The 57,671-nt window shown below is 55.2% G+C and carries 51 protein-coding genes and 1 tRNA gene (1 of these 52 running past the window's edge); 14 read left to right on the top strand and 38 right to left on the bottom strand.

Going from position 1 to position 57,671, the window contains the following annotated elements; translation table 11 throughout:
* From FHS19_RS30425 to FHS19_RS30390, 8 genes are all read right to left on the bottom strand, one after another.
* Positions 1 to 395, bottom strand: partial view of a glycoside hydrolase family 18 protein gene (locus FHS19_RS30425; RefSeq protein ID WP_183586469.1) — the start only. 643 nt of this gene lie to the left of the window's left edge; 395 of the gene's 1,038 nt are visible here — the first part of the coding sequence; its start codon is at positions 393 to 395; its stop codon lies beyond the left edge, outside the window.
* A gap of 100 nt (positions 396 to 495) precedes the next feature.
* On the bottom strand, positions 496 to 3,120 hold the full coding sequence (locus tag FHS19_RS30420; protein WP_183586467.1) for a transglutaminase domain-containing protein: 2,625 nt from the start codon (positions 3,118 to 3,120) through the stop codon (positions 496 to 498).
* Positions 3,117 to 4,148 (bottom strand): carbohydrate-binding family 9-like protein, encoded by a 1,032-nt coding sequence (locus FHS19_RS30415; protein ID WP_183586464.1) that lies wholly within the window; start codon positions 4,146 to 4,148, stop codon positions 3,117 to 3,119. Before FHS19_RS30415 ends, FHS19_RS30420 begins: the two co-directional genes overlap by 4 nt.
* A gap of 35 nt (positions 4,149 to 4,183) precedes the next feature.
* The gene (locus FHS19_RS30410; RefSeq protein ID WP_183586462.1) at positions 4,184 to 6,946 is read right to left on the bottom strand and encodes an alpha-mannosidase; all 2,763 of its coding nucleotides are present in this window, start codon (positions 6,944 to 6,946) and stop codon (positions 4,184 to 4,186) included.
* 12 nt (positions 6,947 to 6,958) lie between these two features.
* Entirely contained in the window at positions 6,959 to 10,096 is a 3,138-nt protein-coding gene (locus tag FHS19_RS30405; RefSeq protein ID WP_183586460.1) for a beta-galactosidase, read from the bottom strand.
* Positions 10,093 to 11,412, bottom strand: coding sequence for a glycoside hydrolase family 125 protein (locus FHS19_RS30400; RefSeq protein ID WP_183586452.1), 1,320 nt, complete (start codon positions 11,410 to 11,412; stop codon positions 10,093 to 10,095). Before FHS19_RS30400 ends, FHS19_RS30405 begins: the two co-directional genes overlap by 4 nt.
* Before the next feature lie 190 nt (positions 11,413 to 11,602).
* A complete protein-coding gene (locus FHS19_RS30395; protein WP_183586450.1) occupies positions 11,603 to 12,889 on the bottom strand; it encodes an alpha-L-fucosidase in 1,287 nt (428 codons plus the stop codon).
* Positions 12,890 to 12,971: 82 nt separating this feature from the next.
* Positions 12,972 to 14,360 (bottom strand): alpha-L-fucosidase, encoded by a 1,389-nt coding sequence (locus FHS19_RS30390; RefSeq protein WP_183586448.1) that lies wholly within the window; start codon positions 14,358 to 14,360, stop codon positions 12,972 to 12,974.
* A 186-nt stretch (positions 14,361 to 14,546) separates the two neighbouring features.
* On the opposite strand from FHS19_RS30390, the gene FHS19_RS30385 reads away from it, so the two are divergent.
* Entirely contained in the window at positions 14,547 to 16,847 is a 2,301-nt protein-coding gene (locus FHS19_RS30385; RefSeq protein WP_183586446.1) for a helix-turn-helix domain-containing protein, read from the top strand.
* Positions 16,848 to 16,946: 99 nt separating this feature from the next.
* Here the strand turns inward: FHS19_RS30385 and FHS19_RS30380 are convergent, their stop codons facing one another.
* The 5 genes from FHS19_RS30380 to FHS19_RS30360 all read right to left on the bottom strand — a co-directional run bounded on the left by FHS19_RS30380 (position 16,947) and on the right by FHS19_RS30360 (position 21,903).
* On the bottom strand, positions 16,947 to 18,560 hold the full coding sequence (locus tag FHS19_RS30380; protein WP_183586444.1) for a type 2 periplasmic-binding domain-containing protein: 1,614 nt from the start codon (positions 18,558 to 18,560) through the stop codon (positions 16,947 to 16,949).
* 51 nt (positions 18,561 to 18,611) lie between these two features.
* Positions 18,612 to 19,520, bottom strand: coding sequence for a carbohydrate ABC transporter permease (locus tag FHS19_RS30375; protein WP_076173532.1), 909 nt, complete (start codon positions 19,518 to 19,520; stop codon positions 18,612 to 18,614).
* A gap of 15 nt (positions 19,521 to 19,535) precedes the next feature.
* Positions 19,536 to 20,501 carry an ABC transporter permease gene (locus FHS19_RS30370; RefSeq protein WP_183586442.1) on the bottom strand — a complete coding sequence of 322 codons (966 nt, stop codon included), beginning with the start codon at positions 20,499 to 20,501 and terminating at the stop codon, positions 19,536 to 19,538.
* 448 nt (positions 20,502 to 20,949) lie between these two features.
* The gene (locus FHS19_RS30365) at positions 20,950 to 21,294 is read right to left on the bottom strand and encodes a DUF805 domain-containing protein (RefSeq protein WP_183586440.1); all 345 of its coding nucleotides are present in this window, start codon (positions 21,292 to 21,294) and stop codon (positions 20,950 to 20,952) included.
* Between the two features lie 141 nt (positions 21,295 to 21,435).
* Positions 21,436 to 21,903, bottom strand: a complete 468-nt coding sequence (locus tag FHS19_RS30360; protein ID WP_183586438.1) for a DUF3995 domain-containing protein — start codon at positions 21,901 to 21,903, stop codon at positions 21,436 to 21,438.
* Positions 21,904 to 22,253: 350 nt separating this feature from the next.
* Here FHS19_RS30360 and FHS19_RS30355 point away from each other — a divergent pair, with 350 nt between their 5' ends.
* Complete coding sequence (locus FHS19_RS30355; RefSeq protein ID WP_183586436.1) at positions 22,254 to 23,003, top strand: collagen-like protein; 750 nt, start codon at positions 22,254 to 22,256, stop codon at positions 23,001 to 23,003.
* A 112-nt stretch (positions 23,004 to 23,115) separates the two neighbouring features.
* Here FHS19_RS30355 and FHS19_RS30350 read toward each other — a convergent pair whose 3' ends face one another.
* Positions 23,116 to 23,469 carry a winged helix-turn-helix transcriptional regulator gene (locus FHS19_RS30350; protein ID WP_183586434.1) on the bottom strand — a complete coding sequence of 118 codons (354 nt, stop codon included), beginning with the start codon at positions 23,467 to 23,469 and terminating at the stop codon, positions 23,116 to 23,118.
* A 128-nt stretch (positions 23,470 to 23,597) separates the two neighbouring features.
* Here FHS19_RS30350 and FHS19_RS30345 point away from each other — a divergent pair, with 128 nt between their 5' ends.
* Entirely contained in the window at positions 23,598 to 24,236 is a 639-nt protein-coding gene (locus FHS19_RS30345) for an NADPH-dependent F420 reductase (RefSeq protein ID WP_183586432.1), read from the top strand.
* A gap of 20 nt (positions 24,237 to 24,256) precedes the next feature.
* On the opposite strand, the gene FHS19_RS35830 is transcribed toward FHS19_RS30345, so the two are convergent.
* A complete protein-coding gene (locus FHS19_RS35830; RefSeq protein ID WP_376772001.1) occupies positions 24,257 to 24,448 on the bottom strand; it encodes a YcxB family protein in 192 nt (63 codons plus the stop codon).
* Positions 24,449 to 24,572: 124 nt separating this feature from the next.
* On the opposite strand from FHS19_RS35830, the gene FHS19_RS30335 reads away from it, so the two are divergent.
* Entirely contained in the window at positions 24,573 to 24,701 is a 129-nt protein-coding gene (locus FHS19_RS30335; RefSeq protein WP_183586428.1) for a VOC family protein, read from the top strand.
* 225 nt (positions 24,702 to 24,926) lie between these two features.
* On the opposite strand, the gene FHS19_RS30330 is transcribed toward FHS19_RS30335, so the two are convergent.
* The 4 genes from FHS19_RS30330 to FHS19_RS30315 form a co-directional block, all read right to left on the bottom strand.
* Positions 24,927 to 25,730, bottom strand: coding sequence for a class I SAM-dependent methyltransferase (locus FHS19_RS30330; protein WP_183586426.1), 804 nt, complete (start codon positions 25,728 to 25,730; stop codon positions 24,927 to 24,929).
* Positions 25,731 to 25,756: 26 nt separating this feature from the next.
* Positions 25,757 to 26,212: a YdeI/OmpD-associated family protein gene (locus FHS19_RS30325; protein WP_183586424.1), complete on the bottom strand. Its 456-nt coding sequence runs from the start codon at positions 26,210 to 26,212 to the stop codon at positions 25,757 to 25,759.
* A gap of 32 nt (positions 26,213 to 26,244) precedes the next feature.
* Positions 26,245 to 27,042 carry an alpha/beta fold hydrolase gene (locus FHS19_RS30320; protein ID WP_183586422.1) on the bottom strand — a complete coding sequence of 266 codons (798 nt, stop codon included), beginning with the start codon at positions 27,040 to 27,042 and terminating at the stop codon, positions 26,245 to 26,247.
* 134 nt (positions 27,043 to 27,176) lie between these two features.
* Complete coding sequence (locus FHS19_RS30315) at positions 27,177 to 27,659, bottom strand: SRPBCC family protein (protein WP_183586420.1); 483 nt, start codon at positions 27,657 to 27,659, stop codon at positions 27,177 to 27,179.
* A 204-nt stretch (positions 27,660 to 27,863) separates the two neighbouring features.
* On the opposite strand from FHS19_RS30315, the gene FHS19_RS30310 reads away from it, so the two are divergent.
* On the top strand, positions 27,864 to 28,193 hold the full coding sequence (locus FHS19_RS30310) for a hypothetical protein (RefSeq protein WP_183586418.1): 330 nt from the start codon (positions 27,864 to 27,866) through the stop codon (positions 28,191 to 28,193).
* Between the two features lie 47 nt (positions 28,194 to 28,240).
* Here FHS19_RS30310 and FHS19_RS30305 read toward each other — a convergent pair whose 3' ends face one another.
* Positions 28,241 to 28,624, bottom strand: coding sequence for a hypothetical protein (locus FHS19_RS30305; RefSeq protein WP_183586416.1), 384 nt, complete (start codon positions 28,622 to 28,624; stop codon positions 28,241 to 28,243).
* Positions 28,625 to 28,790: 166 nt separating this feature from the next.
* Positions 28,791 to 29,429: an HD domain-containing protein gene (locus FHS19_RS30300; RefSeq protein ID WP_183586414.1), complete on the bottom strand. Its 639-nt coding sequence runs from the start codon at positions 29,427 to 29,429 to the stop codon at positions 28,791 to 28,793.
* A gap of 138 nt (positions 29,430 to 29,567) precedes the next feature.
* Between FHS19_RS30300 and FHS19_RS30295 the strand changes: the two genes are divergently transcribed.
* The gene (locus FHS19_RS30295; RefSeq protein ID WP_183586412.1) at positions 29,568 to 30,500 is read left to right on the top strand and encodes a LysR family transcriptional regulator; all 933 of its coding nucleotides are present in this window, start codon (positions 29,568 to 29,570) and stop codon (positions 30,498 to 30,500) included.
* Between the two features lie 116 nt (positions 30,501 to 30,616).
* Here the strand turns inward: FHS19_RS30295 and FHS19_RS30290 are convergent, their stop codons facing one another.
* The 3 genes from FHS19_RS30290 to FHS19_RS30280 form a co-directional block, all read right to left on the bottom strand.
* Positions 30,617 to 31,543, bottom strand: coding sequence for a carbohydrate ABC transporter permease (locus FHS19_RS30290; RefSeq protein WP_183586410.1), 927 nt, complete (start codon positions 31,541 to 31,543; stop codon positions 30,617 to 30,619).
* Between the two features lie 12 nt (positions 31,544 to 31,555).
* The gene (locus FHS19_RS30285) at positions 31,556 to 32,524 is read right to left on the bottom strand and encodes an ABC transporter permease (protein WP_246426912.1); all 969 of its coding nucleotides are present in this window, start codon (positions 32,522 to 32,524) and stop codon (positions 31,556 to 31,558) included.
* A 69-nt stretch (positions 32,525 to 32,593) separates the two neighbouring features.
* Positions 32,594 to 34,198, bottom strand: coding sequence for an extracellular solute-binding protein (locus tag FHS19_RS30280; protein ID WP_246426926.1), 1,605 nt, complete (start codon positions 34,196 to 34,198; stop codon positions 32,594 to 32,596).
* Positions 34,199 to 34,560: 362 nt separating this feature from the next.
* Between FHS19_RS30280 and FHS19_RS30275 the strand changes: the two genes are divergently transcribed.
* The 3 genes from FHS19_RS30275 (at position 34,561) to FHS19_RS30265 (ending at position 38,117) form a co-directional block, all read left to right on the top strand.
* Positions 34,561 to 35,973 (top strand): FAD-dependent oxidoreductase, encoded by a 1,413-nt coding sequence (locus FHS19_RS30275; protein ID WP_183586399.1) that lies wholly within the window; start codon positions 34,561 to 34,563, stop codon positions 35,971 to 35,973.
* Between the two features lie 80 nt (positions 35,974 to 36,053).
* Positions 36,054 to 37,466, top strand: a complete 1,413-nt coding sequence (locus FHS19_RS30270) for an MBL fold metallo-hydrolase (RefSeq protein WP_183586397.1) — start codon at positions 36,054 to 36,056, stop codon at positions 37,464 to 37,466.
* 63 nt (positions 37,467 to 37,529) lie between these two features.
* Positions 37,530 to 38,117 carry a histidine phosphatase family protein gene (locus tag FHS19_RS30265; RefSeq protein ID WP_183586395.1) on the top strand — a complete coding sequence of 196 codons (588 nt, stop codon included), beginning with the start codon at positions 37,530 to 37,532 and terminating at the stop codon, positions 38,115 to 38,117.
* 105 nt (positions 38,118 to 38,222) lie between these two features.
* On the opposite strand, the gene FHS19_RS30260 is transcribed toward FHS19_RS30265, so the two are convergent.
* Positions 38,223 to 39,038: a helix-turn-helix domain-containing protein gene (locus tag FHS19_RS30260; RefSeq protein ID WP_183586393.1), complete on the bottom strand. Its 816-nt coding sequence runs from the start codon at positions 39,036 to 39,038 to the stop codon at positions 38,223 to 38,225.
* A gap of 193 nt (positions 39,039 to 39,231) precedes the next feature.
* Between FHS19_RS30260 and FHS19_RS30255 the strand changes: the two genes are divergently transcribed.
* A complete protein-coding gene (locus FHS19_RS30255) occupies positions 39,232 to 39,978 on the top strand; it encodes a YqcI/YcgG family protein (protein WP_246426911.1) in 747 nt (248 codons plus the stop codon).
* A 92-nt stretch (positions 39,979 to 40,070) separates the two neighbouring features.
* Here the strand turns inward: FHS19_RS30255 and FHS19_RS30250 are convergent, their stop codons facing one another.
* The gene (locus tag FHS19_RS30250) at positions 40,071 to 41,420 is read right to left on the bottom strand and encodes an aminotransferase-like domain-containing protein (RefSeq protein WP_183586391.1); all 1,350 of its coding nucleotides are present in this window, start codon (positions 41,418 to 41,420) and stop codon (positions 40,071 to 40,073) included.
* A gap of 168 nt (positions 41,421 to 41,588) precedes the next feature.
* Here FHS19_RS30250 and FHS19_RS30245 point away from each other — a divergent pair, with 168 nt between their 5' ends.
* On the top strand, positions 41,589 to 42,260 hold the full coding sequence (locus FHS19_RS30245; protein WP_183586389.1) for a nitroreductase family protein: 672 nt from the start codon (positions 41,589 to 41,591) through the stop codon (positions 42,258 to 42,260).
* Positions 42,261 to 42,368: 108 nt separating this feature from the next.
* On the opposite strand, the gene FHS19_RS30240 is transcribed toward FHS19_RS30245, so the two are convergent.
* The 6 genes from FHS19_RS30240 to FHS19_RS30215 all read right to left on the bottom strand — a co-directional run bounded on the left by FHS19_RS30240 (position 42,369) and on the right by FHS19_RS30215 (position 47,717).
* Entirely contained in the window at positions 42,369 to 43,163 is a 795-nt protein-coding gene (locus tag FHS19_RS30240; protein WP_183586387.1) for an SDR family NAD(P)-dependent oxidoreductase, read from the bottom strand.
* A 183-nt stretch (positions 43,164 to 43,346) separates the two neighbouring features.
* Positions 43,347 to 44,360 carry an AraC family transcriptional regulator gene (locus FHS19_RS30235; protein ID WP_183586384.1) on the bottom strand — a complete coding sequence of 338 codons (1,014 nt, stop codon included), beginning with the start codon at positions 44,358 to 44,360 and terminating at the stop codon, positions 43,347 to 43,349.
* A gap of 205 nt (positions 44,361 to 44,565) precedes the next feature.
* Positions 44,566 to 45,546 (bottom strand): Gfo/Idh/MocA family protein, encoded by a 981-nt coding sequence (locus FHS19_RS30230; RefSeq protein WP_183586382.1) that lies wholly within the window; start codon positions 45,544 to 45,546, stop codon positions 44,566 to 44,568.
* 42 nt (positions 45,547 to 45,588) lie between these two features.
* Complete coding sequence (locus FHS19_RS30225; RefSeq protein WP_183586380.1) at positions 45,589 to 45,915, bottom strand: hypothetical protein; 327 nt, start codon at positions 45,913 to 45,915, stop codon at positions 45,589 to 45,591.
* A gap of 88 nt (positions 45,916 to 46,003) precedes the next feature.
* On the bottom strand, positions 46,004 to 46,714 hold the full coding sequence (gene thyX / locus FHS19_RS30220) for an FAD-dependent thymidylate synthase (RefSeq protein ID WP_183586378.1): 711 nt from the start codon (positions 46,712 to 46,714) through the stop codon (positions 46,004 to 46,006).
* 133 nt (positions 46,715 to 46,847) lie between these two features.
* Positions 46,848 to 47,717 carry an AraC family transcriptional regulator gene (locus tag FHS19_RS30215; protein WP_183586376.1) on the bottom strand — a complete coding sequence of 290 codons (870 nt, stop codon included), beginning with the start codon at positions 47,715 to 47,717 and terminating at the stop codon, positions 46,848 to 46,850.
* Between the two features lie 220 nt (positions 47,718 to 47,937).
* Here FHS19_RS30215 and FHS19_RS30210 point away from each other — a divergent pair, with 220 nt between their 5' ends.
* Positions 47,938 to 49,923 carry an alpha-amylase family protein gene (locus FHS19_RS30210; protein WP_183586374.1) on the top strand — a complete coding sequence of 662 codons (1,986 nt, stop codon included), beginning with the start codon at positions 47,938 to 47,940 and terminating at the stop codon, positions 49,921 to 49,923.
* Between the two features lie 155 nt (positions 49,924 to 50,078).
* Here FHS19_RS30210 and rnhA read toward each other — a convergent pair whose 3' ends face one another.
* Both rnhA and FHS19_RS30200 read right to left on the bottom strand, forming a co-directional pair.
* On the bottom strand, positions 50,079 to 50,747 hold the full coding sequence (gene rnhA, locus FHS19_RS30205; RefSeq protein ID WP_183586372.1) for a ribonuclease H: 669 nt from the start codon (positions 50,745 to 50,747) through the stop codon (positions 50,079 to 50,081).
* Between the two features lie 71 nt (positions 50,748 to 50,818).
* On the bottom strand, positions 50,819 to 51,283 hold the full coding sequence (locus FHS19_RS30200) for an acyl-CoA thioesterase (RefSeq protein WP_183586370.1): 465 nt from the start codon (positions 51,281 to 51,283) through the stop codon (positions 50,819 to 50,821).
* Between the two features lie 343 nt (positions 51,284 to 51,626).
* On the opposite strand from FHS19_RS30200, the gene FHS19_RS30195 reads away from it, so the two are divergent.
* Positions 51,627 to 52,403 (top strand): ABC transporter ATP-binding protein, encoded by a 777-nt coding sequence (locus FHS19_RS30195; RefSeq protein WP_183586368.1) that lies wholly within the window; start codon positions 51,627 to 51,629, stop codon positions 52,401 to 52,403.
* 226 nt (positions 52,404 to 52,629) lie between these two features.
* A complete protein-coding gene (locus FHS19_RS30190) occupies positions 52,630 to 53,781 on the top strand; it encodes a phosphodiester glycosidase family protein (protein WP_183586366.1) in 1,152 nt (383 codons plus the stop codon).
* Between the two features lie 130 nt (positions 53,782 to 53,911).
* Here FHS19_RS30190 and FHS19_RS30185 read toward each other — a convergent pair whose 3' ends face one another.
* The 4 genes from FHS19_RS30185 to FHS19_RS30170 form a co-directional block, all read right to left on the bottom strand.
* Entirely contained in the window at positions 53,912 to 55,540 is a 1,629-nt protein-coding gene (locus FHS19_RS30185; protein ID WP_183586358.1) for an MDR family MFS transporter, read from the bottom strand.
* 15 nt (positions 55,541 to 55,555) lie between these two features.
* Complete coding sequence (locus FHS19_RS30180; protein ID WP_183586356.1) at positions 55,556 to 55,999, bottom strand: MarR family winged helix-turn-helix transcriptional regulator; 444 nt, start codon at positions 55,997 to 55,999, stop codon at positions 55,556 to 55,558.
* A 383-nt stretch (positions 56,000 to 56,382) separates the two neighbouring features.
* On the bottom strand, positions 56,383 to 57,042 hold the full coding sequence (locus tag FHS19_RS30175; RefSeq protein ID WP_183586354.1) for an S-layer homology domain-containing protein: 660 nt from the start codon (positions 57,040 to 57,042) through the stop codon (positions 56,383 to 56,385).
* A gap of 543 nt (positions 57,043 to 57,585) precedes the next feature.
* Positions 57,586 to 57,659: transfer RNA gene (locus FHS19_RS30170), tRNA-Gly, on the bottom strand.
* Between the last annotated feature and the right edge of the window lie 12 nt (positions 57,660 to 57,671).

Genomic DNA, 57,671 nt, shown 5'->3' with positions numbered 1-57,671 from the left:
AGCGTAAAGTTTTGCTTGTCATCCGGACTGGCAGCGATGCCCGCCTCGCCGTAGCACGGATACTCCCAGTCCAGGTCGATCCCGTCAAAAGGGTATTCGTTCAGCACCCTCACGGCCGATGCCGCCATGCGGGCTCTTCCTTTTTCGGTTGAAGCTGCTTCGGAGAATCCGCCCGCGCTCCAGCCGCCGACCGACAGCAGCAGCGTCAGCTCGGGATGCTTCCGCTTGATGGAACGGATGGCCTCGCCATTCTTCAAATGCTCCGTCGTAATTTCGTCATCCCGGACATGGCCGAACGCCACGTTCAGATGGGTCAGCCTGGACAGATCCTCCGGCGTCATGTCCGGCAGTACGGCGTCCACGGCGTAACCCGCCACAATATATTTTTTCGACATGTCTAAGACACTCCGTTTCTTATTGGGTTGTACCAGAATCTCGATCCCGGTTGAGTTGATATGTTAGGTTGTTCTTTTGGATCGGCTTGCTCTACCGGATTCACCCCTGCTTTGTCACGGCCGATAAAATCTGCAGCGCCTCTTTCCCCGTGCCGATCTTATAGCCGGATGCCGTGTACCGGATCTGGTTCTGGCTGTCCAGCACGAACAGATGCGGATAGCCCGCTTCGCTTGCCGCCGAAGACGAAATCAGGTCCGGCAGGGAAGCATAGCTGGAATCCCGTACAAACGCCGTCCGCGCCGGCAGATTCGGATAAGCAGCCGGATCGAAGGACGCCGTCCACTCCCGATCCCCAATGATCAGGACGATTGGCACTTCCAGCTTGTCAAACGCCTCCGCCAGCTCGCCCAGCTCACGCAGCAGGTGCTTGGTGGGCTCGCGTTCGGGCTCAATCCAGGCCGTGATGGCCCCCTGAGAGCCGATCAAGCCGCCCAGCGCGGCGGCCGTTCCGTCAAAACGCGCAACTTTTCCGCCGCCATCCAGCGTGCCCAGCACCGGCACCTCCTCGGTCGCTTCGCGGAACGTCAGCGGAACCTCCGTCGTGTCCCCTTCGCTCACTGTAAAGTAGCCGAGGCGCACCCGCACGGTTCCGTCTTTCAGGCGGATACCCGTCGTCAGGCGGTAGGCGCCAGGCTCCACTTCAAACGGTGTGTCGTACACGTCGGTTTGGCCAAACGGGTAGACCAGCGTTTTGTATACGCCGTTTTCAAGCCGGGCGAACGTAAAGTTCTCGCTGTAGGATGCGGCAGGCGCATCCGGACCGGCCGCCTCATCCCGCACCAGGCGCAGCATGCCCCACCCTGCGCTTCCGCCCTCCTCGGCGGAGGCGTACAGGGTAAATGGTGCGTCTTTCCATCCGCCGTCCTGCCAATATTGCGGCTTCTGCTCGCTCGGGTGCAGGCGGGCCGGAATGCCGAGGCTGCGGCTGGCAGCCACGAACAGGATGCCGAGCGACACCGGGTCGCCCTTGCCCAGCCGGTAGGTGCCGACCGGATTCCCTTTACCGAGCAGATTCGGCAGGTCCTGCCATAGCCCGAAGCCCTGCTCCAGGCGGGTGGCCAACTGCGCCGGATCGGCCTGATACGCGGCCGTCTCTTCCGGCGTAAAGGCTTCCTGGAAGACCTTCCGGTACGGCACGATCATTTCGTACAGCACGCGCGGACACAGAATGTAATTGATGAAGAAATCCTCGTCCCAATCGCCGCGGCGCTCCAGCGCACCGGTCAGGTGGTCGTCCAGCACCGGCCGGAATGTATCGGCCAGATCCTTGTCGTTCAGCGATTCCAAGAGCCGCAGCGGCCACTCCCCGAATTCGCCGGAACGCTCTTCCAGAAAAGCCTCGATTTCACGGCCGTTGCCACGGGCCTTGCCCAGCACCGCCTCAATACGCTCGGCCGGAAGCCCCGTCTCCTCCGCCAATCGGGCGGCATCGTCCCCGCCGAGGAAAGTTTCCTCGAAGGCGGTCCGGATACGCGTGCCTTCCTCAATCCGGGCATTATGGCGCTGCTGCTTCTCTTCCGTGACGGCATCCGCAGCTTCTCCTTCCCGCTCGGGCGGCGGCACCATGTCAAAGTCGGCCGTTCCTTCCGGCTGGGCGGAACCATCCAGGGTCAGCTCAAAATGCTCGCTGTCTCGGACCGAAATCTTGATCTCTCCCCAGTGTCCGTCCTTCACGGCCCGGATGACCAGATCGCCGAAGCCCGTCTTAAAGGAAGCCTCGCCCCGCTCGTCCGTCGGGAGCGTGGCAATCGGATACAGCTCCGCCATGTTGTACAGCTCGAAGCGCACTTCGGCCGCCTCTACAGGAACGCCGGCTTCGTCCTTCACCGTCACGCGGATGGTCCGCGTCGGTGCATAATTTTCCAGCAGGTTGATCTCCGTAAACCATTCGTCGGCCAGCGTAATATCTTCAGGCCCCGGATAATCGGCGTAGATTCTCGTGTTGATCAGCATCGCCCGGCGTGCCGGCGGGGTGAACCAGCCCTGGTTCAGACGCGCCTCCGGTTCGCAGGCGCCGATGTAGTACCACTGCCCGTCGGCCCAGGCTTCCACCCAGGCGTGGTTGTCGTCACAGTGCGCCCAGCGCGGGGTATAGACCTGGCGCGCAGGAATGCCGATGCTGCGCAGGGCGGCCACGGCGAGCGTCGACTCTTCCCCGCAGCGGCCACGGGCCGTGCGGATCATCGTCAGGGGCGAGATCGTCCGCAGGTCGCTGCCGACGTAGGTCGCCTTTTCGTGGCACCAGTAGTTCGTTTCCAGGATCGCGTCCGCCATGGACAGTCCGGAGGTCCGCTCCGCCAGTTCGTTATACAATATGCCGCGCGAATCCTCGATATTTTCGGTATTGACCCGGTAGGGGAGCACAAAGTGCAGGAAGAGGTGATCCGGCACCCGCTCTCCCCAAGGCACCTGCTTGCGGATCACCAGCGTGCGGCGCACGTGGCTCAGAAACAGCGCACCGTCGTAATCCGCCAGGTCGTTGACCGGCATGTACGCGTACAAGTATTTCAAGGCCCATGTTTCCTCGGCGGTTAAAGCCTCCTCGAACACGCCGAACAGCTCCTGTTTCCGGGATTCGGTCAGTACCATCTTCTCCTGAAATTTCTCCTCGATCCGCTGCAACATCTCCTGATCCAGCGAGAATGCAGTCGTATGCGTCGTCATTTCGCTTCCTCCTTCCACAGCTTTCCGTCTTCGCGGATGCAGTACACCGCTCGTCCGTCCGCGGACGGCGCCGTCAGCTGGAACAGGCTGCGGGTTACTTCGATCTCCGGTTGAATAGTCCAGGTATCTTCACCCTTCAGCTGCTCCCAATCCGCCGTAAACCGGCCATGGGCCTCATAGTGGTTTCGCTCGCGGTAATAGAGCCTGCGAAGCTCCCATTTGATCCGCTCATCCTCCGGCAGCATAAACGCCTCTGGCGCTTCTCCGTCCGAGAATACGACGTACCCCCAGAGCTCCGGATAGTGCATGTTAATGATGCCCATCGGCGACCATACCCAGTTATCCTCGGGATACGGCTTGCCGGTCTCAGGATTCAGCACCTTGCGGTACTCGCCGTCCTGCACTTCCGTCCGCCATTCCACCCGCGAGAAGTTGACGCGCCAGAACTCGCCGGTAGCCGGGCGGCGCCCCTCGGGCGCGCATTCCTTCAGGCTCGCCCACGGGATCGCCACTTCCACGCTCCACTTGCGGTTGTCTGCATCCGGGCGGTTCAGCTCGCCGTCAATATGAACGGCGGTCTGCAGGCCGGCAATATCCCAGCCGTTGACCGGAGGCCCGCCGTCGCGGTAAGGCTGTACCAGGAGCAGGTCCCAGACCGTATTCAGCGCATTGATTTCAAACTCGTAATATTGATGCGTATCCCCGTCGGGATCGATAAAGATTTCAAAGTCGTTGTCGTAGAAAATAACCGATTCCCGCTCGGTCAGCGTGGCCCAGATCTGATCCTCGATCAGCTCCGCGCCGAAGTAAAAATATTCGTCGTCCCACAGCATTTTGACCCGGGTCTGCTTGGCCGGCTTGGGGCGCAGATCCCCCTCGATATCGACGAAATCCTCCGTCCACTGCGCTTCGGACCAGAACGGCTTGTCCAGGCGCCCGTCCAGGACGAGCGGCCCCTGCGCCCGCCGGCAAATATAATGTTTGGGAGCATATTCGATCCTAGGCTCCGGCACTCCGCTTAGATTCATCGCGATTCCCTCCGTTATTTGTTCTGTTTCGATCGTTAACCTTTTTCTCCGGCGTCCGTCGTCTCTACAGCCAAAGCCAGCGTCACGATCTCGGCCGGCCCAACGGCAACGCGGAGCTCCTCAGCAGGCGTCGTCTCTCGTATAGCTTCCTGCCGCTCTTCCAGAATGCTGCTCCGGTAAGCCCGGCGATACGCGAACGTTGGCGCTATGGCAAGTTCGGTGCCGCTCGCGGTCAAATTGTACCAGCGGAGGATGAGGTCGCCCGTTTCTTCACATCTTTTCACCGCGGACTGCGCGATTCCTTCTCCCTGCCAGCCGAACCATTGATAAACCGGGGGAAGGCCCCCCGCATGCAGGCCGACCTGTACGCTCGTCCACGGCACTTGGAACTGATAGGCTTCGTTATACGCAGCCTCAGGTTTCGCAAGACCGTGCGGGATGATCATCAGCTCGGCATGCGCTTCGCCCAGGCACTGCGCCTCCGGCGTCGGGAATACGCCCCAGTCGCCCAGCTCGCCGACGGAACGCAGCAGCGTCACTGCAATCGTGTTCTGTCCGTCCTGCAGCACCTCGTATTCGTTCAAGCCCAGGTTCGCGACCGTGAGTCCTGTCCGCCCGTCCTTGATACTGGCAAAAGCCTGCTGGTGATGGGAGTAGCTCGGGTTGGTCCATTCGGCGGACGGCTCGTTGCCGCGGGTCGCGACCTCGAACATGGAATCCGCCTGGTGAACGCCGCTGGCAAGGCCGGTCGGGAACAACATCCGCAGCCGGTGATCCTTGGCTTGGTTATTGAAGCGGGAGGATACCTTCAGGCCGCGTGTTCCTTTCTCCAGCGTCAAAGTCGTCTCGATGACGATCCGAACGGTCTCCTTGGAGCGGCCGGACGTTCGGCCGGTGAACCATACCAGCTCCTGCTGCTCCTGCGCAAGCTTCTCCTCCGCTTCTTTCGGAATGTCCCAGGCGTGAACGACCCGGAAGGACGCCTCGTAAGGCTTGTCGGCCAGGATATTAATCTCGGCTGCCATATTCCGGGACGTCAGCGGGGTTTCCCCGTCCGGCTGGCGGTACATGTATTCATTGCCGATATCCCCGCTGTCCTCGTAAACGCACAAACCAGCGTAGATCTGGCCGCTCGCCTTGTCTGTCAGCGTTACCGATCCGTCGTTTTCAATGCTAACCGATACGTATTCGTTTTCCATCGTGTGGTCCCCGGTGACAAGCGTGGCCCGTTCTGCCGATGCTGCGGCTTGGGAAGCCGGGCGGACGACCGCGTAGGTGCAGAAACCGTTCGCGGGAACGTCCGCCGCCTCAAGCTCCACCCGAACCCTACGGGCAAAATAAGGCTGCCGGAACTTGTCGTCAGGCAGATCGTACCCGAATTGCAGTCCCAGATCGGTGATCGTGCACGGCACCTCACGCCCCTGGCTGTCCACCACGATCCGATCTGCCGGTTCAAGCTGCTTGACACGTGATTTCATTTCACCGAACGGAATGCCTTCCTGGAAATAATGACGGAGCACGTCGACTTCGACGCTGACCGTGCCGGTCCGCTTACCGCCGGTCGTGTTGAAGACGGTGAACGGACAAGCATCCGTTCCGAACTTCGCAAAGCCGGTGGTGTCGATATGTTCCGCAATGGACTGCAGACTTTCGTCCGCAACGGCTTCGGCGACGTGCCGGCTTTTCTCGAAGCGGGTGACCATTTCGCGGTGCACCTCGTCCACACTGCAGCCGCAGATGCTGTCATGCGGATGATTCTGCATCAGCGTTTTCCAGGCGTACTGCAGGAGATCATGCGGATACGCCGCACCGAGCAGACTCGCGTAAGCCGCAAGCGGCTCGGCCACCTTCTCGAGCATCGCCTGGCCCCGCTGATTCATCTGCTTCAGGTAGACGCGGGAGGAAGCCGTATTGACGAGCGTCCCCCAGCCGTCCGTCCGCTGGCTGCGCAGCTCGCCCCGGACAGAGGACAATTCACGGTCCAGCGAGGATTCGAGGGCCGCCAAATAATCGATGAAATTGGAATGGACGAAGTCCGTATCCGGGAACAGTTCGCGCGCCGTGCGGATCGCCTCCGGCAGATCGAGCTGGATCGGCTGGTGGTCGCAGCCGTTCATGAACAGCAGCTCCCCAGTGGAAGCGTACTTGCCGGCGTCAGCCAGCTTGCGCTGCCAGTATGCTTTCGCCTCGCCCGGATCTGCAGGCACCTCATTTCCGTTCGAATACCAGTTGGCGAACAGGATGCCGAGCACCTTGGAGCCATCCGGTCCCTCCCACTCCAGCTCGGAGAAGGAGGATTCGTAGTCACCGTCGGCGACCGTGTTATTGAAGCCTGTAGGCTTTACGCCCCGTCCGAAAAAGGCGTTATGGATGCCGGACTGGCGCATCAGCTGGGGCGTTTGTCCGGCAAGCCCGAAGGTGTCGGGAAAGTAGCCGATTGGGGCCGGCTGGCCGTAGCGCTTGGCGTCCTTGTGCCCGATCAGCATGTTGCGCACATTGGCCTCGCTGCTCGTCAGAAACGCATCCTGTAGAATATACCAGGGGCCGATCAGGATGCGGCCGTCCCGGATATGCTTCTCGAGCCGCGCCTGCTGCTGCGGCCGGACTTGCAGGTAGTCCTCCAAAATAATCGTCTGGCCGTCCAGGAAAAAGCTGCGGTATTCCGGATCCTCATCCAGCTTGTCCAGCAGCGCATCCATCAGCTTTACCAGCCGGACGTGATGCTTCTCATAGGGCAAATACCATTCCCGATCCCAATGGGTGTGCGATACGATATGAGCCGTCTTGCGGTTTGGCATGTTTTCTTCCTCCTAGCTTTCCTTGACTTGAATCTGAACCTCGTGCGGGCGGTACACCGCCTGTATTCGTCCTTCCGCATCGGCCGCGAACAGCACCGACCGCTCCTGCTCCAGCTCAAACGCATAGACGGCTCCGGTATCGTCGTCCCGCACTTCAACCTGGGCATCCCACGCATATTCCGATACGAAGATATATAAAAAGCCTTCGGAAAACCGCAGTCTGCGCCCATAAATCCCGGGGTTGCCCCCGCCCTGCAGCCATGTGAGGCCGCTGGCGCAGCCAGCCGCCTCCGCCGCATAGCGGTACAGCTCGGCCGTGGTCTCAATCCGTTCGTTCAGCTCTACCGGCAGCGGGCTCCAGATCAATCTGCCCTTACCCAGCGGGATGTCGACCACCGCGTCGGCGGCAGGCGTTCCCGACCCGGCCTGGCTGTCGCCCGACGCCAGCACCTCTTTGTTCACCTCAGCAATGCGCCGCTTCCCGAAGGAAACCGGCAGCCGTTTGCCCTGAAGGCTCAGCGTCTCCTCGCGCCGTACGTTGCGGATCACCGTATCGCCGAGCAGACCGGCCGCCCGCTCTGTCCGCCGCCAGTACGCGTCGATCGAGAGCGGCCCGGTCACGAGCAGCACCGCTCCCGTGCTCCGGACAATCTCAAGCAGCCTCGCCCAGGCCGCGTCCTCGATATTGTGCGGGCTTGGCAGCAGAATCAGCTTGGCCGGATGCTCCGCCAGCGGCTCCAGGTCGTATTCGGACACGGCCCGCAGCGGAAGCTTCAGCTGATAGGACAGCACGCGCGTCATCAGGCGCGTCGCCTCATTCGTAAACTTCCGGTTCGAGAAGTCGTTCGAGTACGGGAACACCGCCGCGATATCCTCCAGTTCACGGTCCCGGAACAGATCCCGGATCCCTGCCATAAACCGGCCGAACTCGTACGAGACGTCCGCCTCCGGCTTCTCCGTGCCGTCGGCCCGCAGCGCGCCGATATGCGATTCGTTCGCATTATCCATATAGAAGTTTGTGTTCCAGATCCAGTGGATCGCTCCTGCACCGCCCGTCGAGAATGCATAAGCATACTTGCGCTCCAGCATGCTCCGCAGCTCCTGTTCGCTCCGCTTGGCCAGCCCTTCGGCGGTCTCGACGTACATGATCCCCGTCTCCTGAACGACATTCGGCTTGTCGGCCGTCTTGGCAAAGATCCCGTCCCAGACCAGATCGTCGTTCTGCCACCACGAATGCACTGTCGTATAGTCGGCCGCTTCCCGGTAAAAGAACGGCGACGGCCGCTGCGAGCCCAGCGCCTCGTCCTGGCCGACAGTGACCAGCTGATCCGGACACAGCTCCTTGATCGTGTCATACAGCTGCCGGGCCCAGCGGTTATGCATGTCCATGGAGAACAGGCAGTAATCCAGCCAGCGCGTTCCCTTCTTGTCCGAATGCATATCCTGGACGTCGAAGTTGATCTCCTGCGGCTCCGGAATGGCGGCAGCCGAAAAGACCGGCAGCTGCTCCGGCGTCATATTCCACCGCTCCTGCACCTGCTCGATTTGGCCGTGGCGCCGCTCCAGCCACTCCGCAAAGGCAGCCCGTTCAAAGCGGTCATGCGAAGAACGCGGCCCGGCCGAGAAGATCCGCGCCGGATCGAACATCGACGGCTCATTGATCAAATCCCAGTCCACATTCGTCGTGTGACGGTGGCGGGAGACGATAGAGCGGATGTACCGCTTCTGAGCCTCCACGCTCTGCGGATCCAGATAAGGATTGACCCCTTCCCACGTCTCCGGCGTGAAGGAGAAGAAGGTGAACGTGGCGTGAAGCCCGTGCTTCTTCGCCGTCAGGATAAAGGCGTCAATCGCCCGTAGCACTTCCTCCGAGGCATGGCCGTCGACCTGCATGATGTTGCGGTAGGCGGTCCACACCCCGGTGCGGATCCAGTTGATGCCGGCTGCTGCCATTTGGGCCATATCCCGGTCCCACACGTCACTGTTCGGCAGGAACAGGAACTTCCGGGCCACATCGGACGCCATGTACGTCATGCCGACGATCGGCAGCGGCCGACCGTCCTTGACGAAATAGTCCCGTCCGCGGGCCAGCAGGCTTCCTTCCTGAAGCAGCTGTGCATCATGCCCCCAGAAGCCCTGGCGCAGCACGCGTACTTCGCCGTCTTCCGACGTAGCCGTGCATTCTACCCGGTACAGCCCGGCGTGAAGCGCAAGCGGCACGGAAATCCGGACGAAGTCCAGCTCGCCCGTAACGCCCGTCGTGAACCGATGCTCCCACTTCTGGTCCCCTTCGTCCTCCTCTACCGTAAGGACGAACGTCCATCGCTCGACATCCCGAACCGCGGCCAGCTTCGGAAAGATCCGCTGCGTTTGCAGCGTCAAGACCGCGTGCTCGCCCGGCTCGTAGGAAGCGTAGTTGGTCTTGAGCGACAGCTCGGTGACCGGACGCGACGCATATTCGGCCCAGGTACGCAGCGCCTCTGCCCCGCCCTGATCCCAGAATGCGGAGGCGAGCGGCACGTTTACGAACAGCCAGCGTGAACCGGCATAATCACCGCGCGAGTTCTCCCACAGCACCACCGGAGCGGCTACCTCGCGGCTGTCGGCGGATACGCCTGTCAACAGCGCATGCACCTGCGTGCTCATCGTGCCCCCGGAGCCCATCTGATGCGGCAGATCGGCGTTCCGCGTCGTGTGCGGCACCAGGTTCAGCGTGTCGCTGATACCAAACAGACGCTCCTGTCCGGCCAGAAGCGGGATCTTCTCCGAAGCCCTCAAGGTTGCCACCGGTCCTGCGTCTACATGCAGCATTTCGTGAATGTACAGCTCCCGGTGGTAGGCGGTCTGCTCCACCTCCGCCTTCCATGCCCCATCTTCAAGCCGCACCGGCCGCCGGAACGGTGCACCGCCGACGCTGACGAACCCGCCGCCGCGTCTTAGAAACGACGCAATGTCCGCCCATGCTTCTTTCGGAAAATACGGCGCATGCAGGTTTACGAAGCATCCGTCTCCGGCCGTCCGCAGCGCGTCGGCAAGCCCCTGCGCATCGACTACGGTGCCGATCCGCTGCAGCTCATCTAGCTGAGCCGCCGGCGGAAGCGATGCGCCCGGAAACGAGGGGTCGCAGAAAATGATGACCGTCCGGCTCATAGAATCCCTTCTTTCATCGCTTCATAGACCAGCTGCGAGAAGAGGCTGTTGGACCAGGCAAACCACGATCTCGTATACACGACCGGATCGTCGGCAAGGAATCCCTCATGCATAAAGCCCGTTTCCGCGTCCGTCGCCTCCAGCATCGCGATCATCTCCAGCTTTTCTTCCTTCGTGACCGCCGTCAGTCCCTGCATGGACAGAGCCATATGCCATACATAGCCTTCCGGCGTATGCGGGCTGCCGATGCCCTTTGCCGCCCGGCCTTCGTAGTAGAACGGATTGGATTTGGACAGCGCAAAGCGTCTCGTATTCTGATAGATCGGATCATCCGCGGTAACGTAGCCCAAATAAGGAATGGACATCAGCCCCGGAGTACCCGCGTCGTCCATCAGGCAGTAGTTGCCGAACCCGTCGGTCTCGTAAGCGTAAATCGGTCCGAATTCCGGATGGCGGTAGATACCGTAGAGCTGGATGCCGTGATGGATTTCTTCCTCAAGCGCCTTCAGCTCCTGCAGGAAGCCCGTATCGCGGAATACCCACTCGGCGAACTCCTGCATGTGTCGCAATGCCACCACGGCGAACATGTTGCCCGGAATGTTGTAATGAAAGTCGCACGCGTCATCGCTGGAGCGGAAGCCGGACCAGACCATTCCCGTATAGTTGACCGGCATGCCGAGCCCTCCGTTCGCCAGCGTATCCTGCCGGATGCCGTTGCTGCGCATAAATCGGTACGGCGACTGTTCCATATGGCGCTGCTCGGTCTGGAACAGCTCGTAAATGATCCGCATCGCCGATTTGAAGCCAGCGTCGAAAATGTCCGTCAGCCCGGTTTCCTTCCAGTACGCATAGGCGAGCCGCATGGAGAAGCACAGAGAGTCGATTTCAAACTTGCGCTCCCACACCCAAGGACCCATATCGGTCGCGTCGGCTGTGTTCCAGTGCCAGTCGTTTGCCGACTCGTTAAACGCGTTCGCGTACGGGTCGATATGTATGTACTGAATGTGCCGCTTGATCAGCCCGCCGAGTATCCGCTGCAGCGCAGCATCCTCTTTGGCGAAGGGCACGTAATGCATGACCTGCTCTACGGAATCGCGGAGCCAGGACGCGGGAATATCCCCGGTAATGACAAAAGTGGTCCCGTCATCCATCAGCTTCGTGGTCGTTTCCAGCGTATTGGGAAAACAGTTTTTAAAAAGCTGCAGCAGCTTGGCCCGGTGCGCCAGCTTCTCTTCCGCTTCCGTCAGCACGTCCTGAATGGAAGCCGGAAGTTCCATCTGCGGCATTGTGATTTGAGGTAACCTGAATTGTTCCATTCGTGATCTCCTTTTGTATACATGGTCATATGCTCTGGGCTGCTGTTCCTAAGAACGAGCCGGCTAAGCCATCGTGACCTTTAGCCACTGAAGGCCTGTCCGTTCACCTGAAGAGGGGGAGGCCCCGCCGCGAAAAAGTGCAAGGCGTTCCTCCCCGTTGATCGTCCGCTTATAGCGTCCCGTCCATCCGTCAGTTATGGGTAACGACCGCGCCGGATCCGCCGTACATTTCCAGCTCTTCGTCGAACTCCAGCTTCAGCACCGTTACCTGCTCATGTGTGTCTTCCGGGGTCATGTGAATCCATGTCGTTCCCGGAATGTTGAACCACGGCACCCCGCCGTGAATTTCATGCGATAGCTCCTTGCCCGAGTGGAGCACGGTGATCTTCTTGATCGGGTTACACAGCCCCTTGAGGCAGACGTTTTCCTTCGGATCGTCGTACACGAACAGGTACAGCGTCTTGCGGTCCTTGGACACCGTGCTTCCCCCGAGGTAATAGCGGGTCATGATGCCTTCCTCCGTGCCAAACACCGCCTCTTCATGAGTGCGGATCCAATCGCCCAATCCGAGCAAAATATCTTCCTGCCGCTTATCGATCGTGCCGTCTTCCCGCGGTCCGATATCGAGCAGCATGTTGCCGCCCATCGAAATGCAGTCGCAGAACATGCGGATGATCTGGTTCAGCGACTTGTATTTGTTATCTGTGGGCACGTAGCCCCAGGACGTGTTGATCGTCGTGCAGAACTCCCACGGTCCCTCCGGTCTCGTGATCGGAATGCCCTGCTCCGGCGTTTTATAATCGCCATGCCCCTGCAGGCGGGAGTTGATGATGACATCCGGATTCAGCGTGTGCAGATATTCCTTAAAGGCCGGCAGATTCCACTGCTCGGCGCTCCGCTCCCAGTCCCCGTCGAACCAAAGGAGGTCGACCTTGCCGTAATTCGTCATAATTTCCCGCAGCTGGTTGTTGTTAAACTCGAGGAATTTCTGCCAGCGCTCTTCGTCCTGAACGCCGTCCTGAGGGCTGGAGAAACGGTTGGCCGTTCTCAAATCTTCCGGCACCTTGCCCCCTTCATAGACGCTCGGATAGTCGGGATGGGACCAGTCGATCAAGGAATAGTACATGCCCAGATGAATGCCCCGCTTCTGGATGGCTTCTGCGTACTCCTTGACGATGTCCCGCTTGGCCGGCGTTTTCTGAATGACGTTCAGGTCGCTGTACTTCGTGTCCCAGAGCGCTACCCCGTCATGATGCTTTGTCGTCAGCACCGCATATTTGGCGCCGGACTTCTCGATCAAGTCGGCCCATGCTTCCGCATCAAAATTCGACGCCGTAAAACCGTCCAGCTGCTTCATGTATTGTTCATAGGGAATGTACCCGTTGTAAAATGACCAGGATTCAGCCACTCCGTCGACGGCATAAATACCGTAGTGGATAAAAATCCCCAGCTTTGCGTTTTCAAACCATGGTTGCATATCGGTCGCACCTTTCGCGTTGTATTCGGTTGTTTATAGGCGGTGTTTGGATCTACACTCTTATGCCAGCCTGCCCGCTGCCTTAGCGGATGCGGAACACGTGCGCGATCGGTGCCAGCCCCTCGCGTTCCTTCTCCGGAAGGCGGATGGCAACGCCGTCATCCGTGCGCCGGAATTCCAGGTTGTCCGCTCCGCCGACGAGATCGATCCGGCTGAGCGGCTGCTGCAGCGGCAGATGCAGCTCCGCTGGAACCTCTTCGTGCTCGTCCCGGTACAGGTAAAAGGCGTAGGTCGTATCGCCTTTTTGGGTGAACTGCGCCCGGCCGACCGAATACGGCTCGCAAATGCGGGTGCCATAAATGGCTTCACCGTGAACCTTCAGCCATGCGCCCATGCCCTTGATGCGGGAGATGGCCGTTTTGGAAATCCGTCCGTCCGGCTGCGGTCCCACATTCAGCGCTAGGTTACCGCCTTTGGCGACGATTTCAACCAGCAGATGGATCAGCTGGCGGACCGTCTTGTAGTCGTCCTCATAACGGAAGGAGAACGCCGATCCCATCGTGATGCAGCTCTCCCAAGGCACGCTCAGCGCGCGTTCGGGCAGCGTCTGTTCCGGGGTGATCAGGTTTTCGTAAGGTCCTCCCACCGTGCGGTCCGCCGACAGCAGCCAAGGCTGAATTTTCCGCGCCCGCTCGACCACTTCGCCCAGACGGATGTTCTGATCCCGATAGTCGTTGACCCAGCCGGCATCCAGCCACAGCACGTCGATCTTTCCGTAATTCGTCATGAGCTCCATGATCTGTTCATGCGTGAACTGGACGAACTGCTCCCACAGCCATGGATATTCCTTCGGATCATAGGTCGGTCCGCGGGAAGTCGTCGTTCCCGGCTTCATTCCGGGAGCCCAGTAATACGGAGTGTGCCAGTCCGCTTTTGAGAAGTAAGCGGAGATTCCCAAGCCCTTTTCCCGGAATGCATTAAACAGCTGCTTCGTAATATCCGCATATTTATGCGTATGGAACGGGCAGTCCGGTCCGGTAACGCGGTAATCGGTCGTCTTCGTATCCCACATGCAGAACCCGTCATGATGCTTGGTCGTAAAGTTCAAATATTTAAAGCCGTTCTCGGCGGCCAGATCGGCCCACAGCTCCGGCTGGAAACGCAGCGGGTTGAACGTCTTGTTCAAGTTAAAATACTCCCGCTTCAGCTCTTCCGCATCGATGTCCCAGTCGATCTCGTTTCTGGACCATTCCTCATCCACGTCGCTCAGCGCCCAGGATTCAACCAATCCGAGCTGGGAATACGGCCCCCAGTGCATCATAAGGCCCAGTTTCTGGTCTTTGAACCATTCGAGGCGCTCCAGCAGCAGCGGGTCCTCGGGTTTCACCCAATGCTCTTCACTGCTGTAATTGTGGACCCCTTCAACCACCACAGATTCCTGTTCTTCCTGGACCGGCTTGATTTCGCTCATCGTACACCCTCCGTTGATTAGGATTTTTATCATGGATTGAGCTGCCTGCCGCTAAGCCGCGCCTTCTCACCAACAAAATTCTCCATGATTCGACTTCGTTCGCTTTTCTCTCTATGTCCAAAAGCCCGAAATATTGGTATCATGGAACATGATCAGACGCATTACGGTTAACGGGAGGCAGAATTGTTGAAGAAAAATTACTTCAAGTCCAAGCTGTTTTTGAAATATATCTGGTCCTATTTGTTTATCTTGTTGATTCCCTTGATCCTCATGACGATCTTTATTTATGAAAACGCTGTGACCAACCTTCGCTCCGAAATCGAGCACTCCCGGCTGGATCAGCTGACCCAGACCAAAGTGATCATTGACGGGCGTATGAAGGAGCTTAGCGAAATCGCTTCCCGCGTCTCCTACGACGAGAGACTGACGAAATACCGGGTCCATGACCCGCTGACGGGTGGAGACGCCATTCAGGCACTGGATCAATATAAGGCAACCAGTTCGATCATCGGTGAAATTCTCCTCTATTTTCATAAGGATGAGAAAATCTATTCCAGCAACGGCCTGTACAATTTTGATGTATTCGCCAAAAAGTTCAGCTTCCAGAACTGGGACAAGAGCCGGATGTTCAAGGATCTCAATGAGGCCCAATATCCGGAGATGCGTCCCGCCGATACGGTCAGCAACACTTCCGGTCTAAAAGAAACGATGCTCGCGTACCTGATTCCGATTACGCCCAACAGTCCGACGCCGCACGGAACGGTCATGTATTTGATTCGGGAATCCGAGCTTACCAGCCTGATCGACTCCATTCTCGGCAGCTACCAGGGGCTGACGTATATTCTCGACAATGATGGCCGTATTCTGGTGGACAATCGTCAAGGCGAAGCGCTCACCGGAAGCGAGGCCAAGTCGCTGATCAATCTGTCCCCGGGCATTCATGAACGGATCATTAACGGCAAGGCGCATTCCATCGTTTCCGTCAAATCGGACAATAACGGCTGGACTTACGTTACCGCCATGCCGAGCTCGCAATTTTTCAGCAGTGTCCTGCACGTGCGGAGCTTTATCATCATGCTGTTCATCATTGTCGTGCTTGTGGGCGCGGCCATCGCGCTGCTCCTGGCCCGCATGCAGTACCAGCCGATCTCGATGCTCGTGGAGTTTGCCTCCACCAACTCCCCGGCCAAGCGGCCGCAGAGCGGTACGGCGCCGTCCGGCAACGAGCTGGACCGGATCCGCACCGCGCTGCAGGAATACAGCTCGCGGATCGATTTGCAGGAGCCGTTCGCCCGCAACCACTTTCTGTCGATGCTCCTCAAGTACGGCAGCGCCCAGAGCCTGTCGCCGGAGCTGCGGGAGGCGTTCGACCTTCATTTTGACCGGTCGCGGTACTTTGTGATGGTCATCGGGTCGGAGCCGGCCGGACAGGAGAAAAGCGACCGGCAGGACCGCACCGAAATGATCCGGCTGCTGACCCAGATCGAGTTCCCTGAGCTGGCCGCCCTCGGCTATGGCGTGGAGCTTCCGCAGCTGGATCAGCTGGGGCTCATCATCTGCTACGATCCGGAGGAAGGCGACGAAGAGTTCAATCGGATGCATCAGATCGTCGAGGCGGTCCGCGGCTGTCTGCTTGAATCCTTCGACGTTATTCCGATGATCGGCGTCGGCACCAGCTATCTGAGCCCGGACCAGCTGAACCAGTCCTTCATCGAAGCCTGCTCGGCTTTCGAGCTGCGGGCGACCACCGGGCAGGGCAGCGTCACGTATTTCGAAAAGCTGTCCTACACGCCGGACCATACGGCCTGGGTACCGAACAACACGCTGATGAAGCTGTCCCAGAGCTTGAAGCAGGGCAGCTACGACGTTGCCGCCCAAATTGTTACCTCGTCAGTGCAGGAGCTGCACGCGGCCGAGGTATCGGCGATGCTGAAGCGCTGCGTCTGCTTCGACCTGCTCAACACGATTCTGAAAACCGCCTCCGAGCTCGGGATCCACAGCGTGCTGCAGGACGTGCCTCCGGGCATGGTGTACAGCAGCTCGCTCGACGAAGTCGAACGCGGCCTGCTCAGCCTGGCTTCCCGGATCTGCAGCCAGGTCGAGCGGAATAACCAGAAGGAAGAGCAGTCGATGATCGACCGGATCGTCGCTTACATCGACGGGCATTACACCGACCATACGCTGAGCCTGGAGAGCGTCGCCTTTGAATTCGACATCTCGCCGTCCCATGTCAGCCGCTCGTTCAAGGAAAAGATGGGCCTGAACTTCATTCAGTACGTCTGGCAGAAGCGCCTCGAAGAGGTGATCCATCAGCTGCGGACGACCAGCGATCCGCTCAAGGACATCATTCTGCGGGTCGGCTATCAGGACACCCCGAACTTCACGCGGAAGTTCAAGAAGGAAACCGGTTATACGCCGGGGCAGTACCGGAAGCTGTTCTCTGAAACCGGCCAGCCTCCCGCTTCTTCCGATCCGGACGACGAATGAGGCTGCGCCCGTCCCCGCTTCTTCTTAAAGCAATAGCCAACTCCCCTGCCGCTTGCGGCGGCAGGGCGATGTTGGCTATTTGCTTTTCGGGTAAACCGGTTACTTGCCCGTGTTCCAGCGGTCGTAAGCGCCCTGGTACAGCTCGGCGATCCGGTCGCCTCCCATTTTTTTGATTTGTGCGACATATTTGTCCCAGTTGGCGAGCGGCTCCTGGCCGGTCACGAACTTCGCTTCCATCTGCTGAACATAGGTGTTCAGGTCGGACAGCAGCGCCGTCGCTTCCGTCTGCTCTTCATTGGTCAGATAGACGTTCGGGAACGGCGTTTTGCCGATCGGCGTCAGCTTTGCCGCGTTCTCTTCATCGATGAAACGGTCGAAGTCGCTCTTCAGCCCTTTGGTCAATTCCGCGGAATTCATGCCCGGTGCGAGAATGCCGTAGTTCGGCGTCAGCGTGCCGCGGTATTCCTCGCGGTCGCCGCCGCCCGGTACCGGCAGCCATTCTTTCTCATGAGTTTCTTTATCTTTGTATTTCCACAGCGTATTCTCCGGCCCTTGACTGAACAGCGTCGCGCCGTCATAGCTGTACTGGTAATCGATCCAGCGCATTGTCGCTTCCGGATTCGGGTCCTTGCTCGTAATCGCAAACGTGCCGTTGGCCGAAATGCCCGGGTGCTTGCCGTAAACCGGCGTTCCCGGAATTTCGCTCGCGACCGGCGTCATAAGCGGGTTGTCCGAGCTTGGCTCGCCGCCCAGCGTGAAATAAGGGAAATAGTCGTTAAACACGCCGATCTGGTTGTTTTGCCCCTTGGCCTTCTTCTGATCCGGCGTCTGCGAGAACGTCTCGTGGTCCAGCAGGTCTTCCTTCCACAGTTTATTCATGAAGGTCAGGTAGCCCTTATAGCCCTCTTCCTGCGGCGTATAGTGCACTTTGCCGTCCTTGTCGGCGTAGATCACTTCGTCATAGATGCCCCAGAAGCCGAGGAAATACATGCGCAGGTCGTCCAGCTTGACCGAGGTCAGCGGGATTTCGTCCTTCTTGCCGTTGCCGTTCGGGTCTTCGTCCTTAAAGCGTTTCAGCAGCGTGTACAGCTCGTCGGTCGTCTTCGGCAGCTCGGTTACGTTCAGCGCCTTCAGGAACTTGCCGTTATACCACATCGGGCTGCGGTACCATACCGCCGACAAATCGATGTTCGGGAGCGCATAGATATGCCCGTCAGGCGTCGTAAACGACTTGCGGATGTCCGGATGCTCGTCGAAAATTTTCTTGATGTTCGGGGCATAGCCTTCGTCGATGTATTTTTCAAGCGGGATCAGAACGCCCTGGCTGCCGTATGTCACCTGCTCCGCCGGCTTCAAGTCCGCCGCATAGAATACGTCTGGCAAATCGCCGCTCGCGAATACGAGGTTCTTTTTCGTCTCAAAGCTGTCGATCGGCGAAAGCTGGTACTCCAGATGGATGCCCGTCAGTTTCTCCATCTCTTGCAGCACGGGCATCTTGTTCCAGTCGGCGACGCCCGCGTCCTGGGACATCACTTTCAGCGTGAGCGGCTTGTCCACGATCGGAAAGCCTTCTTTTTTAACCCCTTCGGCCGCAGATCCGGCAGCCGAGGAGGAATCCCCGTCGCCGTTTGCGCCGCAGGCTGCCAGCAGGCTGGCGGATACGGTGAGGCAGAGCAGAATGGATGACGCCTTGCGAAGCTTTAGCTTTTTCATGTTTTTACAAACTCCCCTTATTGACTTGATGTCGATTCTAGGCAGGCAGGATCAGCCCTTTACGGAACCAATCATAACACCTTGCACAAAGTAACGCTGGAGAAATGGATAAATCACGATGACCGGAATGGTGGCGACGATAATCACGGAATACTTCACCAGGGCGGCAATTTCCGCCTTGTTGTTCATCGCGGCCGCCGTGGAGGCGTCGATCGCCCCTCCGCCCTGCGCCGCCATCTCCTGCAGCACCAGAATCTGGCGCAGCACCAGCTGCAGCGGGTATTTCGCCGAGTCGTTCAGGTAAATGAGCGCCGAGAAGTAGCTGTTCCAGTTGCCCACCCCGTAGAACAGGGCCATCACCGCGATGATCGGCATCGACAGCGGCAGGATGATCTTCACGAACAGCCGCATGTTCGTACATCCGTCGATCTGCGCCGCTTCCTGCAGCTCCTTCGGAATCGAGCTCTGGAAAAACGTCCGCGAGACGATGATGTTCCAGATCGACGCGGCCGACGGAATGACGATCGCCCACATCGTGTTGACCATGCCCAGCTGCTTCACCAGGAGGTACGTCGGCACCAGGCCGCCGCCGAAGAACATCGTGACCATGAACATGCCCATAAAGAAGTTGCGGCCGACAAAGTCTTTGCGGCTCAGCGCATACGCCGCCGGCAGCGTGACGAGCAGGTTAATCGCGGTTCCGACCACGGTGTACAGAATCGTGTTGCCGTACCCCGTCCAGATGCTCGTGTTCTCGAACACCCGCTTGTAGCCGTCAAACGTAATACCCTTCGGCCACAGCCACATCTCCCCGGACCCGACCGCTTTCGGATCACTGATGGAGGCGCTGACCATGTACACCAGCGGGTAGAACACGATTAGAAACGCCAGAAACACATACAGGTAATTGAAGGCGAGAAAGACTTTATCCCGCCGGGTTTCTCTGACTCCGGATAACATCGAAGCCCCTCCTCTCTACCACAAACTGTTCTCGCTCGTACGGCGGACGACCTGATTGACGACGATGAGCAATACCGCATTGATGACCGAGTTGAACAGGCCGATGGCGGTCGAGAAGCTGTACTGCGCATCCACCAGACCCGAGCGGTAGACGAAGGTGGAAATGACGTCCGACGAGCTCATGTTGAGCGGGTTTTGCAGCAGTAGGATTTTCTCAAAGCCGACCCCGAGCAGGCTGCCCATATTCAGGATGAGCAGGATGGTCATCGTCGGCACCAGCACCGGGATGTTAATGTGCCGTACGCGCTGGAAGCGCGAAGCCCCGTCGATAATCGCCGCCTCATGCAGCCCCGGATCGACGCCCGAGAGCGCGGCGAGATAGATGATCGTGCCCCAGCCTGCGCTCTGCCACACGTCCGAGAAGACGTACATCGTCTTAAACCAGCGCGGGTCGGTGAGGAAGTCTGGTGATTTCAGGCCCAGCCCCTCGATCATGTGGGTGACGATCCCCGTCGACGGCGAGAGGAACGTGATAATCATCCCCGCCATGACGACCATGGAAATAAAGTGCGGTGCGTACGTGACCGTCTGGGACAGCTTCTTGAAGAAGCCGTTCCGGACCTCGTTGAAGGCCAGCGCCAGAATGATCGGGATCGGAAACCCGATGGCCAGCGAGTACAAGCTGATGCTCAGCGTGTTCCAGAGCAGATCCCAAAAGTAGTAGGAATGAAAGAAGCGGACGAAGTGGTCGAAACCAACCCACGGGCTTCCCGTGATTCCTTTTGTCGGAATGAAGTTCTTGAACGCGATCTGGATGCCGTACATCGGCCCGTAACAGAAAATAAGAAAGTAGAAAAAGGCCGGCGCAATAAACAGGTACAGCTCCCAGTTCATCATAATGCGCTTCCATAAACCTTTGCCTTTTCTCTTTGTCGGCATGACCGCCGGGCGGCCGGCAAACGCCGTATTGGTTTCCTGCATAGGATCACCCCTTCCTGATAAATGGTTTGTGCTCCACCCATCGTTACCACCGTATGTCAGGTGTGCTAACGCTTACATTTTTACGATAGCCCAGGGAGCAGTACTCGTAAATATGTCATTTTGGTTGCTGGCCCTAACCCCCGGTAACAAGGTGCCTGCGGCCTGATGACAAGCGGCTTGGACAAGCGAACAATGTGTCATTTTTGAGTGATCCGGCGGGATACGGGCGGCATATCAAAATTGACCAACCGAGCGGCAAAGCCCTTGCGAACAGGATCCTTTGCCTTAATCATTCCGAATCTGCTGCGCCCGACCATACAGGCTTTCCATCAAAATGCACATGTCTTGGTGATGAAGAATGCCGACAAGCAAAAAAGGCTCCCGGTCCAAACGGCCGGCAGCCTTCCTCTTGTGATTTCAACCTTATGTCCCGCCCGCCTTCCAAAAATCACATCACGGGTTTGGAGCCAAATGGGTTATCCGTCTCCTGACTTGCCTGACAAGTTTGCACAATAAAAATAATGATGCCCACGACCGGCACAAGGACGATCAAGTTCCACCAGCCGCTTCTTCCCGTATCGTGAAGTCTGCGGCATGCAACCGCTAAAGCCGGCAGGAAGGTGACTGCGAAATAGATCCCGGATAATATGTAAGACAGCCCCGCGATTTCCTCGACGACGGAAAGCATGAGGTAGATCAACCCTTCATACAGCATGAACATCCAATATTCTTTTTTGGACGCCCTCCCTTGAAATCCCGTGTAATTCTTTAAAGCTTGCAGATACCATGCCATCCTAAACTTCTCCCATCGTATAGTGAATCCGATTGAGTTTAGCATGAAATCAAACGCAGCATATACCATCAAATTTTTCCATGAAATTTCAGAAATGATTAGGGTGACCAACGATGAGAAGTTGACCGCTGAACAAAAGGATCATGATTTGACTTCTCTATTAAACTTGAATGCAGCAAGGATAAACAACGCTCCTCCCAGCATCCAAAATGGCTCCCAAAAAAAGAGCCTCCACCTGAGCGCAAAATCGTCAATCTGCAGGGACAGCAGCCCCATACCGGCAAAAACAAGAGAAATCACGTTGGCCAGGCCGTAAAGGAATAGAGCGATTCCCGCTAGTATAGCTAGGAAATATAATATCCGATTCGTCATGGTGGACCATCGTTTCAGAAGAAGCAGCAAAAATAAGCCGCCGCCTAATTTTACGAATCCGGTAAACCAGACCATGGCTATGAACGAAGCTTCCCTTTCAACAGCTTGGTCATAAATGAACCCACCTAATGTATTTACGCCAATCATGCCTCCGCCTGCCCAGTAAAAGCTGATGATCGCGAATAGAAGGCACCCGATGAACCCGGAGAAAATATACACTCTTTTATACTCGACCATTACTCTCCCCCCCTTCCCTTGAATAGCACTGCTACCAATGTCCGGACAAGTACTGTGCTGCGCAGGCAACTACTCCTAGTTTATGTTCTCTGTCTAAGCTATCTATCGTTTTTACGGATTTGTCAGAAAGACATCGCCTTCTAAAAATATCGAATACGGAAACGGTCTATCATTGTATGCCTATGTATTGGCCAGATATTGGCATGCAAACCGCTTGTCCCAGGAACACCCCCGCAGAAGCCTGTTTTCTCGAAATATAGCCGTTAGTCTAGCAGATGATAGTTATCAGTCCATGCCAAATGTGAAGCAAACCCATACTCTGTAGACAAATCGACAGGAGGTGTATATCATTGCACTGTTCAAGAAAGCACTGCAAAGGTAAACTGATTGTTCACCATCATAGAAACAAGAAACACCGCATCGTTAAAAAAGTCGTAAAGGTAAACTGTCCTCCCCCGAAAGTTAATGTAAATGCTCCAGCCGGTCCGCAAGGTCCCGCCGGCCCGCAAGGTCTCCCTGGAGCACAAGGTCTCCCCGGAGCACAAGGGCTTCCGGGAGCACAAGGACTTCCTGGGCTTCAAGGTCCTGCTGGTCCACAAGGTCCTGCCGGAGCACAAGGTCCTGCCGGCCCTGCCGGAGGCATCGCGTCGTTTGCGTTCCTGTGCAGTACGGTAGCTCAAACCATTGCGGCAGCCCCCACTCCCGGAGGCCAAGGCGGAGCCGTCACCTTTAACAATTCTGACATTATCGGAACGGCCACTTCCTTTACCAGCCCTTCCACCGTCAATATCCTGGAAACCGGTTTCTATAACATCAGCTGGGAAGTGTTCCCGACTCCAGGGGACAGCGCATTCGGCCTGTTCTTCGATCCGGATGCCGCCGGACCGCTGCCAGCCACGCTGGTTCCTTGCAGCAACTATGGCTCCAGTGCAGGCAACAACCCTTATCAGGGTCAGGTCGTTGCACTGTTAACGGCAGGAGGCACCTTGACTTTGAACCGCATTGATAACATGGGTGCTCTGACACTGCAGGCCAGCATAGGCGGGGGAACGCCTACGACTAGCGCCTCGATCGTGATTGAAAAATTGGCGTCGGCCTAAACAACCTGGCGGCGGCTCCAAGATTATTAGTAATATATGCGCAAGAAATCGCTTTGCTACTAGCATAGCGATTTCTTGGCATTTGGCGGCATATTTGTATACAAGTTATCAACTAGAATTCCAGGTCAGCTTTGCTGAGTTTCTTTTGTGGATACATATGCTTCTCTGCCCACTCGCTGATCCGATCCAGAAATTCAATCATGGACTGCCCCGCCGAAGTCAGCGCATATTCCACTCGGGGCCGGGGCTCCGCATACGTTTTCCGTTCAATGATGCCGTCACGCTCCAGCTCGCGGAGCTGTTCCGTCAGTACCTTCTTGGAAATGGAAGGAAGATGGCGCTGCAATGCGCTGTAACGCACGGGCTTGTCGTTTTTGTACAAATACCGGTATATCGGTATCTTCCATCTTCCGCTTAAACTGGATATGACCACCTCGACCGGACACTCATTCAGCTGTACAGGCATTGGATTCCCTCCCGCTTTTTTTCGTAACAGTATACACCATGCTGCCGCTCATGTCTGGATACAAAAAAGTGCCTTATTGTTCCCGGCATTGACCGAGCCTATAATGGCTCGTGAGGGGGAGGATCGACATGAAAATCGGAATTTTGGGATCCGGAAATGTAGGTAAAGCGTTAAGTAAAGGATTAGCAATGTCGGGCCACCGCGTTGTCGTGAGCAGCCGGGAGCCTGATCATCCGAAACACGCATCTTGGACAAAGGAGACCGGTCGTTCGGTCGGAATGGTCGCTTTTGACGAAGCCGCCCGGTTTGGAGAGACGATGATTCTGGCGCTTCCCTGGGGCGGTTTAGAAGACGTGCTGGAAACCATCGACCCTGCCTATTTAAAACATAAAACCGTCATCGACGTCAGCAATGCCGTATACTTTGACGGCGGGCCACGTTTGCTCCATAACGAAACATCTGCAGGGGAAATCGTCCAACAGCTGCTGCCTGACAGTTTTGTCGTTAAAACACTCAATACCGTCAGCGATCAAATCATGGCTCACCCGCATTTTAGCGAAGGCTCACCGGTCATGTTGATGTCCGGGAACAACCTGAAGTCCAAAGAGCAGGTCAGGACTCTGTTGAAAGACCTCGGTTGGTCAACGGTTATTGATCTGGGGGATATCAGCCGAAGCCGCCTGCAGGAATCCATGATGATTGCCTGCGTCATCAGCGAAAAGCAGCTTCAAGCGCCAGGAGCAGCCTTTGCCTTGTTAACGCGTTGATAAATCTCTTCATTTTTTTATTACGCAGTTTGTTCGGATTCCCTTTCCCACTTGGATTGCGCCTCTTTCAAGAAAACAGCAGCGGTTTCGGAGCTCTTAAAAGCCCTTTTCGGGATAAAATGCGCCATCGTCTGATTCAGGAAAATGAAAATATACTCATCATTGTGCTCGATGCTTCTCATCCCGGGCCATTTATGTATACTTTCGTTCACGGAAAGAAAGCCAATCTTTCACGGTGGGATATATTCTCCAGAACCATTGTTGACTTGGAGCATACTCCAAGTTATATCATGATCCTCAGCAAGTAAACTTTACTTTCTGGGGGCGCGATAAATCATGGGTATTCAAAAGCTGGAACATGTAGGCGTTGTGGTAAACAGCATTGATGAAAGTGCTGCGTTTTACGGCAAAGTCCTCGGCATGGAGTTAAAAGCCTCAAAGACTCTCCATTCTCATGGAACATAAAAATAAAATTCAGAACGAGATTGATCGACTGCTGGAAACGCAAAGGATTATGGATTACAAAATAAACAATTATTACGAGATCATTGAGAATCCGGATTAAAACCATACAGCCTGTGATTCAGAAAAATCATCCTAAAAACAAGAAGCTCCGATTGGCCTGTTGATCCCAGTTTCCGATCGGAGCTTTTTCATTTAAATGATTTCGCCGTTAGCTTATCTTCCCTTTCAGTCTAAACGCCGGGCGACATGAAGAACAGCGCCCCAATGGCGGCGGACCGACGAGTCCGGACGGCTGTTCAGGCGAACCCGGATTTCGCTGAAGAGCTTTTCACGCTTCCATTCCTCCATAAGAATGTGGCCGGAGAACGTTTTCAGAAGGTTAATGTACTCTTCCGCATGATAGATGCGCTCCCAGTCGAAATGATGAACATGAACGACCTCAAACAGGCCGCTTTTCCCGATCTCTTCCCGCTGCTCCTGCAGTTCCCCCGGCCTTGGCCAGTCGGTGTCTTTCGGTTTGCCCTCACCCAGTTCATCGTATACGTCTTGGATTTCACGGAAGAACAGATCCCCGTCGTCCGGAAAAACGTGAGTGGCGTTCCAAAAAGCCAAATGTCCGCCGGGACGAAGGACCTGCCATGCCTTGGAATACCGAACCTTCGGATCAATCCAGTTCCAAGCGGTGGCGGCAAATACCAAATCGAACCTTTTCTCCGCCTCAGGCTGCCACTCTTCGAAGCTCCCCGTTATCATTTCGGCATCCATTCCGGCAAGGTTGCGGCGGGCAGCTTCGGCAAGATCCGCTCCAAGCTCCACGCATGTCATGTTGAATCCACGTTGAGCTAACGGGAGGGTTGCCTTTCCTGTTGCACAACCGATTTCCAGCAGACGATCCCCCGGCTGCAAATGAGCCGCCTGGACCAAATCGTCCAGCAATGCTTCCGGGTATTCCGGCCGCGCCTGCTGGTACAGGTCTGCCGCCTGCTCAAAGGTTTGGCGCAATTCCAAATAATCGTGTCGAGAGTGCATGATTGCCTCCTTATACGCTTCTTGTGTCACTTTTTACTTTGGGAATCATTTAACTCGTTTAAAGCTTTCTCTATTCGCCGCTGTCTGGTTTCCGGTGTCTTGGCATCCTCAATGCCCAAAACAAGGCGCCGTCGATTACTGTAAGACATGCTCTCAAAAGCAGACTTAGCCATCCCGTTATGCGACAATACCGACAAGAAATCGTCCGGCACGACAAGTTCACGCGGTTCCGTATCCAGCTCCAACTGAACCTCCAGTTTGTCGCCGGCGGCAACCATCGCTTTCTTTCGATGCTCCGTGCTGACCGGAATCAAGAATCGCCCGCCCATTACTCCAATCGTGGTCCGGAACACGTATCCCTGAATCGTAACACGAACCGCAGGCTTTTTTCCAGAGCCCAAGCTTCTGACTACTTCCTCTGGCACCTCAATTCCTGTTGCGGTTTTTCCGTGCAGCTGCAAGTCGGCAGTAAATGTTACCATATCGCGACCTCCTCTATATGATTTTGAATTTTTCATCCCTTCAAGTAGTCGACCAATACAGGCATCAAAGCGGCCGGTTTCACGATATGCGTTTGACCGGGAAGCACTTGATGGGTTGCATTCGGCAAAACCTGTGCGAGCTCCTTCATGGAATTGCGCATCCATTCCGGGCTCTTGCCGCCAACGGCAACAAGCGTGGGGACAGAGACACTCGACCATCGTTTCAGCGTCTCCTTACGCCCTTTCTGCTGCCCGATCGTCAGTACGGTGTCATAAGGAAGCGTATGGGCGACCGACTTAAGCTTGGACCAGGCAGGCATCATCGGCATCAAGGCCACGACCAGGGCAGGCAGTCCGACTCCTTTTCTCATAAACAGCTTGACTGCTGCGCCCCGGCGATTGGCTCTAATCAGTTCGTCCATTTGTGCTGCATATCCATCCGGAACAGCTTCACGACTGTCGTCCGTAACAAAAGGCGCTTCGTATAACACCAGTTTTTTTATCGACGAAAGTTTGTTTGCCGCTTCAAGGGCAAGCGCTGCTCCCGAGGATACGCCGTATACAAATACATCCCCTCCTGCTTCATCAATCACAGCAGAAAGGTCCTCAATTTCGCGATCAACTCCATAAATCGTATGATTTCCACTATCGCCACGCCCTCTACGGTCATAGGTATACACGGTAAAATCCTGCTGTAATGCAGCAGCCAAGGCACTGCTCGGGCCATTCCCCCGACTGCACAGCGCGCCATCGACCAGCAGGAGCGGTGGGCCGCTTCCAAGCTTGTCGTAAGCAATGCTCGTGCCGTCTTTCGAAGTCACTATACTCATAAGGCAAAGCCTCCTTGCTTCATTTTGTCCTCTATCATTACAACGAACCAGGCTAACCATAATCGACAAATACACGATCTTTTATGGATTTTTTATTATTAACAATCCAAATTTAACGAGTTCAACTCATCAATCTAATTTTCCGTATATAATGCCAGGTTCTCCAGGGTGGACCTTAAACCAACGTCGTGATCTTCTTTCCGGATCCCTGGGGGCACGTTTTCGCAAACGATCGTAGACACGGTGCCTTTCGGGTCGGCTACTAAAGTCCATGTCATCTTCATCTCTCCGGCAAAATCGGGATCATCCGATCCAAATACCACCGCCTGAACAATACGCTCGTCCGGGACGAGTTCCAGGAACGTTCCTTGGACGACGTCTGTATCCTCAGAGGTCTTCCCTTGCGTTGTACGGTCATTCTCTAAATAAGTCAGCGCCATCCGGTAGGTTCCACCCGCCACGGGGTTGAACTCGAAAATCCGGCCTTTCATTCCCTCCGGAGGAAGCCATATTACTAAAGCCTCAGGGTCCACGAATGCCTTATAAATGGTTTGCGGCGATGCTTTGATCGTTCTCGAGGCAGTGTCAGTTCTTTTGTTACTCGGATGATTGGTCACGGGTATCGAACCTCCAATTTTCCACAAATGAATCTATCAGCCCACTTATTTACTAACCTCAACATCGTAGCACACCCACCGGGTTGCCATTTCTTGCGAATTGCTTTTATCCTCTCCAGCTCACCAAAACAATCGGAGACCCGGCAGCTGTAAAAGATGGACTGACTCCAATCTATCAAAATCCTCTTCTCGCATCTATCCATATTGGTCGCGGACGAGCGGGACATTGTCGCTTACTTCTATCAAAGCCTGAATAACGGTGATTACGTCACGGCGTATTCCTTGCTGGGCAGCGAATGGCAGAGCGGGATCAGTTACGAGGATTTCCGGGCGGGATATCTGAATACCGGTTATATCATGCTTGGCTCCCCCACGCTTGAAGAGGAGGACGACGGCGCTTTGGTCAGCGTTGATATTACGGCCGAGGAGCGGCGCAAGAGCGACACCGTCTATCAAGGTTACCGGATGAGCTACACGGTCGGATATGAGAACGGCGAAATAAAAATTTTGCACGGCAAAGGAAAGAAGATTTAATACGCTCGGCCCTGGAACAGCCCCTGTCCCTTGTGGATAGGGGCTTATCATTTACGGGAAGCTCCGGTCGAAAGCTCCATCTCTTCCTTTTGGCCCCTCCACTCGACGGTAACCTGAATGGTTGAATCCTCCAGCGGAATAGCGCCATTGCCTCCGGATCCGCTAACGATGTCTCTGTTCCCTGACAATTTTTGTTCCCCGCTCCCACTATTCGTTGTGCCGGTGAATTTATATTTTACTCTCCCCACGTTAGCCGGGTCTTTCCCTTTGTACCGGATCTGGAACCGGTTCATATGATCTTCACGATTCATTTTGGTAATCGTATAGCTTGCAGACCAGTTTTTACTTTCGCCAGTAAATTGGATCACGGAAGGATGATTCAGGCATCCGGATACAATCGTCAAAGTAACGATGCATACACCAATGAGCACCTTCTTGATTGGAATCCCTCCCCGCCATTCTAATGAAGTATATATACATAAAACGCAATAAAATCTGAGTAGTTGGCGTTAATCTTTGATTCGAATGAAAAGGCTAATGCATGAAAAACCGATGCCGCAAGGCATCGGTTTATTTTCAGAAAGGCAATATATCCACTTACTCGTCCCAATGCGAGTGAAGAACCAAGTCACAGAAGTTCGGGCGTTTGTATCCTGGAAGAAGCAGCTCGCATACATCCGATTTGATGTTTCCGAATGTCGTTTCGGGCTTATGCTTAAAGCCTTCCAGAAAAGCATTCAGGATCTTGCTTTTAAACTGGTTCCGGGGGAACGCCGTTACGATTTGTTCACGAACCTCCGGTGTGATCTCATCAAAATTTTCTCCCATGACATCATAACCCACACCTGAATAAATCAGCGCAACTTCTGGCTCCTTATACTGCGCAATGCCGATCGTCGTGTGCAGGGCGACGGCATCCCAGACGCGCCGGATCGACTCCTCCGGGACCTGATGCGATTCCAAAAAGCTTCTTGCCGCATTGGCCCCGTCAACCTCAAACCGTTTGTCCGGACTGCTGAAATGCTTGGTTAATCCCAAGTCATGAAACAAAGCACTAATATACAGCAGCTCGGCATCATACGTTATTCCGGCCTGCTCCCCCTGTACGGCACCAAACAGATACACCCGATGAGAATGGTTCCACAGCAAATCATCCCCATGATCCCGAAGCAGCTCGGCAGCCTGTCTGGCTAACGCGCTGTCCGGGATTTTTACATGACCGATGGATAAGGACATTTTCATACACCTCGCAAAAAAAGGATTGTGTTGTTGATGTCCTCATTGTAAAATCCAGTATATGATAGATCAATATTATGATTTCTATGATAACGATAAATATAACGCATGATTCTATACATCGGGAGGAAACGAACCATGGAAATACGGCAATTGGAATATTTCCAAGCGATTTGCGAAGAACTTCACTTTACGCGGGCCGCAGATAAATTAAATGTGACCCAGCCTACGCTGAGCCATCAGATCAAGTCGCTTGAAGACGAAATCGGCACCCCTCTGTTTGACCGAATCGGGAAGAAAATCGCGCTGACCGAAGCGGGAAGGATCCTGAAGTCGCATACAGCTGTGATTTTCAATGCCCTCCAAAGCGCCAAAGACCAAATGAACGAACTGCAAAGCGGAGATCGCGGAACGCTCGCCATCGGCTCTCCCCCCGGAGAGTTAAATCATTTGGTGTCCTCGCTTCTGGTCGATTTTAACCTGAAATATCCGAACGTTACGATCAAAATCGTTGAATCCGGAAACGTTACGGAAAAGGTACTGAATAATGAACTCGATGCGGCCGTGACCATTCTGCCCGTCGACGATGACCGGCTGAACAAAATCCCTTTATACTTCGAACAGTTTTATTTAACCGTCTCCTCCAGCCATGAGCTTGCCCAGCGAAAAGAGATTGGCTTTGCAGAAGTAGACCGGCTGCCGTTGATCTTGCTTCCCGAGAACCACAAGTGCCGCCAGTTAGTGGATGCGACCTGCCGCATGACCGGCAAACAGATGACCCCTTTCGTCGAAACCAATTCCATCGGTACCATCTTCAATTTGGTAAAATCGGGTGCCGGCGTCAGCATCTTATCCAAATCACTGATCGATCTGAACCGTGACGTTGCTATATCCGCAATCCCTATCGTCAATCCTACCTTATACCGGCAAATCGTTATCATTAACAATAAGAATAAATTTCTAAGCCACGCGGCCCGGGCGTTTATTTCCCTTCTTCAGCAATTTGTGGAAAATAACGAGTTAGGCAATCCAGCCCCCAAGCGGCGCTCGAGAGCTAGAACCCGCTCTTGATCGCGCTCAGTCCCTTCCAACCATAAAACTGCCGCGGTTGAACGGTACCCCAATGGTTAGACTTCAGCTAACCATTGGAGGTGCACTTCAATTTTCGCGGCAGTTCGTTGTTATTCTTACCCTTTGACCGAACCGATCATCATCCCTTTGACAAAGAAACGCTGCAGGAAGGGATAGAGTGCCAGCACCGGGACGCTGGCGACCATAATGAGGGCATATTTGATGAGCTCCGCGTACCGCTGGGCCTCCACGATCGATTCCGGGTCGACGATGGCGTCGGAGCCGTGGGCCGACATCTGGCTGGAAATCAGGATGCTGCGCAGGATTAATTGCAAAGGATACAGATTCGCGTCGTGGAGATAAATCAGCGCGCTGAAAAAAGAGTTCCACTGGGACACCGCGGTAAACAGCGCCATGACCGCGATGATGGGCGCCGACAGCGGAATCACCATGCGGAAGAAGAAGCGGAAGGTCGAGCAGCCGTCAACCTTGGCCGATTCCAGCATTTCCTCCGGCAGCGTATTTTGGAAGAACGTCCGGACCACGATGACGTAATACGCCGATGCGGCTGTGGGCACAAACAGCGCCCAGATCGTGTCGACCATGCCCAAGTTTTTGACCACCATATAGGTCGGGATCATGCCCCCGCTGAAAAACATCGTAAATACGATCAGCACCATGAACGCATTCCGCCCGCCCAGCTCCTTACGCGAAAGGGCGTAGCCGCCCGGGATCATAATCGCTAAGCTTAGAGCGACGTCCAGCACCGTATAAAGGATGGTATTCGCGTAACCTCTCCATACATCGTGGTTCTGCAGGATGATGCGGTATCCTTCCAGCGTAAACCCTTTGGGCCAAAGGCTGACGCTCCCGGAATTGACGGCCGTCGGTTCGCTGAACGAGGAAATGATGATGAAATACAAAGGATACAGGACGATCAGCAGAATAACGGACAGTAATGTATAGTTGCATAGGTCAAACACTTTGTCGGCACGGGAACGGGCAATCCTTGCGGTATGATCGAATGCATCCGTTTTAGCCATGAGCGCTCCCTCCTAGAACAAGCTTTGCTGCTTCAATTTTTTGGCGAGCTGGTTCATCGTCAGCAGCAGGGTAAAATTGATGAGGTTGTCGAACAGACCGATCGCCGCCGAGTAGCTGTACTGCGCGCCGACCAAGCCGGTTTTGTATACATAGGTTTGAATCACTTCCGACGAATCGATATTCAAGGAATTTTGCATCAGCAGCACTTTCGAGAAGCCCAGGGAGGCGAAGTGTCCCATCTTGAGGATGAGCATGATCATGATGACAGGCATAATCGTGGGCACGTCGATATGCCGCACCCTTTGAAGTTTACTGGCCCCGTCCATAATCGCGGCTTCATGCAGCTGCGGATCAACGGACGTCAAGGCGGCCAAATAGATGATCGCGCTCCAGCCCGTCGTCTGCCAGATCTCCGAGATGACGTACATCGGTTTAAACCAGGCTGCTTCTCCGAAAAAATTGATCCGTTCCCCGCCGAAGAGGTCGATCCAATTGTTGATCATCCCTGTCCGCGGATTTAAAAAAATATACAGCATACCGACTAATACCACGGTCGAGATAAAGTGCGGAGCGTAAGTAATGGTCTGCACCCATTTCTTGAAGCGGAGCCGGGCGACCTGATTCAGCATGAGCGCGAACAGGATCGCGATCGGGAAGGCAAAGACCAGGTCGTACAGATTGATCAGCAGCGTATTTTGGAGCGTATTCCAGAATTGGTAGGACCGGAAGAAGCGCTCGAAATGGTCAAAGCCAACCCACGGGCTCCCCCAGATCCCGTCAATGGCGCGAAAATTTTTAAAAGCGATCTGAAGACCGTACATCGGCGCATACTGAAAAATTGCGAAATGCAGCAATAGTGGCAGCAGCAAAACGTAGAGCTGCCAGTTGCGGATGACCCGATGCCACAGCGAAGCGGCCTTCGGTTTCGCGGGCGTCTTCAGCTGTGCGAGCGCCGTCCTTTCGAGTTTGGTGTTCATCATTTATCAACCGTCCTTTACGTTACGCGGGGCCATCAACTCGCTCGATAACGGAAGTTGGGGGCAGTTTTTCTATTTGGCCAGGTTCGCTTTATTGGTATCGTAACCGTCCTGGTAGACCTTCGTATAATCGCTCAGCCCCATCTTGTTCAGCGTCTCCAGGTAAGTATTCCACTCTTCGTCGATGCCGCCTTTGGCGATCCATTGGGCTTCCATTTTATCCGTGTACGTTTTGATATCCGTCTGATACTGCTCGATGCTCTTGTACTGCGCGTCCGTGAACATAATATTCGGGTACACCCAAGGCTTCATATACGGAACCAGAGCTTCGTACCACTCGTCAAAATCGGGATCCAGCTGCCCGGGCTCCGCTTTCGGCAGAATCTGCTTGTCGCGCATTTCCTGTGAGAAACCGTAGACAAAGTCATTGTAAGGCGTCTCTTTGACCTTCCATTCGCCGGCCGTATAGTTGTCCGGATTCGGGATGGTGTCATACGTGCCGTCAGCCAGCTTCTTCAGACGGTTCGGACCCTCGCGAAGCTTCATGGACATCTCCGGCTCATAAGCCCGGTCGACCCATCTCATCGTCGCCTCGGGGTATGGGTTGACCTTTGTGATGACGAACATGCCTGGAGTCATCTGCAAATTGTTGCGCGGGGTGATCTGGGAGCCGTCCGGCCCGGCGAGCGGAATCATCGGCGAGCCGTAATCCCACCGGTAGTCCGCGTTGGTGATCTGGTCGGCGCTCCAGGCGAAGAACGCTCCGACCGAAGCCTTTTTGCCGGAGGATATCTTGGCGATCAGCTGGGTGGAGTTTTGCGTCATGCTGTCCGGATCGATCAGCCCTTTTTCATACAGCGAGTGCAGGTATTTGACCGTATTTTTGAACTCCTCCGTCGCTCTGACGAATACCACCTTGTCATCCTGCACAATAAAGGTTTCGTCTATCGTATTGAAGGAACCGAACAGGTAGCCGAACCCGTACTGCGCGTCGCCGAAGACGCCGGTCAGCGGAATTTCGTTATTCGGATTGCCGTCTCCGTCCATGTCCATCGTTTTGAATGCCTCGAGAGCCTTCGTGAGCTCCTCCGTCGTCTTCGGCATCTCCAAACCGACCTTCTTCAGCCATTCCTTGTTCACCCACAGCGTGTTCCCGTCGGCATGCTTATACTCCGACATATTCGCCATCGGCAGGGAGTAAATATGCCCGTCCGGAGCTGTGATCGCCTGCCGGACTTCGGGGTATTTGTTCAGAAAATCCGTCAAATTCGGCGCGTATTTCTCGATGAGATCCTCCAGCGGAATAAACATGCCGTCCGCGCCTCCCGTCACGACCTGCGAGCTGCTGAGCTCCAGCAGCACGTCGGGAAGATCGCCGCTGGCGATAATCAGGTTGCGCTTTGTCGCCCAATCGGTGCCCGGGCTGAGGTTCCACTTAATCTGGACATTGGTCCCTTCGTTGATTTCCTTAATCGTCTCAAGCTCATTCCAATTCGTTCCTGTTCGTTCATCGTAAGTACCGGCAATGGTCAGGGATATCGGCTTATCGACAATCGGCAGCCCCGTCTCATGGAAGCCCGCGGATGCGCCTTTTGAATCGCCGCCCCCGGAACAGCCAGCCAGCAGCAGGATGGCGCTTAACACGGCCGCCATGGAACCTGCACGTTTGTTACGCATGTTCACGATCGTATTCCTCCTCAAGGCTTGTTTTGACATGAACAACATGTTGGAAAGCTTTCACCCACATGTTAGCAACCTCCGCTCGGATGAGTCCATGCACGCTCTTTTACTGTACATGTATTTTGTTTCAGCAAAGTCAGGGCCTTGTTGACGGATCGTCAAATTTTGGAAAAGCATGCCGAATGTTGTCTCCTCCCGGTTCCCATCTCTGAAACAAAGTGCATCCCAAATGAAGGATTACTGCATGTTCATGCATCTTCGCCCCTCGTATAATGAAAACCAATTCACGCTTCTTAAGCGGTGCATGGCTTAGTGGGCCGTGTTCATCCGCGGAGATTCAATGAGAAAGTAGGGGTTATATGGAAAGCCAATTGCAACGCGAAGTCATCAGAACACAGGTGCTTGTCCTTGGAGGCGGGGCCGGAGGCGTCGGGGCAGCCATTGCAGCCGCACGGGAAGGAGCGCAGACCATGATCGTGGACCGACAGGGCTTCTTGGGCGGAAACATGACGATCGGACTGCCTTTGCTGGCCTTCCTGGATGCCCAGGGACGCCAGGTCACCCGCGGCCTGCCGCAGGAAATCGTCGACCGCTTGACCCTGCTTGGCGGTTCCTTCGGACACCGGGAATGCCCGCTGCACAATTCGACGACGGTCATCGATCCCAGCTTGATGAAAATCGTCATTTTTGAAAAAATCAAACAGTACGGGGTACAGCCCCTGCTGCACTGTGAAATCATCGGAACGAACGTGAAGGATGGTGAACTGAAATCCGTTATCTTAAAGGGAAAAGGCCGGGAAATGGAGGTTTTCGCCGATGTATTCATCGATGCGACCGGGGACGGCGACGTCGCATATATGGCGGGTGCCGCGTTTGAGAAAGGGCAGTACGCGAACGGGGAAACCCAGCCGCCTACCCTTATGTTTACAGTCGGCGGCTTCGATCTTGAACGGTTCATGGATTTCCTCGGGAATCATCCGGAGGAGCTCCGGCACGGATCTTCGATGAAGATCCGCCCCGGCTATACGGCGGAGTTTCTGCGGGCCAGCGAGAATCACGTGTTCGTCGGCTTGAAAAATACGGTTTCCAGGCTCCGGCAGGAAGGCAAATGCCCGATCAGCCGCGATACAATCATCTATATCAATCTGCCCAGAGAGGGGTACATTGCCCTGAACTGCATCCGCATCCTGAATTTTGATGGGACAAAGGTCGAGGAGTTAAGCCGGGGCGAGATCGAATCGCATCTGCAGATCCTCCCCCTGATCGACATGCTGCGCGAGCACGTCCCGGGGTTTGAGCACATCTATTTGTCCTCGATTGCCCCGTTTCTGGGTATCCGTGAAACGAGACGGATCATGGGCAAGCAGATGATCCGCGAAGATGCGGCCGTGAACGGTATCATTCCGGATGACACGATCGCGCTCGGCTCCTATATTATCGACATTCACAGCGGTTCGGGCGACTCGACCGTTATCCGTTCGCTGGCCGGCCCTTACGGCATCACATACGGGGCGACGATCGCCAAAGACGTGAAACGGCTAATGCTCAGCGGCCGCTGCATCAGCGTCGACCCCGTCGTCTTCGGCTCTTCCCGGGTCATGCCCACCTGCATGGCCGTCGGCGAAGGCGTGGGCATCGGCGCCGCCTTGGCTGCAAAACAGCGCATCTCTCCGGAAGATGTCGATGTCCGGATCATCCGGCAAAAGCTCAGAGAACACGGCGCCATCCTTTCGTTAGAGGACGTTGGCGCGGCAAGCGGGACGACGAAATGATGATGTGGTGAAGGGAGCCGGAGCGACACGCCGGCCCCCTCCATCCTTTTAGCTGAATATCCACACAGGAGGCGATCACGTTGCAGGAAGCACAATTGACTTTTTTTGGCGGAGTAGGCAAATCAGGAGGCGTGCAGGTTCTGTACGGCAAAGGAAAACAGGGGCTGTTGTTCGACTTTGGCGTCGAGCACAGCAGTCTGCTGTTTCCGACCCAGGTAACGCTGTTTGAACCGGTGAATGCGACCCCCGGTCGCGAGCTGCGCCAGTTTTTGCTGGGTGGCATGACCGCCCCGCTGCCGGAGCTGTACGATGCTGAGCAGATCGAAGGCCTGGATTGGGCCGCGGTTCGGCGGGTCTGGGGAAACCGGGAATTTCCGAACTATGACCGGATTCATCTCTATATTGGACATATGCACACGGACCATATGGCGCTGCTTCCCTTTGCGCATCCGGATCTCCCCGTATATATGAGCCATGATTCGCATTCCTTGTTCCGCGGCATGGTGGCGGGCCGCCACAGCAAAGATACCCGGACCGAGATCACAACCTGCGGCGACCTGACCGTGATCGATTTCGGAGCGTTTACGATGCAGGTTGTCGAGATGGATCACAATGCGACCGGCGCATCCGGCATCATCATCGACGACGGCACCCATAGAATTGCGTATACGGGGGACTGGCGCCGGCAGGGCAAGCATCCGGATAAGATCGACCGTTTCATCCGGCTGTGCCAGAGCAAACCGATCGACGTGCTCATTACGGAAGGGACGCGCCTTACATCCGAACCCTCCACCGTTCCGCTGCAGATCACGGAATCGGCCCTGCTTGCCTCGTTCGCGGAGATCGTTCGCGAAGCAAAAGGGCTGTTGTATCTGCAGATGTCGCCGCGGGATTTAGAGCGGATGGCCGACATGATCGCGATCGCCGCAGACCAAGGAAAAAGCATCGTGATGGAGGCGTCGCTTGCCGCCGTCTGGCATACGGCAAACCGGGAAGGCGTGCGGGTGCTCCATGGACATCCGGCGCTTGACGTTCCCGTTCAAGTCATCGATGCCACCATGGCCGAAGGCATGGAGGTGCCGTACCCCGCCGTCTCTTTGGAAGAAGTGGCCGGGCGTAAGCCAGAAATGGTGTATTTATTCAAATTTCCGGACCTTGCGCATATGATTGAATTGGAGAATCTGGGAGGCCTGCAGGGTCAATCGCATTTTATTCAATCGGACTACAGCGTCAAAATCGAGCATGCTGCCGTATCCAAGTTTCTGAACGCCTACGCGATTACCGGCCTTTCCCTGTCCAATGGCGGACACGCCCATCCCGAGGCGCTCGCCAGCCTGATCGGCAGCATTGCGCCGAAAACCGTCATTACCCTGCACAGCCGGTTCCCGGAATCGCAGGACACCCGGGGCGTAAAGCCTTATTTTCCGGTAAAAGGAGAAACGGTGTCGGTCTCTTCCATCCTGGAGGCCGCAGCAAGCGGCGTAAATCGGTGAGATTCGGGCTCATTCATGGTATGGTTGGATTATAATCGGAGAAAAGCTTAGGAGGACAAATCGGTGACATCAATTACGTTTGTCAGGCATGGAATAACCGATCATAATATCGAGAACAGGGCGCAGGGGCATACGCAAAATCCGCTGAACGAAACCGGAAGAACGCAGGCTGCGCTGGTGGCCAAGCGGTTGGCCGGGGAGCATTGGGATCTGTTTATTTCCAGCGACCTGCGGCGCGCCCGGGAGACGGCCGACATCATCGCGGCCGAAATCAAGAAGCCGGTCGATTTCTACGATGTGCGTCTGCGCGAGATGGACCGCGGCAAGATCGCCGATACGACCGAAGCGGAAAGGGTCCAACGCTGGGGAGCCCGTTGGCACGAGCTGGACATGAAGCAGGAAACGGATGAGATGATGCGGGCCCGCGGCCGAAGCTTTGTGGAAGAGATGGCCGCCAGATTTCCGGGACAGAAAATTCTCGCCGTCACGCACGGCTATTTTCTGGGGCAAACCTTAAAAGAACTGATGCAGGATGAGTCGACGGGCGTCAAGCTGCGCAACACTTCCGTTACGACCATCGTTCTGAATGATACTGCCTGGACCTATTCGCTCTACGACTGTATCAAGCATTTGGAAGTGACCGGGGGCTAGCAGGCCGGGACGCGGACAGCGGGGCGCCTGTAATCACCGGCATGCATAATCGACCGGACGCCGGCGCCTTGCCCTGTCTTCCCTCACAAGGACACCAGAGCCCGGTTATACCCGGTTCTGCTCACGGTATTTGGATGGGCTCATGCCCATATTTTTGGAGAACACACGGCTTAGATACAAGCCGTTCTCATATCCGCAGCAGGTGGCAATCTGGTCCAGCGTCATATCGGTATCCAGCAGCAGCTCGGCCACTTTACTGATGCGCAAAGACCGGACAAAGTCCGAAGGTGCGATCCGGAACGACTTCCGGAACCGGCGTGTAAACTGGACGGGACTGAGGTTCAGCGAATCCGACAGCTCCCTCATGCTGAACGGGGTGTACGCGTTCTGGTAAATCCATTCGGCCGCGCGGTTCATCAGCACATCGTCCGAGTCGGCCAGCAGCTGCTGCTCATCATGGAGATGCTCTCTTTCCCACACCTCGCAGGCGAGCTGCCAGATGTCGTTCATGATCATGTCCTTGCGCAGCACATGCCGGGGTTCTGTCGCTAAATGCAGCTTTCGCAAATAGGCAAAATTGGAAACGAGACGTTTGTTGTCAAGCGGGCGCGACAAATACGTCGGCGGCGGCAGTACAGGCCCCATCCGCTCTTCCCCCACCATTTCAAAGCCGATATAGTGAAGCGCTAGTGGAGACACCATCTCCCGCTCAAAGGTGAACCCCGGCGGGCAGAACACCAAGTCTCCGGCCCCCGCCTCTCCGCGTTCCTCCCCGATCCGGTAATAAAATTTGCCCGATTCTACGGCAAACAGCACCCAGACGGCGTAACAATCCACATCCATTTCAAACTTTTCCTTACGCTCAAAATATGCATGAGAAACCAGATGCAGCGTTTGATTCCACAAGGTTGTTGTCGTCATCTATGCATCGTTCCTTTGGCCTGGAAGATAGTTTCATTGTAAATGGGTTACAGCCGGGCCTTCAATCTTTATTTTTGCCTGAAAGCATGCCATGACCGGAACCAACATCATGGGCATGCAGCTAAAGCATGGGCTCCTGCACAGTCACCTTTTTGCCCATGGGCGTATGCTGTAGGTAAAAGGAGGGCTGTTCATGCCGCTTTTGATGCAGTATACGGACATCGAAAATGAAGAGCTTCCTCTGGAAGCCTGGAAGAAAGAGGCCTGCCGGCGGTTTGCGGCCAAGATGACGGACCGGGAAGCCAGGTTCCCCTGCATTCCGGCCACACGGGCGTTCGCCCTCGGCCATCTCCGTTTCGGTTTTGCGCCCAGCCCTTGGGATGATTCGGCAGGACCGGAGCTCGCGGAGATCATTGCCGAGTATGGCAGAGCTTCTCGTGCTTACGGGGATTACTCCTCCCTGGTTGTTTTTTTCGAGGCGGAGGAGAACGTCAGAGACGTCTTGGCCTATGAAGATGCATTCTGGAACTTGCTGAACCAGGTCAGCCGTTTGGATCGTACGCCGTGGCCGGAGGACATCCCGGAAGATCCGGAACAGGCGCTGTGGGAGTTCTGCTGCGATGGCGAGCGGTATTTCGTCTACTGCGGCACCCCGGCACATACGTCCCGTCAGAGCCGAAGCTTTCCCTACTTCATGCTGGCTCTGACGCCGCGCTGGGTATTGGACCAGTGGAATGCTTACCCTGAAAAAGCAGCTGAGATCGCTCCCCGGATCCGTGCCCGCCTGGCCGCATACGATACCGCGCCGGCCCATCCGGAATTAAAGCCATACGGATCGCAGGGAAATCTTGAATACAAGCAGTATTTTCTGCGGGATGACGACACCTCGCCGGCCGGATGCCCCTTCCATCGGGCAATAAAGGAACAGGCTGGGAAGTAGAACGGTTAAATTTTGATCAAGCAGCAGAACCCCATGCGGCGGCCCTGCTGCCTTTTTTATGCCCTATGCCGCCTTGATGCACTTTTTTTAGATCATACCAGGCATCTGAGCTCCCGGCTTACTTCTCCGATGATCTCCCGAACTCCCTCCTCAATCCGTTCCGGCTGCGCCCGCGCAATGCTGATTCTTAAAAACTTCTCCCGCTCCATATAGTCCGATAAATAGAACCGCTTGCTCGAAGCGACGAGAATCTTCTTTGCGGCAAGCCGCTCAACGAGGCGTTCCAGGTTGACCCTTTTCGGCAGCTTGAACGGAACATACAACCCCGAGGACACAGGGGGGATATCGATCAGACCTGAACCATTATGCCGCAGAACCGCCTCATTCAGTTCGCGGATCCGGGCAGCATATTGGCTGCGTATCTTTCGCTTGTGCCGCTCATACATACCGCTTTTGATGTATACTTCAAGCGCTGCCTGGGACAGCTGCGATGTGTCGGCATATCTTTTGTATTCGCAAAACGTCTTCAGCAGCTTCTCCGGCAGCACGGCGGCCCCGAGCCGCAGCCCCGGGAATATTATTTTCGAGAAACTTTTCAAATAAATGACGTGCGACATGCCGCTATAGGCATAAATGGGATCTGCTCCCGGTTCTTCACCCAGATCGGCCATGTAATCGTCCTCCACGACATAAACGTCGTATTTGCCGGCCAGCCGGGCAATCGCCTTTCTTTCTTCACGGCTGAATGAAGTCCCTAGCGGGCTGTGATACCTGGACATGGTGTAGAAGAATTTGATCTGGCCGTGTTTGAACTTCTCCTCCAATTGTTGCAAATCAATGCCCGCCGTCGTCCGGGAAATGCCGCATACCGGGATGCCCTCCGCCTCTAGATATCGTAAATAGATATCGTAACTGGGCTGTTCGACCAAGATGATAGACTTCCCATTCGGGAACGGCATTTTGGCTAATATTTCGAGCGCTTGGTTCGCACCCGCCGAGACGATGATCCTCTCCTCTTGGGCAAACACCTGGTCTTCCGCGAAATGGGAAACGAGCGTATGACGGAGCATCTCCAGACCTTCGGCTTCGCCGCAGGTGAACAAATGACTCTGGTACGTGTCCAAGGCCTGGTTCAAGGCGTGCCGGAAATCCAAATACGGAAACAGGGCCGGATCGGGCGATGCCGAGTCGAAATCGATCTGCTCGCCCTCTGCAGCGGCGGGCCCTTTGCCCGGTTTCTCCACAACATAGTAGCCGCTTTGGGCGATCGAGTAAATCATGTGACGGCTCTCCAGCTCCGTGTATGCCCGTGTAACCGTGCTGACGCTGCAGCCGTACATCTTCGCCGCATTGCGGACGGAAGGCAGCTTCTGACCCGATTCGAACTGCCCTTCGCTGATTTTTCGTTCGATATCGGCAAGGATATCCAAATATTTTTTCATTTTGTTTCCTCACTCTTATAGCGTTATGTATAGAAGACGGCGCAACTGTTACGGTACACTTCGCTGAAAATGCGGTTGTTCCGGACCGCCCGGTGCCATAACATGGCGGTAAAGGATGCAAGTTCGCGAACAAGATCCTGATTATAGATTAAAGGAGTTGACCCGTTCATGTCATCAGCTGTTCAATCCGATTTTCTCACCGTCATCCGTGAGCGCCATGCCGTTCGATATTTCGATCCCACACACCATATCAATGAACAAGAAATCATGCAGCTGCTGGAGCTTGCGGGCAGCGCTCCTTCGTCCTGGAATCTGCAGCATTGGAAGTTTGTCGCCTTTACCGAAACGGATGCCAAACACAAGCTGCTTCCCGTTGCCAACGGCCAACGACAGGTCGTCGATGCATCCGTGACCGTCGCCGTGCTCGGCGACCTCGAGGCTAACCGGAATGCCGCAGCGGTGTATGGACCTGTCATAGAAGGCGGTTCTGAAGATGCTTACGCCGGCTATGCTTCTTCCCGAATCTTGTTTGATCAAATCGAAAAGGCCTATGCGGTGGACGCCTCCTCCCCCTACCGGCGCGACGAAGCGATTCGCAACGCTTCACTGGCCGCCATGCAGCTGATGCTCGCAGCCAAAGCGATGGGTCTGGACTCCGGCCCGATGGTCGGCTTCGACCCCGACGCATTCGTCAAAGCGTTTCACGTTCCGCCGCGTTATATGCCGGTCCTGCTCGTCGCGATAGGGAAAGCCATCAAGCCGGCCCGGCCGACCACCCGCTTCCCGGTGGAGCAGACGATCGTCTGGAACGGGTTTGATCCTGGCAGTGCCAATCTTTGATGCCGTTAGGCTGCCCCATCATACCACATTTTGGAACTGGTGTTGCTCTTTACGGCGAATACCAAAAAGAACCTCGGGATCTCGCCCAAGGTTCTTTAACAACATCGATTAAAAAATCGTCGGCACCATTCCCCCGTCCATCCGAATCGGAGCGCCTTTAAAGGCGGATGCATAGGGACTGCATACAAAAGCAGCCAATCTGCCGATTTCAAACGGCCGGATAAACCGCTGAATTTCGGATTGGGGCAGGCCCGCCGCCATAAACCTCTTCTCCTTTTCCGAGAAGGTCAGATCCTCGTCAGCGTACATCCCTTCAATGATTTGCTGCACATTTTCAGAGAGCGTCGGTCCCGGCATGATCGTATTCACGGTAACCTCGGTGCCTTTCGTCAATTTGGACAAGCTCTTCGACAGAGATAACAGCATCGACTTGGTCACGGCATACTGCGGCATCTGTCCCGAAGGCATCAGCGCTTCCTCGCTCGCAATAAAGAGAACCCGCCCATAATCCTGCTTCAGCATGTTGGGCAGATAGAATTTGGTCAATCCGTTGGCGGCAAGAACATTCGTACGGAAGTAGGTTTCCCATACTTCGTCGTCAACGTTCTCATAGGGCATGATCTCATAGATTCCCATATTGTTCACCAAAATATCAACCTGGGGGAATTGTTCAAATAAAGCTTCTCTTTGCCCTTTATCTACAAGATCGGCCGTCGCCTTCTGCGGAGAGGTCGCCGGGAAGTTCGCCTTGATTTCATTCACCGTTTGTTCTACCTCTGCATCGTTTCGGCCGTTAATGAGTACGTGAACACCTTCTTTGGCCAACTCAATGGCAATGGCCTTGCCGATCCCTTTCGTAGATCCTGTAACTAACGCTGTCTTATTGTGTAATCCCATATCCATAACTAAAACTCCTTTTACTCCGTATAGAGACGATATTACCTGACCAGAAGGATTCAGTAACTAGCCTATTGCGCCAATGTTCTTGCTCTACACGCCAATAAAAAAAAGATAAAACCCCGACATGCCTTAGCAAGCTGGGGTTTGGAAAACGATCGAAAATCAGGCTCTTCCCGTTGTCTTTGCTCATGAGTTTGCCCCTACATGTTCAGCACGCCAATGGGATGGAGTATCCCCTTCCCACAGACGAAAGGCCCGGTAGAACGAATTCTGGTCTTCGTATCCAACCAGGAAAGCGACCTCTTTAATATCAAGCGAAGGGTCCGCCAAATATTCCCGAGCCTGCTCGTGTCTGGCTTGCGTCAGCAGGTGCTTGAAGCTTGTGTTCTCCTCTGTAAGCCGGCGCTGCAAGGTACGGTCGCTCATTCCAAGCTCTCTGGCGACAGCCTGAATGTCGGGGCGTCCTGCCGTGAGGCTGCGCTTCAGAATCCATTTGACCGTCTCGGGGAACGAGCGGCTGCGCTGCTGCTCATCAAGCGACCGGTCCAGCGCGGGAGTCAGAATGTCCAGCAGTTCTTCGTTGTACGATAGAAAAGGACGATCCAGATCTTTCCGATGCAGTGTCAGCCGGTTGCCTTGAGCACCGATCCGGATCCGGCAGCCGAAATAATCTTCAAGGGTCCGGATATCGCCCATGGGCTGCGTAAATTCAACGGACCGTGCTTGCACAGGCTGCCCTGTCCCCCGGCGTCCAAGCTCCATGAGGCATGCCAGCGTGATGCCAACCAGGACAGGCGGGCCGGACTCCCCGGGATGCAACCAGCCCAGCTCGATGGCGCAGTGCTCTCCCTCCTCGGTGATGCACAGGCTCTCGGGGGGACACATCTGCTTGTAACGGGCCATCCGGTACAGCGCGTCACGGTAATCACGGGCATGATACGTCGCCAAGACGGTCGGCGGATATTTCGCCGTTTCAAAGACGGTCGCCAGCTGGATGATGCCTTGGGCGACGTCGCCGGCCAGCTCGGAATAAGCCTGCCAAATGGCGAAATATTGGGCCGTGGTGACCTCGGACTCTGCAATGATCGTAAGCGGAAGTCCTGCGCTGCGGACAACGTCATGCGGGGCAATCCCGAGTTGGCGGAATCCTGCCCACAGGCCCGGCGGAATTTTAATGCGTTCAGAAATATAGGAGCTCATACCTGCGGCCTCCTTTAGCAGTCGCATTCGTTGTAATCGGATAAGCGACCTTCGTCATGGATGTACAGCTATTATAGTACCTGGCCCCACCGCTCTGAAACCAGCAAAAAGTGACAGATCTTCGGCAGGCCCCAGTCTAGGCTTCTTAAACACCAAAAGACCTGCTCCTATATTAGCAGCAGGTCCCCATGGTATGAAGGCCAATTTACTCAAACGGATAACGAAGCCCCCATTGACCTCGGATCCGGTCGAGCAGCTTCATAATCGCCACCGACTCTTCAAGCGGAATAACCGAACTTTCGGTCCGCCCCTCCGCAAGGCATCTTGCCACTTCCTCGGCTTCAAACGCATAACCGAGCGATGTCCGGTCATCTTCAAAAATCTCTTCACTGCCGTTGACATATAACGCAGCTCTGGTCGCGTTCAAAAAGGAAGGAATTCGGATATACCCTTCCGTGCCGTAAATGCATGCTTCATTGTCCATATTTAGGCGTATGGCCCCGTTCAGCTGCGCGGTTTTGCCAGAGCCATAGGAGAGCAGGAGAGAGAACTGCTCGTCCACGCCAGTACTGCCGATCTGAGCGGTACTCGACACTTCCTCCGGTTCAGCTCCAAAAATCATCGATGCAAAAGACACGGGGTAAATCCCGGCATCCAGCAGCGCCCCGCCCCCAAGGCTCGGATTGAACAGTCTGCCTTCCGGATTGACGCCGGCACGGAATCCAAAATCCGCTTTGACGAGCTGAACTTCACCAATCCGCCCTTCATCCAGCCATTCCCTCACTTTGCGGATGACCGGGAGAAATCTTGTCCACATTCCTTCCATCAGAAAAACCTTGTTCTCCTTGGCATAAGATACGGCCTCTTCCAATTCGCTCGCGTTCACCGTAAATGGCTTTTCGCACAGTACGGCTTTGCCCGCTTTCAAACACAGCAGGACGTTTTCCTTATGTGCAGGATGCGGCGTCGCGACATAGATCGCGTCGATGTCCGGATCGTTTGCCAGCTCTTCGTAGCTGCCGTATGCTTTCCCGATTCCATAGTCAGCCGCAAAACGCGAAGCGCTGTCCAGCGTTCTGGAGCCTACGGCCGCAGCCTCCCCATTTTCCGCAAAAGCAAGATCCTTCGTAAACTGCGACGCAATCCAGCCCGTACCCAAAATGCCCCATTTGATCGTTTTCGGCATGTGATTGTTCCTCCTCAAAGTTAGATTCCTAATATTAGGCTACTAGTCATGGGTGATCTCATGACTCTCCAGTTTTCCTTTTGCATCGAACTGCAGTTTAAATAGAAGATCATCCACCCCTAAACCCGTTCTTCCCAAATAGTACACAAACTGGGGAACGGGACTCGTTATCCTTTGCTCGGGCTCTCCCAATAAACTGATAATTTCGTCCTGCGTCTTTCCTTTAAGATCGTTTTTTGCCAATAAATCATCGACCATATGGCTCCGCTTCCCAGGCTGATCGATCCAAGCATCCGAACTAAACCTGTTTTGGCATCCACTGAGAAATAATAGCAGCAGCAAAGAAGAGATGAGCACCAGCTTTTTCATCTTCTTTCACTCCTTGAACCCAACTGGTAATCCCTAATTCCCTTGAACATACGAAACCATTTGATACTAGCTGCATGAATGATAATGGCTATTCCTCATTTCCAAGAAGCTCTTCCAGTGAAACGGGAAATAGCGGTTTGATCAGCTCGAGTACGGCCTTCGCATACTCCTGGATTTCTTTTTGCGCATCATGCTCCAGCCGTTGAGACAGGAAGTGAGCGACGGATTGGACCGATGCCGTCCAGTACCAGCGTACATACATCCCATAAGAGGGAAGGAACAACCGGGCCTGTTCCGCGCAAATGCCGTCCGCTAGGGCGGCTTCGTACTTGGAAATGCCCAGCTCCACATAATCCATCAGCTCTTGGGTATGCTTCACGCCAAGCTCCCAATCCGCCTCTCCGCCGCTGCCCTGCTTGGAGTTTTTCGGTTGGGACCTCCACTCGCCTGCCTTGGGGATATAAAATGCAGGGTCCTCTGTTATGTATCGCCGGCTTGATTCGTTCCACGCCTCCAAGCTGTCGCCCGTCCCCTCATAATGGGCGGATCCGACCACGTATTTCCACCATTGTCTTGCGACCATTAGTGGGGCATAGACCTCGTATTGTACGATAGCATGGCGAAAAGGTGAAGTATGCCCCTCGCGGGCGAGGAACTTGATAAGCCGCACGTCACGGTCGCTTAACTCCAGCGACTGCTTGGCATAGGAGACACGGGCCGCATTGACGATCGTTAAGTCCGATCCCATATGATTCACTAAACGAACATAGCCCTGATCCAGCACTTCGATGGTCGACATACAGTCCTCCTTAAATTCATTCTACAGCAGCGCGGCACTCTATCGATGTTGTTTTTCGAAAAAAGGCCCGCCTTTCTATTTCGCTATTCGATAAAAGAAAGCCTTCCCGCCTCCAGTCCTGTCCTTCAACGATCTATAAATGGCTCTGCCGGCGCTGGCGGTACTGCCCCGGGGAAATCCCCGTACGGTCCCGGAACAGCCTCCCAAAAAAACTCGCGCTCGGAATGCCGACCTGTTCCGCCACCTCCTGCACCGTCAGCGACGTCTGCTCCAGCAGGACCATCGCCTGGCTGATCCGCAAATGCTGCACATACTGAAGGGGCGTCATGCCCGTATACTTTTTCAGGCAGCGGGTGATATGGTCGAACTGAAAATGCAGCGCCTCCTCAAGCTCCTCCGAGCGGAAAGGCTCATTCCAGCTGCGCTGCAGATAGCTGACCGTCTCCCGGGCGAGAGCGGCCGAGCGCGAGCCCGGCCTGCGGCCCAAATCCGCCTGCAGCAGTTCAAGCAGGTCGCAGAACAGCACCTGCAGCTTCAAGGACTGCTCCACGGCAAAACCGCGATGCAGCTCCACCATCCGGTCCAGCAGAGGCTGGAGCAGGTGAAAAGGGGCATCGCCGAATTTGGGCAGATACATCGTTTGCTCTGCCGGATACTCGTCGCTGTCCTGCCCTTGAGGGAGCACCGCCGACCAGGGAATATCCTCCGCCTCCATCCGGCGCAGGGGCTCCGGGTGCCGGAAGTGCACCCAATACACCGCCGTCGGCTCCGAACAGGCCTGTGTGCCCGAATGGGTACGACCCGGCTCGAGCAGCAGCAGCTGGCCGTCCTGAATGACATATTCGGTATCGTCTTCCTGCATATACATGGCGCCCTTTTTGACCAGAATCATGTCATAGGCGTCAAAGCTGCGGGTCTGATGCCGGCTCCCAGGTGCCCATACGGCGCGCCCGACGGTCAGAAGCGACGGCAGCGGCGGAATCGCCAGCTCGAGGCATTTCATGGGCTTCCTCTACCTCCTGCTTAAGTCGATATCGTGGCAGATCTTTCTAATCTTCAAATTCATCCTAGCATAATATGCTGATCCGGTCATTTCTTCAAAGTCGATATCGGACAGAACAAAGTCGTTATTCCGCATGGAAGCGGTATCAAATTTCCTTTACTTTAGGGGTAAGCACACAGCCGTTTCATATCCCTGCTTATTGAATGGAGGAACATATACCATGCGTATGCGCCAGGTTCATCTCGACTTTCATACGTCCGAGGCGATTCATCCCATCGGCACCCGCTTCAGCAAAGAACAGTTTCAGCAGACGCTGAAGCTTGGCCATGTCGATTCGATTACCGTGTTTTCCAAATGCCATCACGGATGGGCCTACCATCCCTCCGAAGCGAACGTCACGCATCCGGGACTGTCCTTCGACCTGCTCGGCGCCATGATCGAAGCCGCCCATGAGATCGGGGTACGGACTCCCGTCTACCTGTCCGCCGGCCTTGACGAGCGGCTCGCCGTCCGTCATCCCGAATGGCTCATCCGCGAGCGCTTCAGCCGCGAAGGCGACCTGTTCACCCCGGGATACCATCAGCTCTGCCTGAATACGCCTTATCTGGACATTCTGCTGTCCCAGATTGAAGAAGTCGCGGTGCGCTACGATGCCGACGGCATCTTTCTGGACATCGTCGGGGTGCGGGAGTGCTACTGCGCCACCTGCGTAGCAGCAGCCCGGGAGCAGGGGATCGACCCGCGGGACAAAAGCGCCATGCGCCCGCTCTGGGAGCAAACCTACGCCAATTACACCAGCCGCGTTAAAGAAACGGTGCACCGGCACAAACCCGGACTGCCGATCTTCCATAACGGTGGTCACATCCGCCGCGGACGCCGCGACCTTGCGCACATGAACTCACATCTCGAGCTGGAGTCGCTGCCGACCGGGGGCTGGGGCTACGACCACTTCCCTCTGTCCGCCCGCTACGCCCAGACGCTGGGCATGCCGTTCCTGGGCATGACCGGCAAATTTCATACCACCTGGGGCGAATTCGGCGGCTATAAGCACCCGAACGCCCTGCGGTATGAAGCCGCGCTCAGCCTGGCAAACGGAGCGGCCTGCTCCATCGGTGACCAGCTGCATCCGCTGGGCGCGATGGATGAAGCCACCTACCGGCTGATTGGCGAGGCCTATGCCGAAGTCGAGGCCAAGGAACAGTGGTGCCATGATGCCGTTAACATCGCCGACGTGGCGCTGCTGTCGGTGGAAGCGGCCGGTACCCATCAGGCGACAGGCGGCCACGACAGCTTCACCGGCGATCCTGACGCCGGCGCGGTGCGCATGCTGCTGGAAGGGCATATCCTGTTCGACGTCGTCGACCTGGAAGCCGACTTCAGCCCGTATGCCGTCCTGATCCTGCCCGACCGGATCCGGGTCAATGATACGATCCTGGCCAAGCTGGACAGCTATCTGGCTGGCGGCGGGCGCATCCTCGCTACGGGCGAGTCGGGCCTGAAGCTGGACGGCAGCGGATTTGCCATCGACTTGGGCGTTCACCACGCCGGCGTCAATCCGTTCCGTCCGGATTACTACCATCCGCAGCATCCGCTGGCGAGCCTGCAGGAATCGGCGTTTATTTTCTATTCGGAGGGGCAGAAAGTAACGCTTGCCGAGGGCGGAACCGAGCTTGGCAAACGGGAAAATCCGTATTTCAACCGCGATGCCTTCACGTTCTGCTCCCACCAGCATACGCCGAACAGCGGAGAGTATGGCGGGCCGGGCATGGTGGAGCATGCGAACGGAATCTATATCGCCTGGAACGTATTTGAAGACTATGCTACCAAGGGAAGCCTCGTTTTAAAGGAAACCGTCCTGTACGCGTTGAACCGTCTGCTGCCGGAGAAGACGCTGCGTACGAACCTTCCCGCGCAGGGAGTAACAACGGTTCAGCATCAGCCGGACCAGAAGCGTTATGTGCATCATTCACTGTATGCCTCGCCGGTGAAGCGCGGGCGTAACATTGAAGTGATCGAGGACCTGCTCCCGATCCGCGGGACGACCGCAGAGCTGCGGATTGCCGAGCAGGTGACGGGTGTATACCTGGCGCCGCAGATGACGCCTATCGATTTCCGCCAGCAGAACGGCGTCGTCACGTATGAGCTGCCGGAGTGGCAGTGCCACCAAATGGTCGTTCTGGATTATGGCAGCCCGGAACATCATTAACAGGGCAGCGGCAACCTGTCTCCACCTGAGACACAGGCCAGCATCTCGCAAATGCCTGCTTACTCGCAAACACACGCTTACTCGTAACACACTTGCTCACTCGCAAACCAAAGAACCCGGGGCATTTCTAAGCTGCTCCGGGTTCTTTTTCCGCCTTATTTCCGGCCGAAATCCGCCTTGATCTCGCCCCATTCCTCGGTCTTCCACTTCACGATTTTGTTCTCGTACTTGTTCTCGTGCAGCCACTGTACAGCGCGGTCCGTCAGCTCCCAAATCTTCCGCGTCTTCTCGGTGCGGGCCAGCGTCGTCGCCGGCTTTTTGTTGCGCACCCAGGCCAGCGCCGTTTTCGAGTCGGTGTAAATGGTCTTCTTGCTCCCCTTCTGCTTCAAATACGCCAGCGCATGGACGATCGCGATAAATTCGCCCAGGTTGTTCGTTCCATTTTCAACCGGCCCGACATAGAACAGAATTTCCCCGGTCCGCGTATCAACGCCTTTGTACTCGACCGGTCCGGGATTGCCGCGCGTACCGACATCCACCGAGATGCTGTCGTAATCAATTTCTTCCATCGAAGCTGCCGACACGGAAGACTTGCCGGATTTGGCCGCCTTGGCCGCATAACCCCCGGCTGAGCCCGATGCCTTGGCCTTGCCCCAGTTTTTCTTCCATCCGCCCGCATAAGCTGCTTCCGCCTCCGCACGCGATTCGTAGGACTTGTATTTGGCGTCCGTATACCCGTTCACCTGAGCCTGGCATTCCGGCCAAGACGTAAAGATTCCCGGCTTATGCCCTTCCCAGACGACGTAAAATTTTTGCTTTGCCATAACTCGAATTTGCTCCTATCTGCTTCTGCATCTTTTTCCCCATCTACAGCGACGTTCTTCCAAGCAGACGGTTATAGCGCCAGACCCGTTCCTTCAAACGCCCGGATGGCTTCCTTAACTTCCTCCGGCAGCGGGGTGCTCTTCCCGCTCTTCGTTTCAATCAGCACAACCGCTCCGCGCCCGGCCGCCTTCAACGCGTCTGAAGCGACGACGGCATACTCAATGTCCAGGGAGGAGCGCCCGATCGACGCCACCCGCACATGAAGCTGCACCGGATCGCTGCGGTACATCTGGGCGAGATATTGACATTCGAGGTCGGCGACCACCATGACCTTCTCCTCGCCGAACAAGTCGGCAAAAAAACCAAGCTGCTCGAAATATTCGATTCTTCCCTGTTCAAAATACATAAAATAGCTGACGTTATTCACATGTCCAAGCATATCCGTCTCGCAGTAGCGAACCTTGATCGGGATCGAAAAATGAAACTTTTGCAGCCAGCCGGCAGCATCCGGCTGAATAAAGCTTTCCCTTTTCATCAAAATGTCTCCTTTGCAGACCCGATGTTACCTGCCAGCCGTACAAGCACATGAGATCCCTTCGGCTTGACCGCTTAGCCGGATCAGGCCCCGATTTGCTGCTGTCTGATGCCCATTATAGCAAAAAATGCTCCCCCCTTTCAGCAATTATCGCGGCGCCAGCTCTTCTCTCCGCATCGTATGATCTAAAGAAATAGTCAGGCGGAACCCGTGATCAAAGCATCATTAGAAACGTTGTCCTTTGCCGATTCTGCCCGCTCAGGTATTGACAGGACCGGGATTTGTTTTAACATGTGAAGAACAGCATGTATCCGACTGCGGATCAAGAGAGAGAGGGAACCAGATGATCATTGATATCGAGAACATTACGTGGAGAAGCGGACAGCATACGCTAATGAAAAATGTAAGCTGGCAGGTGAAGCCCGGCGAGAACTGGGCGCTCCTGGGCCTGAACGGCTCGGGCAAAACGACGCTGCTGAACATCGTCAACGGTTATATTTGGCCGTCCGAGGGCTCGGTCAGCGTGCTGGGACACCGCTTCGGGGAAGTGGACCTGCGCGAGCTGCGCAAAACGATCGGCTGGGTCAGTAACTCTTTTCAGGAGCGTCTGTACGGATCGGACCGCACCCAGAACATCGTCGTCAGTGGCAAACACGCCACGGTGGGCCTGTACGACAAAACGAGCGATGAGGACTACGACCGGGCACGCGAGTTGATGGAAACGATGAATTGCGGCCATTTGTGGGACCGCGAATACCGTACCTGCTCGCAGGGCGAGAAGCAGAAGCTGCTCATTGCCCGCGCGCTGATGGCCAATCCACGCATCCTGATTCTGGACGAGCCGTGCAACGGGCTGGATCTGTTTTCCCGGGAGAAGCTGCTGGACAGCATCCGGGAGCTGACCCTGCAGCCAAACGCGCCGACGCTCATTTACGTTACGCACCACACCGAGGAAATTTTGCCGGCGTTCAGCCACGTGCTGCTGATGAGACGCGGCGAGGCGGTCTGCAGCGGACGGACCGAAGACGTGCTGACCGCGGACACGCTCAGCGACCTGTTCGAATCCCCGGTGGAGGTCGACCGTCACGGAGACCGGGTATACGTGCGCGTAGCGGAATAGGCCAGCTATTACAGGGCGGATCAAAAAGGAGGGCTTCGTTGATCGAAGTTCCTCCTTTTTTGTGTACCTGTACCATCCGGGCTTGTCCGGCTTGCCCAGAATAAGTTATCAAATAAACGTTTTGATAATCGGCTCAAAGTTCCCGCTCTGTAAGCCGATATTCTAGTAAGGAAATCATTTCCTGAACTTGTTTTATATTTCGAGACAAAGGGGATATTTTTACAGCATGAAAAAATGGTTAACCGCATTACTTATGATGTGCTTCACCTGGGTGTGCCTTACGCCATCCGCGCCTGCTTCCGCCGCTTCAGCCGTTAAAAACGTCGTGATCGTTGATGCAAGAAGCGGCTATTCCTTCCTGCCGGTCCGTTCCCTCAGCGAATTCAACGGCGTGACCACCCAGTGGAACGATGCTGCCAAGCAGCTTGACTTTTTCCAGGGAAACCACCGTCTTACGCTTCACCTCGCACAGAAGTCCGCCGCTTTCGACGGCGTCAGCTTCTCTCTTGCCGCCGCCCCGTTCCGCGAGAACGGCTCGGTTTATGTACCGCTGTCGCTCATCGTCAGCAAGCTCGGCGTTGAAGCCAGTTGGCGGAAGGACGTTGCAGCCGTCAAGCTGACCAGGGAAGGAGTGGAACACTACCTCCCCTACGTTACCCGAAGCGTGGGACAAGCCCTAAAAAATCCAATCGTGAACGCGCGCCAAACGTTTAAGGTCGGCGGCAGATCCTTTTCCGCCCAGACGGTGACGATCGACCTGCTGCATCCGAAGATTCAGCTGGATGTCGTACTCGCCGGGAATACGCCCGGCAAGGTCGAGGACCTTTCCAGCATCGCTAAGCGCAGCGGCGCGAAAGTGGCCGTCAACGGCACCTTTTTTGACGCCTACACCAGCGGCGCCTACAAGGCTCCTTACGGTTATATCGTAAGCCATGGCACCGTCAAGATGCCAAGTCCCGGCGACAAGCGGTCGATCTTCGCTTATGACGCCGACCACTTGGCGCGGATCATCGCCGGTCCCGATTTTGGCCAGGCTTTTGAGCAGGGATGGATCGAAGGCGGCCTTCAGGCCGGACCGCGGCTGGTTGTGAACGGCAAAGTTTCGCTGGACGTGAAGAAGGAAGGCTTTAAAGATCCGAAGATCCTTACGGGGGGAGGCGCCCGCAGCGCGCTCGGCATTACCCGGGATCACCGGCTGATCCTGCTGACCACCGGGGGAGCTACTATTCCCCAGTTGGCGGAAATCATGAAGAAGGCCGGAGCTTACCAGGCCATGAACCTGGATGGGGGAGCTTCGAGCGGTTTGTACTTTAACGGCAAGTACCTGACCACCCCAGGCCGGAAAATCAGCAATGCGCTTGTCGTGAAATATCAATAAGACAGGGGCGCCCTGCCCTGCCTATCGGAAATAGCCTGAAGCGAATACGCTCCAGGCTTATCGTTTTTAAGCCATAAAAATACCCCCAGACCGCTTTCAACGGACTGGAGGTATAGACTCAATAACGGAATTATTCGGCCGTGACCGCCTTCCCCGGCTTCACGTTCGCATTCCCCGACGGGGCGTTCGCTTCCGGTGTCTGGTTGGTGGAACGAAGCGGCAGTTCTTTCAGGAAGAACACGAGCACCAGAGCCACGACAAGCACCAACGTACCTGTAAGGAACACAGTGGAAAGCGTATCCCCCAGCGCGTGCCGGATGCTGTCGATCATTTGCACGAACAGTGCTCTAGCTTGCTCGGGCAGGCTCGCTTCCGTCTTTTCGACCAGCGGCTTGTTCATGAGTGTCTGCGGATTGGCGAAAGCGAGCAAGCTCTGTGCCGTCTTCGGATCCAGGGAACTGAAGTCCGGAGCACTCGGGGACTGCAGCGCTTCTTTCAAATGCTTCGTCAAACTGTTTGACATAACCGTACCCATCACGGCGATACCGATCGTACCGCCAAGGTTACGGAACAGCTGCGTCGATGCGGTAACGACACCGAGTTCCTTATGCGACACCGCATTTTGCGTTGCCAGCGAGAAGACCGGCATCCCGAGTCCCAGGCCAATACCGAAGATGATCGTGCTGACGATCGTCATCGCGATGTTGTCCATAAAGATCATCAGGCTCATGCCAATAATCATAACCGGCATCCCGATCAGGGCAAAGCGCTTGTATTTCCCGATCTTGGCGATCAACTGACCGGTAATGGCACTCGTGATGACCATGCACAGCGACATCGGCAGCGTGACATAACCCGCATAAGTCGGAGAAATGGCCAGTACGCCCTGCACGTAGAAGGAAATATAAATCATGGCCCCCATCAAGCCGAAGTTCATAATAAAGCCGATCAAGTTCGAAACCGTCACCACGCCGTTTTTAAACAAGTGCAGCGGGAGAATCGGTTCCTTCACCTTGGTTTCCACAAAAATAAAAATGAGTGCAGATACAACGGTTACTCCAAGGAGACTAAGAATCTGCCAAGATCCCCATTCGTACTCGGTACCCGCCCAAGAGAAGGCGAGAAGCAGCGGAACGATCGTCGTCGTCAGGAATAAGGAACCCACATAATCGACGCTCTGTCCGTGCTTGCGGTCCACTTTCGGGAACAGCGTCAGAATCATAATAAAAGCGACAACACCGAGCGGCAGGAAGATCCAGAACAGCCAGTGCCAGTCGATGTGATCTACCAGATAACCGCCAAGCGTCGGTCCCAGGACACTGGAGAAACCGAACACCGCCGTCATAAGGCCCATCCATTTGCCGCGTTCGCGTGGAGGGAACAAGTCCCCTACCGCCGTAAAGGCTGTCGACTGGATGATACCGGCGCCGATCCCTTGAATCCCGCGGTAAACGATGAATTGGTACACGTTATCCGAAGTACCCGTTAAGAAGGCACCTACCATGAAAAATAGGATACCGATCAGAATGAATGGCTTGCGTCCAAACATATCCGACAATTTACCGACCAGAATCGTCGCAATCGTCGAAGTTAACAAATAAATATTAATCGTCCATGTATAGTAATCCATACCATCCAGGATCGCGATAATGCGCGGCATCGCCGTGCTTGTGATCGTCTGGTTAATGGCCGCAAAAAACATCGCGGCCATAATCGCGATCATGATGGTTACTTTACGCTTCAGCGTTAAATGTTCCATGTACCTCTTTCACCTCTATACTTCATGATGATCTATATTCAAAAGCATTAATGAGAAGATCCTTCTCAAATGCTGTACATCCTCTTCGGACAACATTTCAAAGAACACCGTAATGATTTCTTCCTGGTCTTCAACAATTTGCCGGATCGTGGACATCCCTTTCTCCGTGATGGAGGAATACACCACCCTCCGGTCGTCCTCGGCCCTTTCCCTGTTTACATAACCGGAAGCAAGGAGCTTATCCGTCAGGCTCGTTATGGCGGGCGACGTCAGGCCCAGCAATTCCGCCAGTTCGGATACCTTCAGTGGGCCCCGGAGCTTCAATGCATACAATACCTGAAACTGGGGAAAAGTCAGATTATACTGTTTGGCGCTGTTTTTGTTCCATTCATGGGACATACTTTTCAGCAGTGACCGGAACATCGCCGCCACTTCAAACAATTGTTCATTTCTGGACAAACGGTTGACCTCCTTGGCGTGGTATGGATCTGTGACCATCCGCGTCGTATTGCCGCAGTTACATTAGGACACTAATTAATTATTTGTTAATAGATAAATTTTTAATCAATTAGTAACTTAATCATTAAATACTTAAGTAATATTACGCCTCCGCGGCCGGATAGTCAAGAGGCGGTATAAGGGAGGCTTGTCCTTTTTTTAGCATAAAAAGAGGTGCTCCCCTTTCTCATGTAGCGCCCTATTTTTCAAAATAACCGTCTTCTCAACAAAAAAAGCCACCCTTTGCGAGGGTGACCTTTTTGTCTGAATTCGTCGTACTTTGAGGCTGTGCTGCATCGACGGAAATCGTCCCTGTTTGACAACAAAGACAGTTTCCGACTCTTTTATTCCGGCTTAGGGAAATCGTGTGTCTTCAAAAAATCGAGCGCGTTGTACACCATAACCGCCGCTTCAGCACGGGTTACCTGATCTTGGGGACGGAAGTTGCCGCTGCTGTCCAGGTCGGCGATGCCCCAGGCGAGCGCACGCTGAATAGCCCCCTGATACTCAGGCGTCATTTTGCTCTCATCCGCGATATCTTTGGGTACCAAATTGATCATCGGCAGGTTGCCCTTCTTTTCCACCGTATCGATCAGATACTGTGTGAAAGCTTCGCGCGTCATGCCTTGACTAGGCTGGATATCAGCCGGAAGGGCGATGCCATGGTTGGTTACCGTTAAAAAAGCTGGAGCAAACCAAGCGCCTGTCTTCACGTTGGCCAGGGCTGCGGCTTCACTTCCCTCGGCAGCCTTCGTGACCGGCACGTCAGCCAGCACGTTTGCCAGCAGCTGGACGCCTTCCGCGTTCGTCAGCTGTGCCTGCGGCCGGAAGGCCGATTCACTGTCGCCCTTCAGCAGCTTCTGCTGCTGGAGCGCAGCGATTTTATCGGCACCGGCGACTCCCGCCAAATCCGTAAAGCCCTCTCCTGCCGCGAACACGGACCCGCCGATCGCCAGGGATAATGCCAGGGCTGCCACACTTCCTGATACAACTTTCTTCTTCATCTAGCCACACCTTCTTCGGGAAAATTTGGTCTTGTCTTTCCTACAGACGCAAATAAAATATGGAAGGTTGCACCATGGAAAAATCTCCGAACTAGTTACAACCGCTCCAAAACAAAAAAACGCCTTTCGGCGTTATCTTTCTATGTATGGAGCGGGTGATGGGAATACTCAACATCCCGATTTAAAAAGCGTACCTTCGGCCGCCACAGAGGTAGATGTTGACGCGCGTCCTGAGCGGGTGCTTCATTGAAGCAGCACGGACGGTCGTACCCACGCTGCCTGGCTTCTCTCCCACACAACCGCTCCAAAACAAAAAAACGCCTTTCGGCGTTATCTTTTATGTATGGAGCGGGTGATGGGAATACTCAACATCCCGATTTAAAAAGCGTGCCTTCGGCCCGCCACAGAGGTAGATGTTGACGCGCGTCCTGAGCGGGTTCCTTCATTGAAGCAGCACGGACGGTCGTACCCACGCTGCCTGGCTTCTCTCCCACACAACCGCTCCAAAACAAAAAAACGCCTTTCGGCGTTATCTTTTATGTATGGAGCGGGTGATGGGAATCGAACCCACGCTATCAGCTTGGAAGGCTGAAGTTCTACCATTGAACTACACCCGCAGATTCTCCGTG

This window comes from Paenibacillus rhizosphaerae (assembly GCF_014192015.1).
GTDB classification, from domain to species: domain Bacteria; phylum Bacillota; class Bacilli; order Paenibacillales; family Paenibacillaceae; genus Paenibacillus_AQ; species Paenibacillus_AQ rhizosphaerae.
Note: the sequence above shows the minus strand (reverse complement) of the source record. Positions and strands in the feature narration are given on the sequence as shown.

Coding starts and splice junctions, on each gene's coding strand:
- FHS19_RS30420 (WP_183586467.1), bottom strand. CDS start 3,120: ATGACGACGCATACGACTGCATTCTCGCTGGATCAGGAGATGTTGCAG.
- FHS19_RS30415 (WP_183586464.1), bottom strand. CDS start 4,148: ATGAATCTAAGCGGAGTGCCGGAGCCTAGGATCGAATATGCTCCCAAA.
- FHS19_RS30410 (WP_183586462.1), bottom strand. CDS start 6,946: ATGCCAAACCGCAAGACGGCTCATATCGTATCGCACACCCATTGGGAT.
- FHS19_RS30405 (WP_183586460.1), bottom strand. CDS start 10,096: ATGAGCCGGACGGTCATCATTTTCTGCGACCCCTCGTTTCCGGGCGCA.
- FHS19_RS30400 (WP_183586452.1), bottom strand. CDS start 11,412: ATGGAACAATTCAGGTTACCTCAAATCACAATGCCGCAGATGGAACTT.
- FHS19_RS30395 (WP_183586450.1), bottom strand. CDS start 12,889: ATGCAACCATGGTTTGAAAACGCAAAGCTGGGGATTTTTATCCACTAC.
- FHS19_RS30390 (WP_183586448.1), bottom strand. CDS start 14,360: ATGAGCGAAATCAAGCCGGTCCAGGAAGAACAGGAATCTGTGGTGGTT.
- FHS19_RS30380 (WP_183586444.1), bottom strand. CDS start 18,560: ATGAAAAAGCTAAAGCTTCGCAAGGCGTCATCCATTCTGCTCTGCCTC.
- FHS19_RS30375 (WP_076173532.1), bottom strand. CDS start 19,520: ATGTTATCCGGAGTCAGAGAAACCCGGCGGGATAAAGTCTTTCTCGCC.
- FHS19_RS30370 (WP_183586442.1), bottom strand. CDS start 20,501: ATGCAGGAAACCAATACGGCGTTTGCCGGCCGCCCGGCGGTCATGCCG.
- FHS19_RS30365 (WP_183586440.1), bottom strand. CDS start 21,294: ATGGCATGGTATCTGCAAGCTTTAAAGAATTACACGGGATTTCAAGGG.
- FHS19_RS30360 (WP_183586438.1), bottom strand. CDS start 21,903: ATGGTCGAGTATAAAAGAGTGTATATTTTCTCCGGGTTCATCGGGTGC.
- FHS19_RS30350 (WP_183586434.1), bottom strand. CDS start 23,469: ATGCCTGTACAGCTGAATGAGTGTCCGGTCGAGGTGGTCATATCCAGT.
- FHS19_RS30345 (WP_183586432.1), top strand. CDS start 23,598: ATGAAAATCGGAATTTTGGGATCCGGAAATGTAGGTAAAGCGTTAAGT.
- FHS19_RS30335 (WP_183586428.1), top strand. CDS start 24,573: ATGGGTATTCAAAAGCTGGAACATGTAGGCGTTGTGGTAAACAGCATT.
- FHS19_RS30330 (WP_183586426.1), bottom strand. CDS start 25,730: ATGCACTCTCGACACGATTATTTGGAATTGCGCCAAACCTTTGAGCAG.
- FHS19_RS30325 (WP_183586424.1), bottom strand. CDS start 26,212: ATGGTAACATTTACTGCCGACTTGCAGCTGCACGGAAAAACCGCAACA.
- FHS19_RS30320 (WP_183586422.1), bottom strand. CDS start 27,042: ATGAGTATAGTGACTTCGAAAGACGGCACGAGCATTGCTTACGACAAG.
- FHS19_RS30300 (WP_183586414.1), bottom strand. CDS start 29,429: ATGTCCTTATCCATCGGTCATGTAAAAATCCCGGACAGCGCGTTAGCC.
- FHS19_RS30295 (WP_183586412.1), top strand. CDS start 29,568: ATGGAAATACGGCAATTGGAATATTTCCAAGCGATTTGCGAAGAACTT.
- FHS19_RS30290 (WP_183586410.1), bottom strand. CDS start 31,543: ATGGCTAAAACGGATGCATTCGATCATACCGCAAGGATTGCCCGTTCC.
- FHS19_RS30285 (WP_246426912.1), bottom strand. CDS start 32,524: ATGATGAACACCAAACTCGAAAGGACGGCGCTCGCACAGCTGAAGACG.
- FHS19_RS30280 (WP_246426926.1), bottom strand. CDS start 34,198: ATGCGTAACAAACGTGCAGGTTCCATGGCGGCCGTGTTAAGCGCCATC.
- FHS19_RS30275 (WP_183586399.1), top strand. CDS start 34,561: ATGGAAAGCCAATTGCAACGCGAAGTCATCAGAACACAGGTGCTTGTC.
- FHS19_RS30260 (WP_183586393.1), bottom strand. CDS start 39,038: ATGACGACAACAACCTTGTGGAATCAAACGCTGCATCTGGTTTCTCAT.
- FHS19_RS30255 (WP_246426911.1), top strand. CDS start 39,232: ATGCCGCTTTTGATGCAGTATACGGACATCGAAAATGAAGAGCTTCCT.
- FHS19_RS30250 (WP_183586391.1), bottom strand. CDS start 41,420: ATGAAAAAATATTTGGATATCCTTGCCGATATCGAACGAAAAATCAGC.
- FHS19_RS30245 (WP_183586389.1), top strand. CDS start 41,589: ATGTCATCAGCTGTTCAATCCGATTTTCTCACCGTCATCCGTGAGCGC.
- FHS19_RS30240 (WP_183586387.1), bottom strand. CDS start 43,163: ATGGATATGGGATTACACAATAAGACAGCGTTAGTTACAGGATCTACG.
- FHS19_RS30235 (WP_183586384.1), bottom strand. CDS start 44,360: ATGAGCTCCTATATTTCTGAACGCATTAAAATTCCGCCGGGCCTGTGG.
- FHS19_RS30230 (WP_183586382.1), bottom strand. CDS start 45,546: ATGCCGAAAACGATCAAATGGGGCATTTTGGGTACGGGCTGGATTGCG.
- FHS19_RS30225 (WP_183586380.1), bottom strand. CDS start 45,915: ATGAAAAAGCTGGTGCTCATCTCTTCTTTGCTGCTGCTATTATTTCTC.
- thyX (WP_183586378.1), bottom strand. CDS start 46,714: ATGTCGACCATCGAAGTGCTGGATCAGGGCTATGTTCGTTTAGTGAAT.
- FHS19_RS30215 (WP_183586376.1), bottom strand. CDS start 47,717: ATGAAATGCCTCGAGCTGGCGATTCCGCCGCTGCCGTCGCTTCTGACC.
- FHS19_RS30210 (WP_183586374.1), top strand. CDS start 47,938: ATGCGTATGCGCCAGGTTCATCTCGACTTTCATACGTCCGAGGCGATT.
- rnhA (WP_183586372.1), bottom strand. CDS start 50,747: ATGGCAAAGCAAAAATTTTACGTCGTCTGGGAAGGGCATAAGCCGGGA.
- FHS19_RS30200 (WP_183586370.1), bottom strand. CDS start 51,283: ATGAAAAGGGAAAGCTTTATTCAGCCGGATGCTGCCGGCTGGCTGCAA.
- FHS19_RS30195 (WP_183586368.1), top strand. CDS start 51,627: ATGATCATTGATATCGAGAACATTACGTGGAGAAGCGGACAGCATACG.
- FHS19_RS30190 (WP_183586366.1), top strand. CDS start 52,630: ATGAAAAAATGGTTAACCGCATTACTTATGATGTGCTTCACCTGGGTG.
- FHS19_RS30185 (WP_183586358.1), bottom strand. CDS start 55,540: ATGGAACATTTAACGCTGAAGCGTAAAGTAACCATCATGATCGCGATT.
- FHS19_RS30175 (WP_183586354.1), bottom strand. CDS start 57,042: ATGAAGAAGAAAGTTGTATCAGGAAGTGTGGCAGCCCTGGCATTATCC.